56 protein-coding genes and 1 tRNA gene (2 of these 57 cut by a window edge) are annotated in these 56384 nt (G+C 69.2%); 15 read left to right on the forward strand and 42 right to left on the reverse strand.

From position 1 onward, the window contains the following. From scy to ACIBEI_RS35675, 6 genes are all read left to right on the forward strand, one after another. Positions 1 to 799 carry the 3' portion of a polarized growth protein Scy gene (scy, locus tag ACIBEI_RS35650; protein ID WP_398894549.1) on the forward strand. Its footprint begins 3050 nt before the window's first position, so the window shows 799 of its 3849 coding nt (coding positions 3051-3849); its start codon lies beyond the left edge, outside the window; it ends in the stop codon at positions 797 to 799. 182 nt (positions 800 to 981) lie between these two features. Next, on the forward strand, positions 982 to 1917 hold the full coding sequence (locus ACIBEI_RS35655; protein WP_234514055.1) for a cellulose-binding protein: 936 nt from the start codon (positions 982 to 984) through the stop codon (positions 1915 to 1917). 143 nt (positions 1918 to 2060) lie between these two features. Beyond that, positions 2061 to 3056 (forward strand): ABC transporter ATP-binding protein, encoded by a 996-nt coding sequence (locus tag ACIBEI_RS35660; protein WP_398894550.1) that lies wholly within the window; start codon positions 2061 to 2063, stop codon positions 3054 to 3056. Between the two features lie 4 nt (positions 3057 to 3060). Further along, positions 3061 to 3831 carry an ABC transporter permease gene (locus ACIBEI_RS35665; protein ID WP_398894552.1) on the forward strand — a complete coding sequence of 257 codons (771 nt, stop codon included), beginning with the start codon at positions 3061 to 3063 and terminating at the stop codon, positions 3829 to 3831. 110 nt (positions 3832 to 3941) lie between these two features. Beyond that, a complete protein-coding gene (locus ACIBEI_RS35670; RefSeq protein ID WP_398894554.1) occupies positions 3942 to 5186 on the forward strand; it encodes an ABC transporter ATP-binding protein in 1245 nt (414 codons plus the stop codon). After that, positions 5183 to 6028 (forward strand): ABC transporter permease, encoded by an 846-nt coding sequence (locus ACIBEI_RS35675; RefSeq protein ID WP_398894556.1) that lies wholly within the window; start codon positions 5183 to 5185, stop codon positions 6026 to 6028. The genes ACIBEI_RS35670 and ACIBEI_RS35675 overlap by 4 nt, the downstream gene beginning before the upstream one ends. A 34-nt stretch (positions 6029 to 6062) precedes the next feature. Here the strand turns inward: ACIBEI_RS35675 and ACIBEI_RS35680 are convergent, their stop codons facing one another. Further along, the gene (locus tag ACIBEI_RS35680; protein ID WP_200395824.1) at positions 6063 to 6404 is read right to left on the reverse strand and encodes an ATP/GTP-binding protein; all 342 of its coding nucleotides are present in this window, start codon (positions 6402 to 6404) and stop codon (positions 6063 to 6065) included. Positions 6405 to 6622: 218 nt separating this feature from the next. Here ACIBEI_RS35680 and ACIBEI_RS35685 point away from each other — a divergent pair, with 218 nt between their 5' ends. Continuing rightward, entirely contained in the window at positions 6623 to 7651 is a 1029-nt protein-coding gene (locus tag ACIBEI_RS35685; protein ID WP_398894558.1) for an LLM class flavin-dependent oxidoreductase, read from the forward strand. Between the two features lie 681 nt (positions 7652 to 8332). Here the strand turns inward: ACIBEI_RS35685 and ACIBEI_RS35690 are convergent. Continuing rightward, the gene (locus ACIBEI_RS35690) at positions 8333 to 8725 is read right to left on the reverse strand and encodes an SCO5389 family protein (protein WP_055617795.1); all 393 of its coding nucleotides are present in this window, start codon (positions 8723 to 8725) and stop codon (positions 8333 to 8335) included. A 287-nt stretch (positions 8726 to 9012) separates the two neighbouring features. Between ACIBEI_RS35690 and nucS the strand changes: the two genes are divergently transcribed. Beyond that, positions 9013 to 9684 (forward strand): endonuclease NucS, encoded by a 672-nt coding sequence (gene nucS / locus ACIBEI_RS35695; protein ID WP_398894561.1) that lies wholly within the window; start codon positions 9013 to 9015, stop codon positions 9682 to 9684. Positions 9685 to 9806: 122 nt separating this feature from the next. Here the strand turns inward: nucS and ACIBEI_RS35700 are convergent, their stop codons facing one another. From ACIBEI_RS35700 to ACIBEI_RS35715, 4 genes are all read right to left on the reverse strand, one after another. Beyond that, positions 9807 to 12296, reverse strand: coding sequence for an ATP-binding protein (locus ACIBEI_RS35700; protein ID WP_398894562.1), 2490 nt, complete (start codon positions 12294 to 12296; stop codon positions 9807 to 9809). A gap of 503 nt (positions 12297 to 12799) precedes the next feature. Beyond that, positions 12800 to 13123 (reverse strand): STAS domain-containing protein, encoded by a 324-nt coding sequence (locus ACIBEI_RS35705; protein WP_190033661.1) that lies wholly within the window; start codon positions 13121 to 13123, stop codon positions 12800 to 12802. Positions 13124 to 13288: 165 nt separating this feature from the next. Then, the gene (locus tag ACIBEI_RS35710; protein WP_398894564.1) at positions 13289 to 14137 is read right to left on the reverse strand and encodes a 3-hydroxyacyl-CoA dehydrogenase family protein; all 849 of its coding nucleotides are present in this window, start codon (positions 14135 to 14137) and stop codon (positions 13289 to 13291) included. A gap of 169 nt (positions 14138 to 14306) precedes the next feature. After that, a complete protein-coding gene (locus tag ACIBEI_RS35715) occupies positions 14307 to 14948 on the reverse strand; it encodes a TetR/AcrR family transcriptional regulator (RefSeq protein ID WP_328844689.1) in 642 nt (213 codons plus the stop codon). A 90-nt stretch (positions 14949 to 15038) separates the two neighbouring features. On the opposite strand from ACIBEI_RS35715, the gene ACIBEI_RS35720 reads away from it, so the two are divergent. The 3 genes from ACIBEI_RS35720 to ACIBEI_RS35730 are packed head-to-tail and all read left to right on the forward strand — an operon-like array spanning position 15039 to position 17177. After that, positions 15039 to 15821, forward strand: a complete 783-nt coding sequence (locus ACIBEI_RS35720; RefSeq protein ID WP_398894566.1) for an ABC transporter ATP-binding protein — start codon at positions 15039 to 15041, stop codon at positions 15819 to 15821. Between the two features lie 20 nt (positions 15822 to 15841). After that, positions 15842 to 16591 (forward strand): ABC transporter permease, encoded by a 750-nt coding sequence (locus tag ACIBEI_RS35725; RefSeq protein WP_398894675.1) that lies wholly within the window; start codon positions 15842 to 15844, stop codon positions 16589 to 16591. 13 nt (positions 16592 to 16604) lie between these two features. Continuing rightward, entirely contained in the window at positions 16605 to 17177 is a 573-nt protein-coding gene (locus tag ACIBEI_RS35730; protein WP_398894568.1) for a cob(I)yrinic acid a,c-diamide adenosyltransferase, read from the forward strand. Positions 17178 to 17334: 157 nt separating this feature from the next. Here ACIBEI_RS35730 and ACIBEI_RS35735 read toward each other — a convergent pair whose 3' ends face one another. Further along, on the reverse strand, positions 17335 to 17919 hold the full coding sequence (locus tag ACIBEI_RS35735; protein WP_398894569.1) for a hypothetical protein: 585 nt from the start codon (positions 17917 to 17919) through the stop codon (positions 17335 to 17337). Between the two features lie 152 nt (positions 17920 to 18071). On the opposite strand from ACIBEI_RS35735, the gene ACIBEI_RS35740 reads away from it, so the two are divergent. From ACIBEI_RS35740 to ACIBEI_RS35750, 3 genes are all read left to right on the forward strand, one after another. Continuing rightward, complete coding sequence (locus ACIBEI_RS35740; protein WP_398894571.1) at positions 18072 to 19271, forward strand: sensor histidine kinase; 1200 nt, start codon at positions 18072 to 18074, stop codon at positions 19269 to 19271. Beyond that, positions 19268 to 19909, forward strand: a complete 642-nt coding sequence (locus tag ACIBEI_RS35745) for a response regulator (protein WP_398894572.1) — start codon at positions 19268 to 19270, stop codon at positions 19907 to 19909. Before ACIBEI_RS35740 ends, ACIBEI_RS35745 begins: the two co-directional genes overlap by 4 nt. Positions 19910 to 20061: 152 nt before the next feature. Beyond that, positions 20062 to 21897: a glycosyl hydrolase family 18 protein gene (locus tag ACIBEI_RS35750; RefSeq protein ID WP_398894573.1), complete on the forward strand. Its 1836-nt coding sequence runs from the start codon at positions 20062 to 20064 to the stop codon at positions 21895 to 21897. A gap of 35 nt (positions 21898 to 21932) precedes the next feature. Here the strand turns inward: ACIBEI_RS35750 and ACIBEI_RS35755 are convergent, their stop codons facing one another. The 25 genes from ACIBEI_RS35755 to ACIBEI_RS35875 form a co-directional block, all read right to left on the reverse strand. Then, positions 21933 to 22379 carry a DUF2550 domain-containing protein gene (locus ACIBEI_RS35755; protein ID WP_055614422.1) on the reverse strand — a complete coding sequence of 149 codons (447 nt, stop codon included), beginning with the start codon at positions 22377 to 22379 and terminating at the stop codon, positions 21933 to 21935. Between the two features lie 129 nt (positions 22380 to 22508). Continuing rightward, positions 22509 to 22883 carry a F0F1 ATP synthase subunit epsilon gene (locus ACIBEI_RS35760; protein ID WP_359719296.1) on the reverse strand — a complete coding sequence of 125 codons (375 nt, stop codon included), beginning with the start codon at positions 22881 to 22883 and terminating at the stop codon, positions 22509 to 22511. A 128-nt stretch (positions 22884 to 23011) separates the two neighbouring features. Then, the gene (gene atpD / locus ACIBEI_RS35765; RefSeq protein WP_398894575.1) at positions 23012 to 24448 is read right to left on the reverse strand and encodes a F0F1 ATP synthase subunit beta; all 1437 of its coding nucleotides are present in this window, start codon (positions 24446 to 24448) and stop codon (positions 23012 to 23014) included. Beyond that, entirely contained in the window at positions 24449 to 25366 is a 918-nt protein-coding gene (locus tag ACIBEI_RS35770; protein ID WP_200395839.1) for a F0F1 ATP synthase subunit gamma, read from the reverse strand. A gap of 20 nt (positions 25367 to 25386) precedes the next feature. Then, on the reverse strand, positions 25387 to 26979 hold the full coding sequence (gene atpA, locus ACIBEI_RS35775; RefSeq protein WP_398894576.1) for a F0F1 ATP synthase subunit alpha: 1593 nt from the start codon (positions 26977 to 26979) through the stop codon (positions 25387 to 25389). A gap of 139 nt (positions 26980 to 27118) precedes the next feature. Then, positions 27119 to 27934: a F0F1 ATP synthase subunit delta gene (locus ACIBEI_RS35780; protein WP_384085855.1), complete on the reverse strand. Its 816-nt coding sequence runs from the start codon at positions 27932 to 27934 to the stop codon at positions 27119 to 27121. Then, the gene (locus tag ACIBEI_RS35785; protein ID WP_143636212.1) at positions 27931 to 28488 is read right to left on the reverse strand and encodes a F0F1 ATP synthase subunit B; all 558 of its coding nucleotides are present in this window, start codon (positions 28486 to 28488) and stop codon (positions 27931 to 27933) included. The genes ACIBEI_RS35780 and ACIBEI_RS35785 overlap by 4 nt, the downstream gene beginning before the upstream one ends. Before the next feature lie 40 nt (positions 28489 to 28528). Next, the gene (atpE, locus tag ACIBEI_RS35790; RefSeq protein ID WP_143636214.1) at positions 28529 to 28762 is read right to left on the reverse strand and encodes an ATP synthase F0 subunit C; all 234 of its coding nucleotides are present in this window, start codon (positions 28760 to 28762) and stop codon (positions 28529 to 28531) included. 77 nt (positions 28763 to 28839) lie between these two features. Beyond that, positions 28840 to 29610: a F0F1 ATP synthase subunit A gene (atpB, locus tag ACIBEI_RS35795; RefSeq protein WP_398894676.1), complete on the reverse strand. Its 771-nt coding sequence runs from the start codon at positions 29608 to 29610 to the stop codon at positions 28840 to 28842. A gap of 273 nt (positions 29611 to 29883) precedes the next feature. Then, positions 29884 to 30321 (reverse strand): hypothetical protein, encoded by a 438-nt coding sequence (locus tag ACIBEI_RS35800; RefSeq protein ID WP_200395843.1) that lies wholly within the window; start codon positions 30319 to 30321, stop codon positions 29884 to 29886. 296 nt (positions 30322 to 30617) lie between these two features. Next, positions 30618 to 32039 (reverse strand): MraY family glycosyltransferase, encoded by a 1422-nt coding sequence (locus ACIBEI_RS35805; RefSeq protein ID WP_398894577.1) that lies wholly within the window; start codon positions 32037 to 32039, stop codon positions 30618 to 30620. Positions 32040 to 32165: 126 nt separating this feature from the next. Then, positions 32166 to 33419, reverse strand: coding sequence for a serine hydroxymethyltransferase (gene glyA / locus ACIBEI_RS35810; RefSeq protein ID WP_398894579.1), 1254 nt, complete (start codon positions 33417 to 33419; stop codon positions 32166 to 32168). Between the two features lie 174 nt (positions 33420 to 33593). Beyond that, positions 33594 to 34274: a protein-tyrosine-phosphatase gene (locus tag ACIBEI_RS35815; protein WP_055614411.1), complete on the reverse strand. Its 681-nt coding sequence runs from the start codon at positions 34272 to 34274 to the stop codon at positions 33594 to 33596. After that, on the reverse strand, positions 34271 to 34918 hold the full coding sequence (locus ACIBEI_RS35820) for an L-threonylcarbamoyladenylate synthase (protein WP_055614410.1): 648 nt from the start codon (positions 34916 to 34918) through the stop codon (positions 34271 to 34273). The genes ACIBEI_RS35815 and ACIBEI_RS35820 overlap by 4 nt, the downstream gene beginning before the upstream one ends. A gap of 84 nt (positions 34919 to 35002) precedes the next feature. Beyond that, positions 35003 to 35842 carry a peptide chain release factor N(5)-glutamine methyltransferase gene (gene prmC, locus ACIBEI_RS35825; protein ID WP_398894581.1) on the reverse strand — a complete coding sequence of 280 codons (840 nt, stop codon included), beginning with the start codon at positions 35840 to 35842 and terminating at the stop codon, positions 35003 to 35005. A gap of 132 nt (positions 35843 to 35974) precedes the next feature. After that, positions 35975 to 37051 carry a peptide chain release factor 1 gene (prfA, locus tag ACIBEI_RS35830; protein WP_398894583.1) on the reverse strand — a complete coding sequence of 359 codons (1077 nt, stop codon included), beginning with the start codon at positions 37049 to 37051 and terminating at the stop codon, positions 35975 to 35977. 138 nt (positions 37052 to 37189) lie between these two features. Continuing rightward, entirely contained in the window at positions 37190 to 37417 is a 228-nt protein-coding gene (gene rpmE / locus ACIBEI_RS35835) for a 50S ribosomal protein L31 (protein ID WP_055614408.1), read from the reverse strand. 277 nt (positions 37418 to 37694) lie between these two features. Further along, positions 37695 to 38828 carry an LCP family protein gene (locus tag ACIBEI_RS35840; protein WP_398894585.1) on the reverse strand — a complete coding sequence of 378 codons (1134 nt, stop codon included), beginning with the start codon at positions 38826 to 38828 and terminating at the stop codon, positions 37695 to 37697. Positions 38829 to 39244: 416 nt separating this feature from the next. Continuing rightward, complete coding sequence (rho, locus tag ACIBEI_RS35845) at positions 39245 to 41272, reverse strand: transcription termination factor Rho (protein WP_398894586.1); 2028 nt, start codon at positions 41270 to 41272, stop codon at positions 39245 to 39247. A gap of 385 nt (positions 41273 to 41657) precedes the next feature. Beyond that, positions 41658 to 42575, reverse strand: a complete 918-nt coding sequence (gene thrB, locus ACIBEI_RS35850; protein ID WP_269654583.1) for a homoserine kinase — start codon at positions 42573 to 42575, stop codon at positions 41658 to 41660. 376 nt (positions 42576 to 42951) lie between these two features. Continuing rightward, positions 42952 to 44010, reverse strand: a complete 1059-nt coding sequence (gene thrC, locus ACIBEI_RS35855) for a threonine synthase (protein ID WP_398894589.1) — start codon at positions 44008 to 44010, stop codon at positions 42952 to 42954. Between the two features lie 6 nt (positions 44011 to 44016). Continuing rightward, positions 44017 to 45315, reverse strand: a complete 1299-nt coding sequence (locus tag ACIBEI_RS35860) for a homoserine dehydrogenase (protein WP_189838454.1) — start codon at positions 45313 to 45315, stop codon at positions 44017 to 44019. Positions 45316 to 45475: 160 nt separating this feature from the next. Continuing rightward, complete coding sequence (lysA, locus tag ACIBEI_RS35865) at positions 45476 to 46867, reverse strand: diaminopimelate decarboxylase (RefSeq protein ID WP_398894591.1); 1392 nt, start codon at positions 46865 to 46867, stop codon at positions 45476 to 45478. 48 nt (positions 46868 to 46915) lie between these two features. Further along, a complete protein-coding gene (gene nrtL, locus ACIBEI_RS35870) occupies positions 46916 to 47965 on the reverse strand; it encodes an ArgS-related anticodon-binding protein NrtL (RefSeq protein ID WP_398894593.1) in 1050 nt (349 codons plus the stop codon). A 381-nt stretch (positions 47966 to 48346) separates the two neighbouring features. Beyond that, positions 48347 to 48865, reverse strand: a complete 519-nt coding sequence (locus tag ACIBEI_RS35875) for a response regulator (protein ID WP_398894594.1) — start codon at positions 48863 to 48865, stop codon at positions 48347 to 48349. Between the two features lie 156 nt (positions 48866 to 49021). On the opposite strand from ACIBEI_RS35875, the gene ACIBEI_RS35880 reads away from it, so the two are divergent. Further along, positions 49022 to 49093: transfer RNA gene (locus ACIBEI_RS35880), tRNA-Arg, on the forward strand. 148 nt (positions 49094 to 49241) lie between these two features. Here ACIBEI_RS35880 and ACIBEI_RS35885 read toward each other — a convergent pair. The 10 genes from ACIBEI_RS35885 to ACIBEI_RS35930 all read right to left on the reverse strand — a co-directional run. Next, on the reverse strand, positions 49242 to 49853 hold the full coding sequence (locus ACIBEI_RS35885; protein WP_398894596.1) for a hypothetical protein: 612 nt from the start codon (positions 49851 to 49853) through the stop codon (positions 49242 to 49244). 83 nt (positions 49854 to 49936) lie between these two features. Next, positions 49937 to 51391: a tyrosine-type recombinase/integrase gene (locus ACIBEI_RS35890; protein ID WP_398894598.1), complete on the reverse strand. Its 1455-nt coding sequence runs from the start codon at positions 51389 to 51391 to the stop codon at positions 49937 to 49939. Beyond that, a complete protein-coding gene (locus ACIBEI_RS35895) occupies positions 51388 to 51579 on the reverse strand; it encodes a helix-turn-helix transcriptional regulator (protein ID WP_398894600.1) in 192 nt (63 codons plus the stop codon). Before ACIBEI_RS35895 ends, ACIBEI_RS35890 begins: the two co-directional genes overlap by 4 nt. A gap of 314 nt (positions 51580 to 51893) precedes the next feature. After that, positions 51894 to 53438, reverse strand: coding sequence for a YfjI family protein (locus tag ACIBEI_RS35900; RefSeq protein ID WP_398894602.1), 1545 nt, complete (start codon positions 53436 to 53438; stop codon positions 51894 to 51896). 184 nt (positions 53439 to 53622) lie between these two features. After that, the gene (locus ACIBEI_RS35905; protein ID WP_398894604.1) at positions 53623 to 54540 is read right to left on the reverse strand and encodes a DNA primase; all 918 of its coding nucleotides are present in this window, start codon (positions 54538 to 54540) and stop codon (positions 53623 to 53625) included. Between the two features lie 86 nt (positions 54541 to 54626). Beyond that, the gene (locus ACIBEI_RS35910) at positions 54627 to 54935 is read right to left on the reverse strand and encodes a hypothetical protein (RefSeq protein WP_398894606.1); all 309 of its coding nucleotides are present in this window, start codon (positions 54933 to 54935) and stop codon (positions 54627 to 54629) included. Beyond that, entirely contained in the window at positions 54932 to 55537 is a 606-nt protein-coding gene (locus ACIBEI_RS35915) for a hypothetical protein (protein WP_398894608.1), read from the reverse strand. The genes ACIBEI_RS35910 and ACIBEI_RS35915 overlap by 4 nt, the downstream gene beginning before the upstream one ends. A 9-nt stretch (positions 55538 to 55546) precedes the next feature. Next, positions 55547 to 55735, reverse strand: coding sequence for a hypothetical protein (locus tag ACIBEI_RS35920; protein WP_398894610.1), 189 nt, complete (start codon positions 55733 to 55735; stop codon positions 55547 to 55549). A gap of 151 nt (positions 55736 to 55886) precedes the next feature. Continuing rightward, entirely contained in the window at positions 55887 to 56138 is a 252-nt protein-coding gene (locus ACIBEI_RS35925; RefSeq protein WP_398894612.1) for a hypothetical protein, read from the reverse strand. Positions 56139 to 56278: 140 nt separating this feature from the next. Further along, positions 56279 to 56384, reverse strand: partial view of a cell division protein FtsK gene (locus ACIBEI_RS35930; RefSeq protein ID WP_398894613.1) — the 3' end only. The gene runs 2132 nt beyond the window's last position; only the last 106 of its 2238 coding nucleotides appear in the window; its start codon lies off the right edge, out of view — the gene reads right to left on this strand; it ends in the stop codon at positions 56279 to 56281.

The raw sequence follows: 56384 nt of genomic DNA on the forward strand, positions 1-56384 counted from the left end.
GGCCAACAAGCGGCGCTCCGAGGCGGCCGAGCAGGTCGACACGCTGATCTCGGAGACGGCCGCCGAGGCCGACAAGCTCATCACGGAGGCCCAGCAGACGGCGCACAAGACCACCGCGGACGCCGAGGGGCATGCCGACACGATGGTCGGCGCCGCCCGCAACGAGGCGGAGCGGCTGGTCTCCGAGGCGACCGTCGAGGGCAATTCGCTGGTGGAGCGGGCCCGGACGGACGCGGACGAGCTGCTGGTCGGCGCGCGCCGGGACGCCACCGCCATAAGAGAGCGGGCGGAGGAGCTGCGTGACCGGATCACCGGCGAGATCGAGGATCTGCACGACCGGGCCCGCCGGGAGTCCGCGGAGACGATGAAGGCGGCGGGCGACCGCTGCGACGCGCTCATCAAGGCCGCCGAGGACCAGCTGCGCGAAGCCGAGGCGAAGGCCAAGGACCTGGTGTCGGAGGCCAACTCCGAGGCGGGCAAGGTCCGGATCGCCGCCGTGAAGAAGGCGGAGGGGCTTCTCAAGGAGGCCGAGCAGAAGAAGGCCGCGCTCATCTCCGAGGCCGAGGCGATCAGGTCCGAGGCGGTGCGCGAGGCGCGGGCCGCGGTCGAGGAGGGCAAGCGCGAGCTGGAAGTGCTGGTCCGGCGCCGCGAGGACATCAATGCCGAGATCTCCCGTGTCCAGGACGTCCTTGAGGCGTTGGAGTCGTTTGAGGCCCCGTCGAGTGGCAAGGACGGTGGCGTCAAGGCTGCCGCTGCGGCCGGTGCGACTCGTTCGGGTGGCAAGCCGTCGGAGGGCTAGCCAAATGGCCAATTTCCGTGCTTGCCAGAGGCCTTCGGCATCGTCTCTGGCAAGCGCTCCGGCAGTTAGCCATCAAAAAGGGTGTCATTCTCCATATCAATCGGGCTACTGCTCGATGACACACCGTCTTGCCCCCTAGGATTCCACCTATCACCTCACCGGTCTCATTCGACAGGAACCCCATGAGCGACACTTCCCCCTACGGCTTCGAGCTTGTGCGGCGTGGGTACGACCGCGCTCAGGTGGACGAACGCATTTCGAAGCTCGTCTCCGACCGTGACAGCGCTCTGGCCCGTATCACTGCTCTGGAAAAGCGCATCGAGGAGCTCCATCTCGAAACGCAGAACGCCCAGGCCCAGGTCAGCGACGCCGAGCCGTCGTACGCCGGCCTCGGTGCGCGCGTCGAGAAGATCCTCCGCCTCGCCGAGGAGGAGGCGAAGGACCTGCGCGAAGAGGCCCGTCGCGCGGCGGAACAGCACCGTGAGCTCGCCGAGTCGGCGGCCCAGCAGGTGCGTAACGACGCAGAATCGTTCGCTGCGGACCGCAAGGCCAAGGCGGAGGACGAGGGCGTCCGGATCGTCGAGAAGGCCAAGTCCGACGCGTCTCAGCTGCGTAGCGAGGCTCAGAAGGACGCGCAGTCCAAGCGTGAGGAGGCGGACGCCCTCTTCGAGGAGACCCGTGCGAAGGCCGCTCAGGCCGCCGCCGACTTCGAGACGAACCTCGCCAAGCGCCGGGAGCAGTCCGAGCGCGACCTGGCCTCGCGTCAGGCCAAGGCGGAGAAGCGTCTCGCGGAGATCGAGCACCGCGCGGAGCAGCTCCGCCTGGAGGCCGAGAAGCTGCGTACGGACGCCGAGCGCCGCGCCCGTCAGACGGTGGAGACGGCTCAGCGCCAGGCCGAGGACATCGTGGCCGACGCGAACGCCAAGGCGGACCGGATCCGTTCCGAATCCGAGCGTGAGCTGGCGGCTCTGACGAACCGTCGTGACTCGATCAACGCTCAGCTGACGAATGTTCGCGAGATGCTCGCGACGCTGACCGGTGCGGCGGTCGCTGCCGCGGGCTCTCCGGCCGAGGACGAGCCGATCTCTCGTGGGGTTCCTGCGCAGCAGTCCCGGTAGGGATGGGTTGTGGGAGAGCTGCGGGCCGGTTGTGGCTGGTCGCGCAGTTCCCCGCGCCCCTTGACGGGGCGCGGCCCCTTAAAGACATAGAGCCCCCTGTCACTGAAGTGGCAGGGGGCTTTGTCGCGTTTTAGCGTGGGGCCATGATCGAGCTTGAAGGGCTTACCAAGCGGTACGGCGAGAAGATGGCGGTGAATCATCTGACGTTCACCGTACGGCCGGGGATCGTGACCGGGTTTCTGGGGCCGAACGGGGCCGGGAAGTCCACGACGATGCGAATGCTCCTCGGGCTCGACCGGCCGACCGCGGGTGATGTGCGGATCGACGGGCAGCACTACGACCATCTCAAGGATCCGCTGAAGTACATCGGGGCCCTGCTCGACGCGAAGGCCATGCACGGCGGCCGCAGCGCCTTCAACCATCTCCTGTGCCTCGCCCAGAGCAACGGGATTCCGAGGGCACGGGTGCACGAGGTCCTCGACACGGTGGGCCTCACGGCGGTGGCGAGGAAGAAGGCGAAGGGCTTCTCGCTCGGCATGGGGCAGCGGCTCGGTATCGCGGGCGCGCTGCTCGGCGACCCCCGGATCCTGATGTTCGACGAGCCGGTCAACGGGCTCGACCCCGAGGGCATCCACTGGATCCGCAACCTGATGAAGTCCCTGGCCGCCCAGGGCCGTACGGTCTTCGTCTCCTCGCATCTGATGAGCGAGATGGCGCTGACCGCCGACCACCTCGTCGTGATCGGCCAGGGCCGGCTGCTCGCCGACACCTCCATGGCCGACTTCATCCGGCAGAACTCACGCTCGTACGTACGGATCCGGTCGCCCCAGCGGGAGCGGCTGCTCGACGTGCTGCACGGGGCCGGGATCACCGTCGTCGAGTCCGGCGGCGAGGCGCTCGAAGTGGACGGCTCGAAGTCGGAGCACATCGGGGAGCTCGCGGCCCAGCACCAGATCGTGCTGCATGAGCTGAGCCCCCAACAGGCCTCGCTGGAAGAGGCGTTCATGCAGCTGACGGCGGAGTCGGTGGAGTACCACGCGCACTCGGACCCGGGGCTCGCCGGCACCGCGCCGACCGCCGTCGCACCCACCGGTCGGCCGCCGGCGCCTCAGTGGGGCGACGACTGGAAGAAGGGCTGAATCCATGGCCGCGACCCAGGTCGTCCGGTCCGAGTGGACCAAGATCCGGTCGGTGGCGTCCACGGTGTGGACGCTCTCTCTCGCCGCGGTGGTCACCGTCGCGCTCGGCGTGCTCATCTCGCTGCTGTCCAGGAACGAGTTCGACGACCTGAGCACGAAGGACCAGCTCTCCTTCGACCCGACGTTCATCAGCTTCGCGGGGATGAGTCTCGGCCAGCTGGCGATGATCGTGTTCGGTGTGCTGGTGGTCTCCAACGAGTACAGCACCGGCATGATCCGCACCTCGCTCGCCGCGGTGCCGCAGCGCGGCACGTTCCTCTTCAGCAAGATCGCGGTGGCGACCGGACTCGCCTTCGTCGTCGCCCTCGCCACCAGCTTCGTCGCCTTCTTCCTCGGCCAGGCGATGCTGGGCTCGCACCGGGCGTCGATCGGCGACCCTGGCGTCCTGCGCGCGGTCATCGGCGGCGGCCTCTACATGACCCTCATCGCCCTCTTCTCGATGGGCGTCGCCACGATGCTGCGCAGTCCGATGCTCTCCCTCGGCATCCTGATGCCCTTCTTCTTCCTGATCTCCGCCATCCTCGGCAACGTCGACGCCACCAAGAAGGTCGGCCAGTACCTCCCGGACCAGGCGGGCAGCAAGATCATGCAGGTCGTCACCCCGATCGACGACGATGTGCCGTACGGCCCCTGGGGCGGCCTGGGAATCATGGTCCTGTGGGTGCTGGTGGCGGTGGTGGGCGGATATGTGCTGCTCAAGAGGAGGGACGCGTAGGGCTCACGATTTTGCTCAGCTTTGGGGGGAACCGTCAGCGCCCGGCTATCCTCCTAAGCCTTACGGGGGCGTGTGCCCCGACGTCCTGAACCATTCGATGGGTGCGGAGAATGATCGAGGCAGTCGGCCTGACGAAGCGCTATGGCGACAAGACAGCCGTGTACAACCTTTCCTTCCAGGTAAGGCCGGGTTCCGTCACCGGCTTCCTCGGGCCCAACGGGTCGGGCAAGTCGACGACCATGCGCATGATCCTCGGGCTCGACAACCCCAGCTCCGGTCAGGTCACGATCGGCGGCTACCCCTATCGCAAGCTGCCCAACGCCCCCCGGCAGGTCGGCGCGCTCCTCGACGCCAAGGCCGTGCACGGTGGCCGACACGCCCGCAACCACCTCCTGTGCCTCGCCCAGCTGTCCGGTATCCCGGCCCGCCGCGTGGACGAGGTGCTGGGTGTCGTCGGCCTCCAGGACGTGGCGAAAAAGCGCTCCAAGGGCTTCTCGCTCGGCATGGGCCAGCGGCTCGGCATCGCCGCCGCGCTCCTCGGCGACCCCCAGGTGCTGCTCTTCGACGAGCCGGTCAACGGCCTCGACCCCGAGGGCATCCTCTGGGTGCGGAACCTGATGAAGTCGCTGGCCGCCGAGGGCCGGACCGTCTTCGTCTCCTCCCACCTCATGAGCGAGATGGCGCTCACCGCCGACCACCTCATCGTGATCGGCCGCGGCCAGCTGCTCGCCGACATGAGCGTCCGCGACTTCATCTCGCACAACTCGGCCGACTTCGCCCGCGTACGTACGCCCGAGACGGAGCCCCAGCAGCGCGAGAAGCTGACGTCCGCGCTGACCGAGGCGGGCGGCCAGGTGCTGCCCGAGCAGGACGGCGCATTGCGTGTCATGGGCCTGCCGCTCCCCCGGATCAGCGACCTCGCCCACAGCGCCGACGTACGCCTGTGGGAGCTCTCCCCGCACCAGGCCTCGCTGGAGGAGGCGTACATGCGGATGACGCAGGGCGCCGTCGACTACCGCTCCACCATCGACCAGCGCGCGGGCCTCCAGCAGGAGCTGCCGCCGGGCGCGATGCCGCCGCAGCAGATGCCGGTGCCGGGTCAGGGCCAGCCCGGCTGGTACGCCCCGCCGCCGCCCCAGCAGGGCGGCCAGCCGTTCGCGATGCCGCAGGGGCAGCCGCCCGCCGGGGTGCCCGCGGGCCCGTACGGTGCCCCGGCCGCGCCCGGAGCCGGAGAGCCCAACCCCTACGCCCAGCCCGCCGGCACCGCGCCCGCGGCCGCCGCTCCCGCACAGCCCGCCCCCGCGCAGCCCTCCTCCGCCGCGCCCGACCTGAGCAAGCCCGAGGACGCCCGATGAGCACGCCCCAGCACCAGATGCAGCAGCAGGCCGCCCCTGCCCCCAACTGGCAGGGTGCGCCCGGCACTTCGTACACCTCGCCGATTCCGATCACGCGTACGCACCTCGGTCACGCGCTCACCTCCGAGTGGACGAAGATCAAGTCGGTGCGCTCCACAATGTGGACGCTCGGTGTCTTCGTGCTGCTGGTCGTCGGCATCGGCTTCCTGGTCGCCGCCCAGACCACCAACGAGGACTTCACGGACGTCCCGTACACGATCCCCGCCTTCTTCGGCCTGATCCTCGGCCAGATCTGCCTGATCACGCTGGGCGTGCTGGTGGTCTCGTCGGAGTACGGCACGGGCATGATCCGTACGACGTTCACGGCGTCGCCCCAGCGCTACCGGGTGCTCACCGCCAAGCTGATGATCTTCTTCGTCGTCGCGTTCGTCGTGTCGGCCCTCTCCATCGGCGTGGTCGGCCTGATCACGTCGGGTATGCACGGCGGATCGTCGGACAACGAGTGGGGCGGGACCGTCCTGATGGGCGCGCTGTACGTGTCGCTGCTCGGCGTCCTCGCGCTAGCCGTGGGATCGATGCTGCGGCACTCCGCCGGCGCGATCACCACGATGCTCGGTGTGGTGCTGGTGCCCGCGATCCTGCCCGCGTTCCTGCTGATGTCCGAGAGCATGCGGACGATCGGCGAGAAGATGATGGAGTACAACGCTCCGAACGCGCTCGCCCGGATCTTCCAGCTCGACGCCGACAACGGGAACGGCAGTTCCCAGCTCCTCCTCCTCGTGGGCGTGACCGCGGCGGCGATCGCCGGGGCCTATGCGCTGCTGGAGAAGCGGGATGTCTAGCGCGTAGGAAACATACGCAAAATCGTTCGAAGGTCTAGAACCTCGGAGCGTTCCGGGACCGCTGCACCCGTGTGGTGCGGCGGTCCTTCGCGTTCCAGCACGCCTTGTGCCAGTGCCGCCGCTCGTCCACACCGGAGTGCTCGGGCCAGGCCACCACGTGCGGGACGCCGGAGGGAATCTGCTGGTCGCAGCCGGGGCAGCGGTACGTCTTGCCCTGGGCACTCGCGCCCGCCACGTGCCGCACGCTCCACGCCTCGCCCTGCCAGCTCTCCGTCGACTGCCAGCCGCCGTAACGGTCGGACGGGTCCGATCCGTCCGGGGACTGGCTCCGGCCGGAGTCACCGGCACCCTTGGGACGGTTGCGACGCGGGGACACAGGACACCTCACGGAGCTATACAGGGAGCACGGGCTGTGTCCAGCCTACGCGGAGCACCCAGGGGTACGCGTACGTCACCAACCCCCACAGATCCCCCGCACGGCCGGCTCATTCTGCAGACAATCCGCCAATCTCCCCGCCAAGCCGTGTCCTTGGCACGTGTCAGACGGTTATGCGAGGTGGGGGAGCCGCGTCGGCACAAGGAGGCAGGAGTGCGATGCGCGTAGGAAGTTTTGTACTGGCGGCCCAGTTCCCGGGCCAGGGCCAGGGAGAGGCACTGCACCGCGCGGTGCGGTCCGCCGAGGTCGCCGAGGAGGCGGGGCTCGACGCCGTATGGCTGGCCGAGCACCACTTCGTGCCGTACGGGACGTGCCCGTCGGCCATCACGCTCGCGGCGTTACTGCTCGGCCGCACCCGTCGGATCCGGGTCGGCACAGCGGTCAGCGTGCTGCCCACCGTGCACCCGGTGGCGCTCGGCGAGCAGGCCGCACTGCTGCACGTGACGTCCGGCGGGCGCTTCTCGCTCGGACTGGGGCGCGGCGGACCGTGGGTGGACCTGGAGGTCTTCGGGACGGGCCTCGACGCGTACGAGAAGGGGTTCCCGGAATCACTCGATCTGCTGGTGCGGTGGCTGCGGGAACCGTCCGTCGCGGGCGGTTCGGAGCGCTTCGCCTTCCGTGAAGTCCCCGTCGTGCCAAGGCCGTCGGAGGCCCTGACGGGCGGCGAGAGCCCCGAGGTCGTCGTCGCCTGCACCTCACCGGCGAGCGTCAAGCTGGCCGCCGAGCGCGGGCTGCCGATGCTCCTCGGGATGCACGTCGGGGACGAGGAGAAGGCGGAGATGGTCGCGCTGTGGCGCACGCACGCGCGCGGCGCGGGGTACTCGCCGGACGAGATCGCGGACGCGGCCCATGTCTCGGCCGGCATCGCCCAGGTCGCGGACCGGCGCACGGACGCGGTCGAGATGCTTCTGAAGGCCATGCCGGGCTGGCTGAAGCAGGGGCTCGACGCACATGTGACCGTGGACGGCCGGGCGCGCTCGATGCGGGATCCGGTGGCCTACACCGAACTGCTCTGCGGTCTGCACCCGGTGGGCACGCCCCGCCTGTGCGCCGACCGCCTCGCGGCGACCTCCGAGCGCACGGGGATCACGCGCTTCGCGCTCCTCACGGAGGGCTCGGGCGACCTGGCGGCGACCGAGGAGAACGTACGGCGGCTGGGGGACGAGGTGCTGCCGCGGCTGCGGTGAGCGGGGCCCCGCCCGGGCCGAGCCGAAGAGAACCGCGTCCCGGCCGAGCCGGGATGCGACCGGGCCGAGCCTGGAGACATCCGAGCGGAACCGGGGTGCGACCGGGCCGAACCGGCGTGCGACCGCGCCGAACCGGGCCGAACTGGGGTATGTCCGGACGGAATCGGAGCGGGGCGGATCGAACCGGAGTGGGTCCGAGCCGAACCGAGGTGCGACCGGACGGAATCGGAGCGGGTCTGGGCCGAGCCCGAGTGGGTCTGGGTCGAACCGGAGTGGGTCCGGGCCGAACCGGGGTGCGATCGGGCTGAACCGGAGCGGGTCCGGGCCGAGCCCGAGTGCCTCTGGGCCGAACCGGGGTGCATCCAATCGGAGCCCGAGTGCGTCCGGGCCGAACCGGGGTGTGACCGGACGGAACCGGAGCAGGTCCGTGCCGAACCGGGGTGCGTCTGGGCCGGAGTGGGTCCGGGCCGAGCCCGAGTGCGTCCGGGCCAACCGGTGTACGTCTGGCGGGGGTTGAGACCCGTTCGGTTGCAACGGGTCCGTATCCGACCGGAACAGGTCCCTGTCCGGGTCGGACGGGCGCCTGTCCGGGCCCAACCGGTGTGCGCCGCGGGGAGCTTGCCGCCCCAGTACAAAAGCACCTCCCGCGTACGGAGCGGCAAGCCGTGCAGCATCACCGCCTCAGCAGTCCCGGAACTCCGGCGACTGGTTCAGCAGCTGGCTGCGCACCGAGGTGAAGCGGGTCAAGGTGTCGTCCACCGAGCCGTCCAGCGGGAACACCGCCACGCGGTGGCAGTTCTGGAAGGCCAGGCGCACCCCGAAGTGCCGCTGCAGCGCACCGCGTATCGCGTCACTCGCGAGCGCACGCAGCAGCTGGCCGCGCGCCTGCTCGTCCGGCGGAGGCGTCTGGTTGTCGGCGAAGTTGCCGCCGTCCACCTTCAGCTGAGCCACCAGGGAGCTGATCATCTCCCATGCGTAGGGCAGGGAAATCCGGACGCAGTCGACGAATTCCGCTTCGTCGACCTCGCCTCGCTCGGCCTTTTCGAGTAGGGCCGGTGAGACGTCCAGCGACATGGGTTCTCCTCTCGCACCCCCTCGGCAGAGGGGGTTGACGGACAGGGAAGGAGAGCGCGACGCCGAACACGCTGAGTACACGCGTCGCGACCTCCCGTTTATACGGTAGGCAACTGTTCGTGGCCGCACCAGGACATTGAGAAACCAGGGGAGACTCAACCTGCTCACAACCGGCCACTTTCGAACAGGGCTTATCCGGGGAAACAGGGGCGACAGGAAGTGGACGGGGAAAGCCGACCCTTGGGCGGATCGCGCCGACCCTTGCCGGTCGAGTAGCGTTGCCGACCATGCGTCTCGTCATTGCCCGCTGCTCCGTTGACTACGCGGGCCGGCTCACCGCCCATCTCCCGTCGGCCCCTCGCCTGATCCTTGTGAAGGCCGACGGCAGTGTCTCGATCCATGCGGACGACCGGGCCTACAAGCCCCTCAACTGGATGTCGCCGCCCTGCACGCTGAAGGAGGGTTCGGGGGACGACAAGGGTGTCTGGACCGTCATCAACAAGGCGGGCGAGAAGCTCATCATCACGATGGAGGAGGTCCTCCACGACTCCTCGCACGAACTCGGCGTGGACCCCGGCCTGATCAAGGACGGCGTGGAGGCGCACCTCCAGGAGCTCCTCGCCGACCGTATCGACACCCTCGGCGAGGGCTACTCGCTGATCCGCCGCGAGTACATGACGGCGATCGGCCCGGTCGACATCCTGTGCCGTGACGGCGCCGGCCAGACCGTCGCCGTGGAGATCAAGCGGCGCGGCGAGATCGACGGCGTGGAGCAACTCACGCGCTATCTGGAGCTGTTGAACCGCGACCCGCACCTCGCGCCGGTCCGCGGCATCTTCGCGGCCCAGGAGATCAAGCCCCAGGCCCGTGTCCTCGCCACCGACCGGGGCATCGGCTGCGCGGTCCTCGACTACAACGCCCTGCGCGGCATCGAGGACGACAAGCTGCGACTGTTCTGACGGCCACGAGGTTCTCTCGTACGCCATGTTCGTACGGCATGACAGTGGGCCGGGTCCTGTGTGGAGGACCCGGCCCACTGTCGTGCCGTGTTGTGCCGTACGCGGGTGTCGTACCCCGGGTGTCAGATCGTCGGCGAGCCGTCGTCCGCCGGGCTGCTCGCGGCACTGCTGCTCTCGGCCGGGCTGGAGGCCGGGCCGCTGGCCGAGTCGGAGGTCTCCGGTGTGCTCGGCGGAGTCTCACTCGGCTCACCGGTCGGCCCGGTCGGTGTCGGGGTCGGAGTCGGCGTGGGTGTCGGCGTCGGACTGGTCGGCGGCTTCGAGGAAGTCGGCGGCTTCGTCGAGGACGGCGGCTTCGTCGTGGGCTTGTTCGTGCTCGGGTCCTTCGTCCCGGTCGGATCGTCCGAGGGCTCCGTGCTCGAAGACGGCGCCGGGTCGTCCGAGGTCCCGATGATCCCGTCGTCGCCCGGGTCGGTGGGACGGCTCGTCGAGTCCGCGTCGCCACTGTCCTTCTGCGGCCGGTCCGCGCCGAGTCCGTCGCCCTCGTCGCCGGCGCTGGCCGACGGGTTGGGGCCGACCCGCTCCGAGGGGATGTTGTCGTCGGGGTTGGACGTCGCGCCGAGCGTCACCACCGTGCCGAGCACGGCGGCCAGGAGCGCGCCCGCGCCCGCCGCGGCGAGGTTGCGCCGGGTGCCGTTGACCAGGCCCTTGACGCGGCCCGGCTTCGCCGCGGAGGCGGAACCGCTGCGGCTGATGACCGTCGCGGGCTCGCCCGACGGCTGGAGCGAGGGGACCGGAGTGAATCCGGACGGTACGCCACCGGGCGGCGACGCCGACTCCTCGTACCGCGCGTCGGGCACCTCCTCGCCCGCCGTCGCACCGATCCCGGCCGGCGGTGTGGTGCCGGTGCGGTCCGCGACCAGCGCCAGTGCGCGGCGGCCGGCGACGGTGCCGCGCTTCTCGGCGAGGGCGCCGCGCAGCCCGATGGACGCCTCCAGTTCGGCGCGGGCCCGGTCGAACTGCCCGGCGCAGACCGCGAGGATGCCCAGCTCGTGGTGGAAATAGGCCTGATCCGAGACCTCGCCGGACAGCCGGGCCGCCTCGGCACCTGAGCGCAGCGCACGCTCCCAGGCACTCCAGTGCAGCCCCGCGGCGAACGCGGGCGCGGCCGTGCGTGCCAGCCGTACCGCGGTGGCGCTCTCCTCGTCCTCGGCCGGCCGCTCCGTGAGAGGCGCCAGGGCGGTCAGCGCGGCGAGCACGGCGTCCGCCTCGGCGACCACCCGCTCCGGGGTGACCGAGGGATGCCCCGCCCACCAGGCGTAGTGCTCGGCGGCGGCGTGCGCCTTCTCCTCGGCGTCGGACGCGTACCCGGCGGCCTCCAGCTGGGTCTGTACGCCCGCCGCGAGCCGGTAGTGCGAGCCGACCGGCGTGACGAGCGCGCAGCCGACGAGCTCGGCGAGCGCGGCGTCCGCGTGCGTGTCCCCCACCAGGGCGGGCAGATGCGCCTGGTGCGGCACCTCGCCGTCCAGCGCGACGGCGAAGCGCAGCGTGGCGCGCGCCGACTCGCTGAGCCGGGTCGCGAGCAGCGCGGCCGGGGCGGCGCCCTCGGCGAGCGACGGCAGCGGTACGTCGTGGCCGTCCTCGGCGTCGAAGGGCGCGTCCACGGGCGCGTCCTCGTAGTAGCCGAACTCGTCGAAGGCGTTCGGGTCGGCGCGCAGCTGGTCGCGCTGCCGCAGCAGCGCACCGGCCTGCACGAAGCGCAGCGGCAGCCCCTCGGACTCGAACCAGAGGTCGCCCGCCCAGTTCGCCTCGTCCTCGGTCAGGACGCGGCCGACGGCGCGCTCCAGCAGTTCGAGACCGCCGCCACGGCCGAGGCCGCCGAGGAAGACCTCTTCGAGGAGCGAGTCGGTCGAGGGCGCGGGAACGTCGGGTGTCGCGGAGATCAGGAAGGCGCACTCGGGGGTCGCGTCGAGCAGTTCGTCGAGCGCGGTACCGCCGAACTCCACGTCGTCCAGGACGACGACCGCGCCGATCTCGTGGACGAGTGCGAGCAGTTCCTCCCGCTCCGGCCGGTGCAGCGGGGCGTTGAAGACGGCGGCGAAGAGGTCGTGCAGGAGATCGTCCGGCGTACGGCGGTGGCCGCTGAGGCGCACCACGCCGTCCGGGGCGAGGTCCGCGCAGTCCTCGGCGACGGCGTCCAGAAGCACGGTGCGGCCCGAGCCCGAGGGTCCGGTGAGCCGCACGGAGCGCCCGCGCGCGAGCAGGCGCACAAGCCGCTCACGCTCCTCCTGCCGCTCCAGGAGCGGCAGTCTGGGCAGCGAGGCCCCGGGTGGTACGGGAGGTCGTGTCGAGCGGGCCAGCTCGGCCCGGTCGGCTGCGCTGTACTTCGTGGGCCGCGGCGGTCGCTCGCCCGGTGGGCAGAGCTCGATCTCGCTGCCGTCGACGGGATTGACGGTGAGCAGCTGGTCGCCCGACACGAGTTGGACGGTGCGGGCCAGTGCTGGCGTGTGCTGACCGAAGTCGGACGTCAGAGGATCGCGCGGCGGGCGCTGTCGTGGCGCCGAGCCGTCGTCGTCGTGGCCGTACTCTTCGGGTCCCCGGTTCATCGGGTCCATAGGTCCAAGCCCCCCAAAAGCGTGGTGTGCGGGTCCTGTCGCCGGACTCCCGTCGTCCGCCCGCAGGGCGGGCCGCGCGGCGTCTGGTACGTGCGATCGCAAGGCGCCGGAAGGTCCTCGTAGCGGAGCTACTAGGGCCTTTCGGCAACGCCGCGAGCGTGCGTGCCAGGCGTCGTGCGGCAGACGGGAGTCCGGCGACAGGACCCAGGCCCCTCCCGGCCTTGCTGCACACTGCGCTGTCGCTTCTGGTCCGGTGCCCGCTCACGGGTTCGTCAAGACGCGGGCAGCCGAACCCTAAACCTTCGCACAGTATCTACGAACACACGGGGTACCGCGCCGTCCGAGACGTCACAGCTTCGTGAGGATTGTTCGCGGGTTACGTTTCGTACGACCGCTTCTTACCCGATCTTCGCCGTTTGCGACAGTGACGCCGAGTCACATCCAGCGGCGGCGCCGGCTCACGTCCAGGGGCGGCGGGGGTCACGTCCGGGAGAGGCGCGGGGTCACACCCGGGGCAGCGACTCGACGCCGATGCCGCCCTCGATCGCCAGGATCCGGTGGAGCCGGGTGGCCACCAGCAGTCGCTGCATCTGCGGCGGGACGCCGCGCAGCACAAGCCTCCGGCCGCACCGCCCCGCCCGCCGGTGGGCCCCCATGATGACACCGAGCCCGGTGGCGTCCCAGGAGTCCAGCTCTGACAGGTCGAGCACCAGGTCGTCGACGCCGTCGTCGACTGCCGAGTGCAGGACCGTACGGGCGTCCGCCGCGCTGCGGACGTCGAGGCGGCCCCCGACGACCAGCTCGGCGTGGTCGCCCCTGATGTACATATGCGCTCCCCGAGAGTGCGTTTCGTACGCTGCGTCTTCGTCGTGTCCTGTGTTGCCAGGACTGACTGCCGTACCGGGGCAGAAGTTGCCCTCTGTAAGCGAACCGATACCGAATTCACTCCGAGGAGTGACCGGTCGAAGATCGCCACAGAGTCAGTACGTGTATCAGTAGGTGTAGAAGCCTTGCCCGCTCTTACGGCCGATGTCACCGGCGTCAACCATCCGGCGCATCAGCTCCGGCGGGGCGAACTTCTCGTCCTGGGACTCGGTGTAGATGTTGCTGGTCGCGTGCAGAAGGATGTCGACGCCGGTGAGGTCGGCGGTGGCGAGAGGACCCATCGCGTGACCGAAGCCCAGCTTGCAGGCGAGGTCGATGTCCTCGGCGGTCGCCACACCCGACTCGTACAGCTTGGCCGCCTCGACGACGAGCGCCGAGATGAGCCGGGTGGTCACGAAGCCGGCCACGTCACGGTTGACGACGATGCAGGTCTTGCCGACCGACTCGGCGAACTCCCGTGCGGCGGCGAGTGTTTCGTCGCTCGTCTTGTAGCCGCGCACCAGCTCGCAGAGCTGCATCATCGGGACCGGCGAGAAGAAGTGGACGCCGACGACCCGCTCCGGGCGCTCGGTGGCCGCCGCGATCTTGGTGATCGGGATGGCGGAGGTGTTGGAGGCGAGTACGGTCTCGTCCTTCACCAGCTTGTCGAGCGTACGGAAGATCTCGTGCTTGACTTCCAGCTTCTCGAAGACGGCCTCGACGACGATGTCGGCGTCGGCGACCGCGTCCAGATCGGTGGTCGTGGTGATGCGCCCCAGCGCCGCCCCGGCCGCGTCCGCGTCCAGCTTCCCCTTGCTCACGAACTTGTCGTACGAGGCCTTGATGCCGTCGGTGCCACGGGTCAACGCCTCGTCGGTGACATCGCGCAGGACGACGTCCCAGCCGGCCTGTGCGGAGACCTGGGCGATACCTGAACCCATGAGTCCGGCCCCGATGACGGCGAGCTTCCCTGCCACTGTCCGACTCCCCTGCTGCGTTTTCCCGGCGGCGTTGACCATCGCGAGACAACCCGGGGTAACACGCTGTCGGGTTGCCTCTTCGGCGGACCCTAGCGGTCGTGAGGCGCTGTGTGACCGGTAAGTAACGCGCGTCACGTCTCATAGGACGGACATCACACCGAGCGGCTCATTCCGCCGCCCGTACGGCGTAGTTGAGGACCTTCTCGCTCAAAAGGTCCTCCATGCCGTCGAGGAGGGCCAGCACTTCCCGGGACACCTCGGCCGGATCGCGGCACGCCATCATCTCGCGGCTGATGTTGCTCATGACCGTCTGATGGAGCCAGCCGATCTGCCCGGCCATCAGACCCGGCGTCGGATCGTCCGGATCGGCGCCCGTCTCCTCGCGCAGCGCCGCCTCCAGGTCGTCGTGGACCTCCTGCTGAAGGCTCCACAGGCGGGACCGGAGGGCGGGCGCGTCGTGGATGACGCGCATGAAACGGTCGTACCCCTCCATGAGTCCGACCCGGGGCGAGACCGCCTCGACCTCCTCGCGCAGCTCGCGCAGGACGGCGACGGCGGCCGACTCGCCGACGCGCCGGCCGCGCACCCAGCGCGAGAGCCGGTCGACGACACCCCGGCTGCGGTCGAAGAAGAGGTCCTCCTTGGCCGGGAAGTAGTTGTAGACGGTGTTCACGGAGACGTCGGCCGCGTCCGCGACCTCGGCCATGGTCACCGTCACGAAGCCGTGCTCCAGGAACAGTCCCGTGGCGATGTCCGAGATGCGCTGCCTGGTCTCGCGCTTCTTCCGCTCCCTGAGCCCCTCTGCCATGGCTTCATCGTAGGCCGGACCGATGATTTCTGGCCTCTCTCAAATTTTGGTGGCATTGCAAAATTTAAGTCCCTCTGTTTTTCTTGGCGCATGCCCATCATCAGCACGGCCGGCCTCGCCCGGACCTTCCAGACCAAACGCGGCCCCGTCGAGGCGGTCCGCGGTATCGACCTCACCGTCCGGGCGGGCGAGATCCTCGGCTTCCTCGGCCCGAACGGAGCGGGCAAGACGACCACGCTCCGGATGCTCACGACCCTGCTGGCCCCGACCGGCGGCGCCGCCACCGTCGCGGGCCACGACCTGGCCACCGACCCGGAGGGCGTCCGCCTCGCGAGCGGGTACGTGGCGCAGTCGGGCGGGGTGGACCCCCAGGTCTCAGTCCGCGAGGAACTGGTCACCCAAGGACGGCTCTACCGTCTGACGAAGAATCAGGCGGTCGAGCGCGCCGAGGAGTTGTCGCGCGACCTGGACCTGACCGACCTCCTCGACCGGAAGACGTCGGCACTCTCCGGCGGCCAGCGCCGGCGTCTCGACATCGCGCTCGGCCTCACCCACCGCCCGAAGGTCCTGTTCCTCGACGAGCCGACCACGGGCCTCGACCCGGCGAGCCGGGCGGACCTCTGGGACCTGGTCCGACGCCTGCGCGACGACCACGGCACGACCGTCTTCCTCACCACCCACTACCTCGACGAGGCGGACGCGCTCGCCGACCGGCTGGTGATCGTCGACCAGGGCGTCGTGGTGGCGGAGGGCACGCCGAGCGCGCTCAAGCTCCAGTACGGAGGGTCGATCGACGCGAGCCTCCAGGACACGTTCCTCGCCATCACGGGCCGCGCCCCCGCGCCGGCCGACGCCGCCCCCGTAGCCGTCTGAGCCTCCAGGAAGTGACCCACATGCTTGTCCAGGACACCGCGCTGATCTTCGGGCGCTACATGCGCCAGACCCTGCGCTCCAGGTTCGCGATGCTCTTCGGCGTACTGATGCCGCTGCTGTACCTGCTCTTCTTCGGCCCGCTGCTCACCGATCTGCCGCTCGGCGGCGGCGGGAGTTCCTGGCAGGTCCTGGTCCCCGGACTCCTGCTCCAACTCGGTCTGTTCGGGGCCGCTTTCGCCGGTTTCATGATCATCGTGGAGAAGAGCCACGGGGTCGTGGAGCGGATGCGCGTCACCCCGGTCAGCCGGCTCGCGCTCCTGCTCGGCCGGGTGCTGCGCGACACGGCCGTCTTCGTCTTCCAGGCGGTCCTGCTGGTCCTGGCCGCCCTGGTGATGGGTCTGCGCGCACCGCTGGCAGGCATCCTGATCGGCTTCGCCTTCGTCGCCCTCCTGACCGTCTCGCTGGCCTCGCTGTCGTACGCGCTGGCCATGCGCCTCAGCTCGGCCCACACGTTCGGCCCGACGATCAACGCGCTGACCATGCCGTCCATGCTCCTGTCCGGCCTGATGCTCCCCATGTCACTGGCGCCCGGCTGGCTGGACGCCCTCTCGCACGTCATGCCCTTCCGCTATCTGGTGGACGCGATGCGGGACGCGTACGTCGGCTCGTACGCGACCGCCTCCATGGCGTACGGCGTCCTGGTGGCCGTCGGCTTCGCGGGACTCGCCGTGACGGTGGGCACACGAGTGTTCCGGAAGGCCGGGGCGTAACTACGCTGGCCATATGGTCAATCTGACGCGCATCTACACCAGGACCGGCGACCGGGGCACGACGAACCTGGGCGACATGAGCCGGGTCGCCAAGACCGACCCGCGGATCTCCGCGTACGCCGACGCCAACGAGGCGAACGCGGCCATCGGCACGGCGATCGCCCTCGGCGGCCTCGACGAGGAGATCGTCAAGGTCCTCACCCGCGTCCAGAACGACCTCTTCGACGTGGGCGCGGACCTCTCCACGCCGGTCGCCGAGAACCCCGAGTTCCCTCCCCTGCGGGTCGAGCAGTTCTACATCGACAAGCTGGAGGCGGACTGCGACCACTTCAACGAACAGCTGGAGAAGCTCCGCTCCTTCATCCTCCCCGGCGGCACCCCGGGCGCGGCCCTCCTCCACCAGGCGTGCACGGTGGTCCGCCGCGCCGAACGCTCGACGTGGGCGGCCCTGGAGACCCACGAGGAGGTAATGAACCCCCTCACGGCGACCTACCTCAACCGCCTCTCCGACCTCCTCTTCATCCTGGCAAGAACGGCAAACAAGGAGACGGGGGACGTGCTCTGGGTCCCGGGCGGCGAACGCTGAGGCCTCCTCCCGGGGCGCCGGGGACGCTTAAGGGGCGCGGGGAACTGCGCAGTCTTTTGGCTTTTGGCTTTTAGGGGCGCGGGGAACTGCGCGACCAGCCACGACGCACCCGCAGCCACCAACGCACCATCCCCCACCCCTCACCCCCGGCGGAGCCTCACTTCTTGGTGAGGCTCCGCTCCTCCGACGCCCCCTCCCCAGCGGAGCGCTCCGGCGCCTTCTTGGGCCAGATCAGGTACGTCAACGCGATCACCCCATGAATCCCCACGGCCCGCCAAGCCACATACCGCCAGCTCTCCAACGACCCCGTACGCCCCGAATCCCCGACGTACCAGATGGCGACCTGCAACAACACGGTCGCAACCCCCGCCGCCACCACGGACCCCACCCACACCTTGCCCTCGTGCCGCGCACGAGCCATCCCGTACCGCGGCGGCCCGACGGGCCGAGCCGCACCCCCGAACCGATGCGCCGCATGCCCGTCGAGCCACTTCACCGTCCGATGGCCATGCCCGACGGTGTAGCCGATGTACAGCGCGGCCAGCCCGTGCTTCCAGCTCGGCTCCGCCCCGTCCTTCAGGTCCATCGCGGTGACGACCAGCAGCAAGACCTCCAGCAGCGGCTCGCACAACAGCAGGGCCAGCCCCGTACGGGGCATCCTGAACAGATAGCGGAAGGCGAGGCCCGCGGCCAGCAACACCCAGAAGCCGACCTCGCACAGGACGATCAGCGTGACGATCACGACTCGCTCCTCTCGGTCACCCTTCCAGGCTCCCGTCGCCCCGAGCCCCGATCGTCGTCGCCAGTGACGAACCGGCACTGCATCCTTCGATGTAGCCGAGGACCGTCCCCGGGGATCAGGCGTCGGCCGCGCACTCCGTGTTGGATGGAGCCATGGCCGTACGACTCCCCCGCCCCCACCGAGACGACGTGCGCATCGCGGCCGCGGGACTGCTCGGCGGGCTCTTCCTGTACGCGGTCGGTCTTGGTACCCGGCCGGCCGGCGAGCCGCTCGTCCTGTGGTCCGACAGCCGGGCACTGCTGATCCCGCTCGTCGTGATGACGGGCTGCGAGCTACTGCGCCGGACCATGCCGCGCACGGCCCTGCTCGTCGGCACGGTCGCGGTGGTCGCGGACCTGTTCACGCGGGGCAGCCTGGCCACCCTCGTGATGTTCACCGACCTCGTGTACGCGGCGGTGCTGTACGGGCCGCCCGCCTCCGCCCGGCGCATCCCGTGGATCACCGGGCTGCTCACGGTGGCCGGAACGATCGCACCCGTGGCGATCTGGCGTCAGCCAGAAGCCCTACTCATCGGCGCGGGCGTCGGCATCGTGTCGCTGGCACCGGCCGCCACCGGCTGGATCGTCCGCAACCACCGTGACGCCGCCGAAGCGGCCCGCCTCCGTGCCGAACAGACCGCCCTGCTCGCCGAGATGGACCGCAGCCAGGCCGTCACCGCCGAACGCGCCCGCATGGCACGGGAGTTGCACGACATGGTCGCCAACCACCTCTCCGCGATCGCCATCCACTCCACGGCCGCGCTCTCGCTCGACGACCCCGACACCTCGAAGCAGGCCCTCGGCGTCATCCGCGAGAACAGCGTCGAGGGGCTCGCCGAGATGCGCCGTCTCATCGGCATCCTGCGCGACAGCAGCGGCGACACGGAGGCGGTCGCCGCGCCCACCCTCGACGGGCTCGGCGCGCTGGTGGACCAGGCCCGCGCCAACGGCCTCGACGTCGGCCTGGACCGCACGCACACGGCGCTCCCCGCCCCGGTCGAACTGGCCGCCTACCGCATCGTGCAGGAGTGCCTGACCAACGCCCTCAAGCACGCCTCCCCCGGCCGGGTCACCGTCACCCTCGCCCAGCGCGACCACTCCCTGGACGTCCGGGTGACCAGCCCGTACGGCGGTGCCCGGGACGACGGCCCGCGCGCCCCCGGCTCGGGCGCCGGCCTGATAGGGATGCGCGAGCGGGTCGCCCTGCTGCACGGCACGTTCGAGGCCGGACCGGTCGGGGACCCGGCCTCCGCCGACGGCAAGACCTGGACCGTACGCGCCACCCTCCCGATCACCGAAGGAGAAACCGAATGATCCGTGTGCTCGTCGCCGAGGACCAGTCCGCCGTACGCGCCGGTCTCGTCCTCATCCTGCGCAGCGCCCCCGACATCGAGGTGGTCGGCGAGGCGGCGGACGGTGAGCAGGCGGTGGCCCTGGCCCGGGAACTGAGGCCCGACCTCGTCCTGATGGACATTCAGATGCCCCGCCTCGACGGCGTTTCCGCCACCCGCCAGGTCGTCGCCGAGCACCTCGCCGACGTGCTCGTACTGACCACGTTCGACCTGGATGAGTACGTCTTCGGGGCGCTGCGCGCGGGCGCCGCCGGCTTCCTGCTGAAGAACACCGAGGCACGTCAACTCCTCGACGCGGTACGGACGGTGGCGCGCGGCGAGGGTCTGATCGCACCCGCGGTGACCCGTCGGCTGATCTCCGAGTTCGCGGCGAAGCCCGTACGCGAACCGTCGGCCGATCCGTCCGTACTCGACTCGCTCACGCGACGGGAGCGAGAGGTGCTGTCCTGTCTCGGGGAAGGCCTGTCCAACGCGGAGATCGGCGTCCGTCTCGACATGGCGGAGGCGACCGTGAAAACGCACGTCAGCCGCCTGCTGGGCAAGCTCGAACTGCGCAGCCGGGTCCAAGCGGCGGTCCTGGCGCAGGAGTTGGGCGTGTAGGCGGGCGGTCGTTGCGAGCGGCGGCGCGCGTCGGTCGGCGCTTGTAACAAGTAGCCGCCCGACACCCCCGCAGTGGTCTGGACCTATTGACCTATGGTCCAGACCTTTCTATTGTCCTGCGCACCTCATCAAACTCCCCATAGGAGACGCGGATGCGCCTCAGACACAGACTCGGACAGAGAGCCGTGGCAGGGCTCACCACCCTGTTGTTGCCGTTCGCCGCCCTGGTCGGGCTCGCGAGCCCCGCCTCCGCCGCCACGTCGGCGACCGCCACCTACGCGAAGACCCAGGACTGGGGATCCGGCTTCGAAGGCAAGTGGACCGTCAAGAACACCGGCACCACCGCCATCAGTTCCTGGAACGTCGAGTGGGACTTCCCCTCGGGCACCGCGGTCACCTCCGCCTGGGACGCCGACGTCACGAACTCCGGCACCCACTGGACCGCCAAGAACAAGTCCTGGAACGGCAGCCTCGCCCCCGGCGCCTCCGTCTCCTTCGGCTTCAACGGCTCCGGCACCGGCTCCCCCGCCAACTGCAAGCTGAACGGCGGCAGTTGTGACGGCGGCAGTGTCCCCGGCGACTCCGCCCCCTCGGCCCCCGGCACCCCCACCGCCTCCGACATCACCAACACCTCGGTGAAGCTGTCCTGGAGCGCCGCCACCGACGACAAGGGCGTCAAGAACTACGACGTCCTGCGCGACGGCGCCAAGGTCGCCACCGTCACGACCACCTCGTACACGAACACCGGTCTGACCGCCGGCACCGACTACTCGTACACCGTCCAGGCCCGTGACACCGCCGACCAGACCGGCCCGGCCAGCGGAGCGGTCGCCGTGCGCACGACCGGCGGCACCACCGAGCCGCCGCCCACCGGCGACAAGGTCAAGCTCGGCTACTTCACCGAGTGGGGCGTCTACGGCCGCAACTACCACGTCAAGAACCTGGTGACCTCCGGCTCCGCGTCGAAGATCACGCACATCAACTACGCGTTCGGCAACGTCAAGGACGGCAAGTGCGTCGTCGACGACACCTACGCCGCCTACGACAAGGCGTACACCGCCGACCAGTCCGTCAGCGGCACCGCCGACACCTGGGACCAGCCGCTGCGCGGCAACTTCAACCAGCTCCGCCAGCTGAAGGCCAAGTACCCGCACATCAAGGTGCTGTACTCCTTCGGCGGCTGGACCTACTCCGGCGGCTTCACGCAGGCCGCCGCCAACCCGGCCGCCTTCGCCGCCTCCTGCAAGGCCGTTGTCGAGGACCCGCGCTGGGCCGACGTCTTCGACGGCATCGACATCGACTGGGAGTACCCGAACGCCTGCGGCCTGACCTGCGACACGTCCGGCTTCAGCTCGTTCAAGACGCTCAGCCAGGCGCTGCGCACCGAGTTCGGCTCCAACTACCTGGTCACCGCAGCCATCACCGCCGACGGCTCCTCCGGCGGCAAGATCGACGCGGCCGACTACGGCGGCGCCTCGGCGTCGCTCGACTGGTACAACGTGATGACGTACGACTACTTCGGCGCCTTCGACGCGGACGGTCCGACCGCCCCGCACTCGCCGCTGACCTCGTACGCGGGCATCCCGGCGGCCGGCTTCAACTCGGCCGACGCGATCGCCAAGCTCAAGAGCAAGGGCGTACCCGCGAAGAAGCTGCTGCTCGGTATCGGCTTCTACGGGCGCGGCTGGACCGGCGTGACCCAGTCCACTCCCGGCGGCTCTGCGACCGGCGCGGCACCCGGCACGTACGAGGCCGGAATCGAGGACTACAAGGTCCTCAAGAACTCCTGCCCGGCCACCGGCACCATCGCCGGCACCGCCTACGCCTACTGCGGCAACAACTGGTGGAGCTACGACACCCCGGCCACCATCGGCTCGAAGATGACCTGGGCCAAGAACCAGGGCCTGGGCGGCGCGTTCTTCTGGGAGTTCAGCGGCGACACCAGCAACGGAGAACTGGTGAGCGCGATCAACGGCGGCCTGAACTAGCGACCGTCAGCACCAACGGATGAGACCAAGCACCATCAGGCGACATTGACGCGCTGACCGGGCGGGGCTGCCTCAAGCCACGCGAGAAACCCGGTCAGCGCGTCCTCGCTCATGGCCAGCTCAAGGCGCGTACCGCGATGGACGCAGGCGAGGATGATCTGGTCGGCGAGCAGCGCCAGCTCCTCCTCGCCGTCCGGGGTGCGGCGGCCGGCCACCTCGATCGCCGAGCGCTCAAGGACACGGCGCGGGCGGGGCGCGTACGAGAAGATGCGGAACCACTCGATCCGGTCACCGTTGTAGCGGGCGATGCCGTAGCCCCAGCCTTTGCCGCTGGTGTCGCTCTTCTCCGGGGCGTCCCAGCGGAGGCTGCAGTCGAACGTACCTCCGGAGCGCTGGATCAGCCGGCGGCGCAGATGGAACACGAAGAGTGCCACCGCCACCAGCACGACTACCAACCCGCACACAGTCAGAGCGAGGACCATCGACACCGACCTCCTCGTCTCCTAGGTAACGGAAAGGAAAAAAGCACCCGCATCGCCTCAGCCGCGACCCGGTCCGGAGCAAGCTCCGGTCCTGGCCGCGGCTGAGTCACATCTCGTCGCGCGCTGGTTTCAGTGCGTCGACGCCGCTCGCAGACGGACGTCCGCGCGACGCTCGGCGGAGGCATCGCCCTCCGCCTTCGCGCGCTCGAGCTCCCGCTCCGCACGCTGGACATCGATCTCGTCCGACAGCTCGGCGATCTCGGCCAGCAGCGACAGCTTGTTGTCCGCGAACGAGATGAAACCGCCGTGCACCGCGGCGACGACCGTTCCACCATCACTCGTACGGATGGTCACCGGGCCCGACTCCAGCACACCGAGCAGCGGCTGGTGGCCGGGCATGACGCCGATGTCGCCGGACGTGGTACGCGCGACGACCAGGGTGGCCTCGCCGGACCAGACACTGCGGTCCGCGGCGACGAGCTCGACGTGCAGCTCAGCAGCCAAGGTGGGCTCCTCGGGTCACCACCCGGCTCTCGCTGCCGGGTGTTGGGTCAAAGTCTAATGGGCGTGGTGAAGGGGACGGGACGCACCCCGCGAGGCGCGAGCCCGCCCCCTCACCGAGAACACGAGGTTCAGGAGACGCCGAGCTCCTTGGCCTTGGCCTTGAGGTCCTCCAGGCCACCGCACATGAAGAACGCCTGCTCCGGGAAGTGGTCGTACTCGCCGTCGCAGATCGCGTTGAAGGCGGTGATCGACTCCTCCAGCGGAACGTCCGAACCGTCCACGCCGGTGAACTGCTTGGCGGCGTGGGTGTTCTGGGACAGGAAGCGCTCCACGCGACGGGCACGGTGGACGACGAGCTTGTCCTCTTCGCCCAGCTCGTCGATACCGAGGATCGCGATGATGTCCTGGAGGTCCTTGTTCTTCTGCAGGATCGTCTTGACGCGCATGGCGGCGTCGTAGTGGTCCTGCGCGATGTAGCGCGGGTCCAGGATGCGGGACGTGGAGTCCAGCGGGTCCACGGCCGGGTAGATGCCCTTCTCGGAGATCGGACGGGAGAGCACCGTCGTCGCGTCGAGGTGGGCGAACGTGGTGGCCGGGGCCGGGTCGGTCAGGTCGTCCGCGGGGACGTAGATCGCCTGCATCGAGGTGATCGAGTGACCACGGGTCGAGGTGATGCGCTCCTGGAGGAGACCCATCTCGTCGGCCAGGGTCGGCTGGTAACCCACCGCGGAGGGCATACGGCCGAGCAGGGTCGACACCTCGGAACCGGCCTGGGTGAAGCGGAAGATGTTGTCGATGAAGAACAGCACGTCCTGCTTCTGCACATCGCGGAAGTACTCCGCCATGGTCAGCCCGGCGAGGGCCACGCGCAGACGGGTGCCCGGGGGCTCGTCCATCTGACCGAAGACAAGGGCGGTCTTGTCGAGAACGCCGCTCTCTTCCATCTCCGCGATGAGGTCGTTGCCCTCACGGGTGCGCTCACCGACGCCCGCGAAGACGGAGACGCCCTCGTGGAGGTTGGCGACACGCATGATCATTTCCTGGATCAGCACGGTCTTGCCGACACCGGCACCACCGAACAGACCGATCTTGCCGCCCTTGACGTACGGGGTGAGAAGGTCGACGACCTTCAGGCCCGTCTCGAACATCTCGGTCTTCGACTCGAGCTGGTCGAACGCGGGGGCCTTGCGGTGGATGGACCAGCGCTCGCCGTCGTACTGCTCGTCGGTGTTGAGCACCTCACCGAGGGTGTTGAACACCTTGCCCTTGGTGAAGTCACCGACCGGGACGCTGATGCCCGAGCCCGTGTCGGTCACCGCGGCCTGGCGGACCAGACCGTCGGTGGGCTGCATCGAAATGGTGCGGACCAGGCCGTCACCCAGGTGCTGGGCGACCTCCAGGGTCAGAACCTTCTTCTCGCCGGCGTTGGCCGGGTCGGCCACCTCGACGTGAAGGGCGTTGTAGATCTCCGGCATGGCGTCGACGGGGAATTCCACGTCGACGACCGGGCCGATGACCCGGGCGACGCGGCCCGTGGCAACGGCCGTCTCAACTGTCGTCGTCATTTACCTGTCACTCCCCGCGGTCGCGTCGGCCAGGGCTGCGGTGCCACCGACGATCTCGCTGATTTCCTGGGTGATTTCGGCCTGGCGGGCCGCGTTGGCAAGTCGGGAGAGTGAAGTGATCAGGTCTCCCGCGTTGTCGGTCGCCGACTTCATCGCGCGGCGGGTGGCCGCGTGCTTGGAGGCGGCCGACTGGAGCAGCGCGTTGTAGATACGGCTCTCGACGTACCGGGGCAGAAGGGCGTCGAGGACGTCCTCCGCCGACGGCTCGAAGTCGTACAGCGGAAGGATCTCGCCCTTGGACGTGGACTCCTCCGCGACCTCTTCGAGGCTGAGCGGCAGCAGTCGGCTGTCGACCGCTGTCTGCGTCATCATCGAGACGAACTCGGTGTAGACGATGTGGAGTTCGTCCACGCCGCCGTCCGCCGTTTCCTTCTCGATGGCCTCGATCAGCGGAACGGCGACCTTCTTGGCGTCCGCGTACGTGGGCTCGTCGGTGAAGCCCGACCACGACTCCGAGACCTTGCGCTCCCGGAAGTTGTAGTGGGCCAGACCGCGGCGGCCGACGATGTACGTGTCGACCTCCTTGCCCTCCGCCTCAAGACGCGCGGTCAGCTGCTCCGCCGCCTTGATGGCGTTCGAGTTGAACGCGCCGGCGAGGCCGCGGTCGCTCGACAGGAGCAGCACGGCGGAACGCGTCGGCGCCTCGGCCTCGGTGGTCAGCGGGTGCTGGGTGTTCGAGCCCGTGCCGACCGCCGTGACCGCCCGGGTGAGCTCGGTCGCGTACGGCGTGGAGGCCGCCACCTTGCGCTGCGCCTTGACGACGCGCGAGGCGGCGATCATCTCCATCGCCTTGGTGATCTTCTTGGTCGCGGTGACGGATTTGATGCGACGCTTGTAGACCCGGAGCTGGGCTCCCATGAGTCAGGTCCCTTCCGTCGTCACTTGCCCGCAGCGGCAGGGGTGTCCTCGCCGAGCAGCTTGCCGTCCGACGTCTCGAACTGCTTCTTGAAGTCCGCGATCGCGTCGGCGATGGCCTGCAGGGTGTCGTCCGACATCTTGCCGCCCTCCTTGATGGAGGTCATGAGGCCCTGCTCCTTGCGGTGCAGGTACTCCAGGAGCTCCTTCTCGAAGCGGCGGACGTCGGTCACCGGCACCTCGTCCATCTTGCCGGTGGTGCCGGCCCAGATGGAGACGACCTGGTCCTCGGTGGCCATCGGCTGGTACTGAGCCTGCTTGAGCAGCTCGACCATCCGCTGACCGCGCTCCAGCTGCGACTTCGACGCGGCGTCCAGGTCGGAACCGAAGGCGGCGAACGCCTCCAGCTCACGGAACTGGGCGAGGTCCACGCGCAGACGGCCGGAGACCTGGCGCATCGCCTTGTGCTGCGCGGAACCACCGACTCGGGAGACGGAGATACCGACGTTCAGCGCGGGGCGCTGACCGGCGTTGAACAGGTCCGACTCCAGGAAGCACTGGCCGTCGGTGATGGAGATGACGTTGGTCGGGATGAACGCCGAGACGTCGTTGGCCTTCGTCTCGACGATCGGCAGACCGGTCATCGAGCCCGCGCCCATCTCGTCGGAGAGCTTCGCGCAGCGCTCCAGCAGGCGGGAGTGCAGGTAGAAGACGTCACCGGGGTAGGCCTCGCGCCCCGGCGGACGGCGGAGCAGCAGGGACACGGCGCGGTAGGCGTCGGCCTGCTTCGAGAGGTCGTCGAAGATGATGAGGACGTGCTTGCCCTCGTACATCCACTGCTGACCGATGGCCGAACCGGTGTACGGCGCAAGGTACTTGAAGCCGGCCGGGTCGGACGCCGGGGCGGCGACGATGGTCGTGTACTCCAGCGCGCCGGCCTCTTCGAGGGCGCCACGCACGGAGGCGATGGTCGAGCCCTTCTGGCCGATGGCGACGTACACGCAGCGGACCTGCTTGTTCGGGTCGCCGGTGCGCCAGTTGTCGCGCTGGTTGATGATCGTGTCGACGGCCAGGGCGGTCTTGCCCGTCTGGCGGTCACCGATGACCAGCTGACGCTGGCCACGGCCGATCGGGGTCATCGCGTCGACGGCCTTGTAGCCGGTCTCCATCGGCTCGTGCACCGACTTACGGGCCATGACGCCCGGGGCCTGCAGCTCGAGGGCGCGGCGGCCGGACGTCTCGATCTCGCCGAGACCGTCGATCGGGGTGCCGAGCGGGTCGACAACGCGGCCGAGGTAGCCCTCGCCGACGGCCACGGACAGGACCTCGCCGGTACGGGTGACCGGCTGCCCCTCCTCGATGCCGCTGAACTCACCGAGGACGATGGCGCCGATCTCGCGCTCTTCCAGGTTGAGCGCGAGGCCGAGGGTGCCGTCCTCGAACTTCAGCAGTTCGTTGGCCATGGCCGAGGGAAGGCCCTCGACCTTCGCGATGCCGTCGCCGGCAAGGGTGACCGTACCGACCTCCTCGCGCGAGGCCGCGTCCGGCTTGTACGACTGGACAAAGTTCTCCAGCGCATCCCGGATCTCCTCCGGCCGGATCGTGAGCTCCGCCATCTGGGTTCCCTGCTCTCCTTGTTGGGCCCGAAGTTTTCTTGGGGGGTCTGGGGTCAGCCCCCAGGAATCCTCTGCACGGCCCAACCAGGGCCGTATTACTGCGTGTAACTGTTTACGTACGTGTATTGAGTTGCTGTCGCTAGCTCGCCATGCGGCGGCCGACGTCCTCCAGCCGGTCCGCGATGGAGCCGTTGATGACCTCGTCACCGACCTGCACCCGGATCCCGCCGAGGACCTCGGGGTCCACGTCGAGGTTGAGGTGCATCTGGCGGCCGTAGAGCTTCGCGAGGGCGGCACCCAGGCGCTGCTTCTGCGGGTCGCTCAGCGGAACCGCCGAGGTGACGACGGCGACCATGCGGCTACGACGCTCGGCGGCGAGCTTGGACAGGGACTCGAGTCCCGACTCCAGGCTACGTCCCCGGGGCGCGGTCACAAGGCGCGTGACCAGACGCTCGGTCGTCACCTTGGCCCGGCCGCCGAGCAGGCTGCGCAGCAGCTCGCTCTTGGCCGCGGTCGTGGCGCCGCGGTCGGTCAGTGCGGCACGCAGCCCGGTGTTCGAAGAGACGATCCGGCCGAACCGGAACAGCTCGTCCTCGACCTCGTCGAGCGTGCCCGCCTGCTGCGCCGCCGTGAGGTCGGCGGTGTCGGCCAGCTCCTCGATGGAGTCGACCAGGTCACGCGACCGCGACCAGCGGGAGCGCACCAGACCGGCCACCAGATCGGCGGTCGTGCCGCCGACCTGGCCGCCGAACAGACGCCCGGCCAGTTCGGCCTTCGCCTCTCCGGCCTGCGCCGGGTCGGTGAGGACCCGACGCAGTGACACCTCGCGGTCGAGCAGCGCGGTGACGGCGGCCAGCTCGTCGGCGAGCAGCGTCGCGTCCACGGACGTGTTGTCCGTCAGCGCGTCGAGACGCTCTCGTGCGGCGGCCAGGGCCTCGCGGCTCGCTCCGTTCATCGCGACGCCTCAGCCTTCGAAGCGGACTCGTCGAGACCGTCGAGGAACCGGTCGATCGTGCGGCTCTGCCGGGCGTGGTCCTCGAGGGACTCGCCGACGAGCTTGCCGGCCAGTTCGGTGGCCAACTGGCCCACGTCCTGGCGCAGCGCCGACGACGCGGCCTTGCGGTCTGCCGCGATCTGCGAGTGACCGGCGGCGATGATTTCCTCGCGCTGCCGCTGGCCTTCCGCACGCATCTCGGCGATGAGCGTGGCGCCCTGCTCCTGCGCCTCCTGGCGCAGACGCGCGGCCTCGTGCCGAGCCTCGGCGAGCTGAGCCTTGTACTGCTCCAGCACGCTCTGGGCCTCGACCTTCATGGCGTCGGCCTCTTCGATACCGCCTTCGATCGCCGCGCGGCGCTCTTCCAGAACCTTGTTGATGTTCGGGAGAAGCTTCTTCCAGAAGAAGAAGAACACGATGGCGAAGGCGATGGTGCCGACGAGCAGCTCGGGGCCCGGCGGGACGAGCGGGTTCTGCTCCTCCTCGGCCGCCAGCTGTACCAGGTTGGCGATCACATCAGTGCCTTCCGTTGAAAGGTTCGCTCGTCAGGGTTCGTCAGTTGTAGACGAACGGCATGACGATGCCGATGAGGGCGAGGGCCTCACAGAAGGCGAAGCCGAGGATCTGGTTGGCGCGGATCAGGCCGGCCGCCTCGGGCTGACGGGCGAGGGCCTGGGTGCCGTTACCGAAGATGATGCCGACGCCGACGCCGGGGCCGATGGCGGCGAGGCCGTAGCCGATGGAACCGATGTTGCCTTCGACAGCGGCGAGGGTCTCAAGGGCAGCCATGCTGATTCTTCCTTCTCTTTCATGGACCGGCGGGGGTTGGCCACCGGACGTTCTGGGGGTTGGTGGAGCGTCGCGGCTCAGTGGTGCTCGGCCAGGGCGCCCTGGATGTACGAGCAGGCGAGGAGCACGAACACGTACGCCTGGACGGCCTGCACGAAGAGCTCGAAGAGGATCATGACGACGGTCATGACGAAGGAGATGCCGGCCGCCGGGATCATCCAGCTGTTCAGCAGGTACCAGGAGGCGACGGTGAACATCACCAGCATCAGGTGACCGGCGAACATGTTGGCGAACAGTCGCACCGCGTGTGTGAACGGCCGGACCAGCAGGTTCGAGAAGAACTCGATCACCATGACGAGCGGCAGCACCGGGCCGAGCGACTTGTCGTAACCGGTGACGTTCTTGAAGAAGCCGACGAAGCCGTGCTTCTTGAACGTCAGCGAGACCCAGACGATGTAGACGATGCCGGCGAGCACCATCGGGAAGGCGATGATCGACGAGACCGGGAACTGGGCCAGCGGGATCACGGACCAGATGTTCATGATCCAGATGAAGAAGAAGAGCGAGACCATCAGGGGGACGTACTTCTCGCCCTCCCGCTTGCCGAGGGTCTCGTAGACGATGCCGCGGCGAACGAAGTCGTAACCGGCCTCGCCGACCATCTGCAGCTTGCCCGGGACCACCTTCGCCTTGCCGAAGGCAAGTGTGAAGAAGGTGACGACCAGGAGCGTGGTGATGAGCGCGAGCAGCATCACCTTGTTGAACTCGAACCCACCGACCGTGACGATCGGCTTGAACAGGAACGAGTGCAGGCCCGGTGCCGGGAAGCCGCAGCCGTTGTCGGACATGATCCGACAGTTCCACTCAAAGGCGAGCTGGGTCTGGTCAGCACTCACCACGGGCTCCTTCGGCGTGACGCATGGGTACGGCAACCTCGTTGTGTCGGCGCGGCGCGCAGCCGCGGTTCGGCACTGGACTGGTGTTACGGATGTGGGGGCGGCTGGAGGGCATCGAGCCTCGCGCTAGAGCAGGCGTCAGCTCATATGCCCGCGCCCGCGATGCCGCAGTTGGCACCGGACGATAGCAGGATCTCCCACCCGCGCTTATCCCGGCCCTACCCCTCACGACGAGTGCCCCGTCTTTTCGGGCTTGTCGCCCTTCGAGGAGTCGGGTTCGACATAGAGGATCTTGGCCTTCATATGGGCACGCGCCTGGGCGCCGATCCACGCGAGCGTGGCGGCGACCAGCGTGATCGCGAAAGCCTTGGGGTTGAACAGCGTCGTGTTCTTGAAGGCGGCGACGAAGATGAACAGCAGCAGAATCTGTGCCGTATAGAGCATCAGACCCATCGCCTGGAAAAGGTGCGGAAGCGATTTGGCGGTGCGCTGCAGGACGTACAGCCCGATGCCCATGAAGAGGATCACGACCAGCGTCGCGAAGCCCGCCCCGATCGCTCCCTTGCCACCGGCGACCACACCACTGACGACGGCGGCGATCGCGCCGACGGCAGCTGTGGGCACAGCGGCCTGGAGAAGGATCCGGACGTCATTGGACGGCATGGCGGCAACTCCGCTTGCTCAAGGGGGCAGGTGTCGTCATGGACGAGCGTAGTCCCGGACAGAGAGAGAACCTCACCGCCAATGGACCGTCGCACTGCGGTCCTTCGGCTCTGTCCCGGGTTCTCGTGAACCGTATCACAAACTATTTGATGAGGTCTTTACCTGGTTGGTGTGCTCGGCGTCACACATGAGAGTGAAACTGCACGTCTGTGCACTCAGGCGACCAACTTGTCTGGTATTGGGGCGGTTTACGGACGCCGTTGTCGCGGCGGTTCTTGCACGATTCTTACCTCGGGTCAGCGCGACGTACCGGCTTTGCGCCCGTCCAGGAGGCGCGAACGGGATCCAACAGCCGTCGCCCCGTTGACTCCTGAGACTCCGGCGACAACCGGAGTGCGGCGTTCCTCACGTTCACCGTCGACGCCGTCGCAGTCGTCGGCGCGATCGTCGACGCCGTCACCGGCTCCGACGGGTGCCCCGTCGTGCGTCCCGTCACCTGCTGTGGCGTACGCGACCTCGGTCGCGGCCTCCGCCGACGCCTGCGCGGCCCTGCGGCGGCGGTAGCGCGGCGGCACGAAGTGCTCGGCCCAGCGCGGGGCGCGCGGTGTGAAGCGCGGCAGCAGGAGCAGGACCAGGCCCACCGCGCTGAGCGCCATGATGCCGAGCACGATCCACATGGCCCCGGAGTTCACCGAGTAGGCCAGGGCTCCGAAGGCGATCAGCGCCGACCAGAAGTACATGATGAGCACGGCCCGGCTGTGCGAGTGCCCGATCTCGAGGAGACGGTGGTGCAGGTGGCCGCGGTCGGCGGCGAACGGGGACTGGCCGCGCCAGGTGCGCCGCACGATGGCGAGCACGAGGTCGGCCGCCGGGACGGCGATGATCGTCAGCGGCAGCAGGAGCGGGATGTAGACCGGCACCGTCTGGTGCACGGCCTCCTTCTCGGACCCGGCGAAGAGGTTCATCGCGTCCGGGTCGACCTGCCCGGTGATGGAGATCGCACCGGCCGCCAGCACCAGGCCGATGAGCATCGAGCCCGAGTCGCCCATGAAGATCCGCGCGGGGTGCATGTTGTGCGGCAGAAAGCCGAGGCACATGCCCATGAGGAGCGCGGAGAAGAGGGTGGCGGGGGCGGCGGACTCCAGCCCGTACCCGTACCAGATGCGGTAGCCGTACATGAAGAACGCGGCGGACGCGATGCACACCATGCCGGCGGCGAGGCCGTCCAGGCCGTCGGCGAAGTTCACGGCGTTGATGGTGATCACGACGAGCGCGACGGTCAGCAGCGTGCCCTGCCACTGGGTCAGCGAGACCGAGCCGACGCCGGGGATCGGCAGCCACAGGATCGTCAGACCCTGCATGACCATGACGCCCGCGGCGATCATCTGGCCGCCGAGCTTGATGAGGGCGTCGATCTCGAACTTGTCGTCCAGGACGCCGATCAGCCAGATCAGGGCCGCGCCGGAGAGCAGGGCCCGCGGCTCGTTGGAGTTCTCGAAGACCACGCTGAGGTTCGTCAGATGGTCCGCGACCAGCAGGCCGGCGCAGAGTCCGAAGAACATCGCGATGCCGCCGAGGCGTGGGGTGGGTTCCCGGTGCACGTCACGTGCCCGGATCTCCGGCATCGCTCCGGCCACGATCGCGAACTTCCGCACCGGCCCGGTCAGCAGGTACGTCACCGCGGCCGTGACGCAGAGCGTCAGGAGGTATTCACGCACAGGCTTCCCCACAGATCTCGCTGGCCATCTCAGCCCCACACCCTAGCTTCGTGCGCATACGGTTGGGGACTTCCGGGTAGAGCCGATGGTTGCACGAGTGGCTGTGCACCAGTGATCGTCCACCCCTCAGTGGGCGGGATAGGGCGGAAATCTTCCGGTCAGATCCCGCACTTCTTCACGCACCTGGCGTCCGGCGGACTCGTCCCTCAGAGCCGTCGCGAACAGCACCGCGATGCGTGCGGTCTCGGCCTCGCCCATCCCCTGGGTGGTCAGGGCGGCCGTGCCCAGACGCAGTCCTCGCACGTCGGGATGGGGCAGGGCGCAGGTGTCGAGGACCATTCCGGCCGCGGCAAGACGGCCGCGGGCGGTGCGGCCGTCCACCCCGAGCGGTGCCGGGTCGACGGTGAGCAGGTGGGTGTCGGTGCCGCCGGTGGTGACCGCGAGCCCCTCGGCGGCCAGGCCCTGCGCCAGCACCCGCGCATTCGCCACCACCTGATGGGCGTACGCGGTGAACGCCGGTGTTGCCGCCTCGCCGAACGCGACGGCCTTGGCGGCGATCGTGTGCATCTGCGCGCCGCCCTGTGTGAAGGGGAACACCGCCCGGTCCACCCGCTCGGCCAGTTCGCTCCCGCACAGCAGCATGCCGCCGCGCGGGCCCCGCAGCACCTTATGGGTGGTGGCGCACACCACATCGGCGTACGGGACCGGACTGGGCGCCGCTCCCCCGGCGACGAGCCCGATGGGATGGGCGGCGTCCGCGATGAGATAGGCGCCGACCTCGTCCGCGACCTCGCGGAACGCGGCGTAGTCGATGTGGCGGGGATACGAGATCGACCCGCACACGATGGCCTTCGGCCGGTGCGTACGGGCCAGGGTGCGCACCTGCTCGTGGTCGATGAGCCCGCTCTCGGGGTCGACGCCGTAGCCGACGAAGTCGAACCAGCGGCCGGAGAAGTTCGCGGGCGACCCGTGCGTGAGGTGGCCGCCGTGCGGCAGGCCCATCGCGAGGACGGTGTCTCCCGGGCGCAGCAGGGCGGCGTACGCGGCCAGGACGGCCGAACTCCCGGAGTGGGACTGCACGTTGGCGTGATCGGCGCCGAACAATGCCTTCGCGCGCTCCACGGCGACGCGCTCGGCCACGTCGACGATCTCGCAGCCGCCGTGGTGCCGGGCACCGGGATATCCCTCGGCGTACTTGTTCGCGAGCGGCGAGCCCAGCGCCGCCAGCACGGCCGGCGAGGTGAAGTTCTCGGCGGCGATGAGCTGCAGCGTCGTCGACTGCCGCTCCAGCTCCCCGAGCAGGATCTCGGCCAGCTCCGGATCCTGCCGGCCGAGCACGTCGACGGACAGCGGGCCTTCAAGCGTGTGTGCGACCGGCATGGCGGACTCCGGACCTCGACAGGGGAACGCTAAGTCCAATGTAGAACCGTGACCCCTGCTGCGCCCGGTGTTACGCCCGAGCGGCCCACCTGCACACGCCCCAAAGGGGCGCGGGGAACTGCGCGACCAGCCACGACCCGCCCGCAGACGAAATACGGACCTCCCAGCGGAGCGTCACGCGCGTGCGGGCACACCCGTCAACGCCGTGACCACCGGGTCCAGTGCCTGGTTGATCTCGTCCCCCACCGAGCGGAAGAACGGCAGAGGGGCCCCGTACGGGTCGTACACCTCGTCCGCCTCCGCCGTCGGGGCCAGAAGCCACCCGCGTAGAGCCGCTGCCGCGCGGACCAGGGCCCGTGCGCGTTCGACCATGCCGTCCTCCAGGGGAGGCAGGGTCGCGGGGTCTATGGCGCGGACCAGGCGGGTGAACTCCTTCAGGGTGAAGGTGCGCAGGCCCGCCGAGTGGCCCATGGAGATGACCTGGGCGCGGTGGTCGCGGGTGGCCGTGAGGACGAGGTCCGCCCTGATGACGTGCTCGTCCAGCAGCTCACGGCCGACGAAGCCGGAGGCGTCCGCGCCGAAGTCCGCGAGGACCGCCTCCGCGTTGGCCTCCATGGGCGCGCCCTCATGACCCCAGGTGCCGGCGCTCTCCACGATCAGGCCGCCCCACAGGGGGTCGCCGAGCCGGTCCGCCAGGGCATGACGGGTCAGCCGCTCGGTGATCGGCGAGCGGCACACATTGCCGGTGCTGACGTGGAGGATGCGAAAAGAGGAGTCCCCCGAGGCCCCGTCGCCGTAAGCCCCCGTGTACCCCGTCCCCGTACCTATGCCACGCCCCGCGTCAGGGGCTGTCAATTCGCCACCTCGAGGTCGGGGACGACCTTTCGCAGCTCCTCGGCGGACAGGGCGCCCGCCCGCAGGAGCACCGGCACCTTGCCCGTGACGTCGACGATCGACGACGGGACGTTGCCGGGGGTCGGCCCGCCGTCCAGGTAGACGGAGACGGAGTCGCCGAGCATCTCCTGCGCGGCGTCACAGTCCTCGGGGGCCGGGTGGCCGGTCAGGTTCGCGGAGGAGACGGCCATCGGACCGACCTCGGTCAGCAGCTCGATGGCGACCGGGTGCAGCGGCATGCGTACGGCGACCGTGCCACGGGTGTCCCCCAGGTCCCACTGGAGGGACGGCTGGTGCTTGGCGACGAGCGTGAGCGCGCCGGGCCAGAACGCGTCGACGAGCTCCCAGGCCATCTCGGAGAAGTCGGTGACCAGGCCGTGCAGCGTGTTCGGGGAGCCGATGAGGACGGGCGTGGGCATGTTCCGGCCGCGGCCCTTGGCCTCCAGCAGGTCGGTCACGGCCTCCGAGCTGAACGCGTCGGCGCCGATCCCGTACACGGTGTCGGTCGGCAGCACCACGAGCTCGCCGCGGCGGACGGCGGACGCGGCCTCGCGCAGACCCGTCGAGCGGTCGGTCGCGTCGTTGGTGTCGTATCGCCGTGCCATATCAGCAAGCCTCCTCGAACACGCGGGCCCCGTTGGCCGCGCATCTAACGATTTCCACGTCGTCCACACAAGAAGTCGCCGCTGTCATGGCGTCGCCCTGCGGGCGGTCGCGAACCGCGGCCGGTTGTTGAGGTCGGGGTGGTCCGCGGCGTCGGCCCAGCCCCGCTCCTCGGTGAAGATCCACGGCACCTGGCCGCCCTGGGTGTCGGCGTGCTCGATGACGACGACACCGCCGGGCCGCAGCAGCCGGTGCGCGGTGCGCTCCAGACCGCGGATGAGGTCGAGGCCGTCCTCCCCCGAGAACAGGGCGAGTTCGGGATCGTGGTCCCGGGCCTCCGGAGCGACGTACTCCCATTCGGTCAGCGGGATGTACGGCGGGTTGGAGATGACGAGGTCGACCTGCCCGTCGAGGTCGCGGAACGCGTCCAGGGCGTTGCCCTGCCGCAGGTCGACCCTGGATCCCTCGACGTTCTTACGGGTCCACCGCAGGGCGTCCTCGGACAGTTCGACGGCGTGGACGCGCGAGCGCGGCACCTCCTGCGCGAGGGCGAGCGCGATCGCGCCCGAGCCGGTGCACAGGTCGACGATCAGCGGCTCGACGACGTCCATCGCGCGTACGGCGTCTATGGCCCAGCCGACCACGGACTCCGTCTCGGGCCGGGGCACGAACACGCCCGGCCCGACCTGGAGTTCCAGATAGCGGAAGTAGGCCCGCCCGGTGATGTGCTGGAGCGGCTCGCGGGCCTCGCGGCGCGCGATCACCTCCCAGTACCGGGCGTCGAAGTCCGCGTCCTTGACGGTGTGCAGCTCGCCCCGCTTCACGCCGTGCACGAACGCGGCGAGTTCCTCGGCGTCGTTGCGCGGCGAGGGCACGCCGGCGTCGGCCAGCCGCTGGGTGGCCTGGGCCACTTCCGCGAGCAGCACGCCGCGGGGGTTTGGGGGTCGCCCCCCAAGATGTTGCTGCACGCTGGTCCTCCGGGAGCTGTGCTGTTGTCCGTCGAGCGGATGTGTACTGCGCTGGGTACTTCTGCGTACGTCTGCGTACTTCTACGTGCCTTACGCCGCGGCGAGCTTGGCGGCCGAGTCCGCGTCGACGCACGCCTGGATCACCGCGTCCAGATCCCCGTCGAGCACCTGGTCCAAGTTGTACGCCTTGAAGCCGACCCGGTGGTCCGAGATGCGGTTCTCCGGGAAGTTGTACGTACGGATCTTCTCGGAGCGGTCGACGGTACGGACCTGGCTGCGGCGGGCGTCCGCGGCCTCCCGCTCCGCCTCCTCCTGTGCCGCGGCGAGCAGCCTGGAGCGCAGGATACGCATCGCCTGCTCCTTGTTCTGCAGCTGGCTCTTCTCGTTCTGGCAGGAGGCGACGACTCCGGTGGGAATGTGCGTGATGCGCACGGCGGAGTCGGTGGTGTTGACGGACTGGCCGCCGGGCCCGGAGGAGCGGTAGACGTCGATCCGCAGGTCGTTCGCGTGGATCTCGACGTCGACCTCCTCGGCCTCGGGCGTGACCAGCACACCGGCGGCGGAGGTGTGGATACGGCCCTGCGACTCGGTCGAGGGCACCCGCTGCACGCGGTGCACCCCGCCCTCGTACTTCATCCGGGCCCAGACACCCTGGCCGGGCTCGGTGGCGCCCTGGCCGCCCTTGGTCTTCACGGCGACCTGGACGTCCTTGTAACCGCCCAGCTCGGACTCCGTGGAGTCGATGATCTCGGTCTTCCAGCCGACGCGCTCGGCGTACCGGAGATACATGCGCAGCAGGTCACCGGCGAACAGGGCCGACTCGTCGCCGCCCGCGCCCGCCTTGATCTCCAGGATGACGTCCTTGTCGTCGCTGGGGTCGCGCGGGACGAGGAGCAGCCGCAGCTTCTCCGTCAGTTCCTCGCGCTGCTTCTCCAGCTCCTTGACCTCGGCCGCGAAGTCCGGGTCGTCGGCGACGAACTCCTTCGCCGTCTCGATGTCGTCCCCGGTCTGCTTCCAGGAGCGGTACATCGCGACGATCGGGGTGAGCTCGGCGTAGCGCTTGTTGAGCTTGCGCGCGTTGGCCTGGTCGGCGTGGACCGACGGGTCAGCGAGCTTCTTCTCCAGATCGGCGTGCTCACCGATCAGTTCCTCGACCGCCTCGAACATCTCCGGCTCCAATGGACTGTCCCCCGCTCCATGACGGGCGCGGGGACGTAGGTACTACGACGAATGGGGGCTGCACCGCAAAGCGCCGGTCCCAGCGCCCCCTGGACGGAGGCACCGAAGACCGGCGCTGTGGGCTCGCTACTTGTTGTCAGCGGCAGCCTTGGCCTTGCCGAAGCGGGCCTCGAAGCGGGCCACGCGGCCACCGGTGTCGAGGATCTTCTGCTTGCCCGTGTAGAACGGGTGGCACTCGGAGCAGACCTCGGCGCGGACGGTGCCGCTGGAGATCGTGCTGCGGGTGGTGAACGACGCGCCACAGGTGCAGCTGACCTGCGTCTCGACGTACTCGGGGTGGATGTCGCGCTTCAAGGTGTCTCCTAGTTTCGGGAGGGCGCCGGGTCGCTGCCGCGGGCTGCGGAGCGTGAACCGGGGCCGACGTACCAGTCTGCCAGGACTGGGGCCATCCCCCAAAACCGGGGGTTCGCGTTGTGTATTCCCCGCGGGCCCGGTGGGGGTTGCTCGCGCAGTTCCCCGCGCCCCTGAAAGGCGGGGCTGCGCCCCTGCCTTTCATCTTTTAGGGGCGCGGGGAACTGCGCGACAAGCCCCCACCGGCCCGCAGCCAACAAAACCGCCCCCCGCGGAGCGCCTAGCTCACGACACCCTTCGCGTCACCCGTAGCCGCCCCCTTGGTCGCCGACTTCGGGATCGGGCGGTCGTTCTTGAGGGCGTCCCAGACCTGCTGGGACTTGGCCTTGAGGACAAGCACGCGGTTGCCGTCGGCCGGGTCGTACTGGACCGGCATCGTCACCATGTTCATGTTGGACGGGCTGATGCCCTTGAGGCCGTTGGCGAACGAGGCCAGATCCTTGACCGAGTCGAGGTCGGTGTCGGTGGTGACGGTCTTCGTCGCGGTGTCCGCGAGGTCGAACAGCTTCTTCGGGCTGGTCAGTACGCCGATGTCCTTGACCTGCTCGACCAGGGCCTTGATGAACGCCTGCTGGAGCTGGATCCGGCCGAGGTCGGAGCCGTCGCCGACACCGTGCCGGGTGCGGACCAGACCGAGCGCCTGCTTGCCGGTGAGCTGGTGCGTGCCGGCCTTCAGATTGAGGTGACTCTCCTCGTCCCGGATGCTCTTGGTCGTGGTGACCTTCACGCCGCCGAGTTCGTCGATGAGCTTCTGGAAGCCGCTGAAGTCGACCTCGATGTAGTGGTCCATGCGGATGCCGGTCATCGACTCGACGGTCTTCACGGCACAGGCGGCGCCACCGGTCGAGTACGCGGAGTTGAACATCACCTGGGACCCGGCGTCGTGCTCGACGCCCTTGCTGTCGGTGCACCCGGGCCGGTCCACGAGGGTGTCGCGGGGTATGGAGACCACGCTGGCCTTCTTGTGGCCCTCGTAGACGTGCACGATCATCGCGGTGTCCGAGCGGGCACTGCCGTCGTCGACGCCGCCGCCCAGCTCCTTGTTGCCGCCGGAACGGGTGTCGGAGCCGAGTACGAGGATGTCCTGGGAGCCGTTGTCGACGTCCAGGGGCCGGTCGGTGCCGAGTGCCTGGTTGATGTCGACGCTCTTGATGTTGTCGTTGAGCTTGAAGTACATGAACCCGAGGCCGGTACCGCCCAGCACGACGACGCCCGCGGCGGCCCAGGCCGTGATGACGAGCGCCTTGTGGCGCGTGCTCCGCGGCTTGCGGCGGCTGCCCTTGCCTCGACGGCGCGGGGCGCTCGAACCGGAATCCTCCGATGTGCCGGGTTCCGGCATGCTCTCGGCAGACATGTGCTCCTCAGTCCTCGTACGTTCGGTTACCCCCTGCGGTCAGGGCCAGGCGTGGTCATCTGCCGCGACGTCTCTGTCAGGACCCGTCCGGTCAGACGTTGAAACCGGAAAAAGGGTTGCACGACGCGCTGTGACCGCGCTGTGGATCAACGGACACGCTGGGTGAGGGGCTGGACGGACCGTCGAGCGCTCACCTGCGCTTTCGATGGCGGACGGCGTGCTTCCGCGGGCGCGTGGCGCTCCTCACATCTGTGGCGAAGGTCTCTTCACCGCCCATTTCACCGGGACTCCGGCAACTCGAAAAAGGCCGACACGACGGTCGATACGAAGGCCAACGCGAAGGCCAACGCGAAGGGCCACCCCGTTGCGTACAAGGGGTGGCCCTTCGCGGTACCGGCCTGGCCGGCTGTGCTGCCTCAGTCGTTGCCGTTGCCCGGCATCGGCGTCGTCTTCTGGATCTGCAGCAGGAACTCGGCGTTCGACTTCGTCTGCTTCATCTTGTCCAGGAGCAGCTCGATCGCCTGCTGCTGGTCGAGCGCGTGCAGCACTCGGCGCAGCTTCCAGGTGATCGCCAACTCGTCGCTGCCGAGCAGGATCTCTTCCTTACGCGTACCGGACGCGTCGACGTCCACCGCGGGGAAGATGCGCTTGTCGGCGAGCTTCCGGTCGAGCTTGAGCTCGGCGTTGCCGGTGCCCTTGAACTCCTCGAAGATGACCTCGTCCATGCGCGAGCCGGTGTCGACGAGCGCGGTGGCCAGGATGGTCAGCGAGCCGCCGTCCTCGATGTTGCGCGCGGCACCGAAGAAGCGCTTCGGCGGGTAGAGCGCGGTCGAGTCGACACCACCGGACAGGATGCGGCCGGAGGCCGGGGCGGCGAGATTGTACGCACGGCCCAGACGCGTGATCGAGTCGAGCAGTACGACGACGTCGTGACCCAGCTCCACCAGACGCTTGGCACGCTCGATGGCGAGCTCGGCGACGGTGGTGTGGTCCTCGGCCGGACGGTCGAAGGTCGAGGAGATGACCTCGCCCTTCACCGACCTCTGCATGTCGGTGACTTCTTCCGGACGCTCGTCGACCAGGACGACCATCAGGTGGCACTCGGGGTTGTTGTGCGTGATCGCGTTGGCGATCGCCTGCATGATCATGGTCTTGCCGGTCTTCGGCGGGGCCACGATCAGACCGCGCTGGCCCTTACCGATCGGCGCGACGAGGTCGATGATGCGGGTGGTCAGCACGCCCGGGTCGGTCTCCAGGCGGAGCCGGTCCTGCGGGTAAAGGGGCGTCAGCTTGTTGAACTCCGGGCGGCCACGGCCGGATTCGGCGGCCATGCCGTTCGCGGAGTCGAGGCGGACCAGCGCGTTGAACTTCTCGCGACGCTCGCCGTCCTTGGGCTGACGGACCGCGCCGGTGACGTGGTCACCCTTGCGCAGACCGTTCTTGCGGACCTGGGCGAGGGAGACGTACACGTCGTTCGGGCCGGGCAGGTAGCCCGACGTGCGAATGAACGCGTAGTTGTCGAGGATGTCCAGGATGCCCGCGACGGGGATCAGGACATCGTCGTCGGCGAGCTGCGGCTCGTTGGCACCGAACTCGTCGCGGCCGCGACGGCCACGGCGGTCCCGGTAACGGCCGCGGCGGCCGCGGCGGCCACCCTCGAAGTCGTCGTCGTCCTGGGGCCCGTTGTCACGCTGGCGGTCCTGACGGTCCTGACGACCGCCGCCCTGCTGCTGGCCGCCCTGACGGTCCTGGCGGTCCTGGCGCTGCTGGTTGCCGCCGCCCTGGCCGCCGCCCTGCTGCTCGTCGCCCTTGCCACGGCGGTCGCGGTCGCGGCCTCCACGGTCACGGTCGCCGCGGTCACGGCGGTCGCGACGGCCCTGACGGCCCTCGCCGCCGTCACCGGCGTCGCTCTTGGCCTCGCCCTGGGACTGGGCGGGCGTCTCGGCCTTCGGCTCGCTCTTCGCCTCGGCGGTGACCGTCTCGGGGCTGCCGGCCTCGGCGGTCGCGCGGCGCCGGCGGCGCTCGGCCGGGGCGTCGTCACTCGCCGGCTGGCCGGGGATCTCGATCTGCTGCTGTGCCACGGCCTTCTCGGCCTTGGCCTCCGCCTTCTTGTCGGCGGGAGCGGCGTCGTCGCCCGTACGGGCCTTCGAGGTGGCCCGGCGCTTCGGCTTGGTCTCGGTGGCGGTCTCGGCCTTGGCCGGAGCACCCCCGCCCGCCTGCGCCTCCTTGATGACCTCGATCAGCTGGCTCTTGCGCATCCGCGCGGTGCCCCTGATGCCGAGGCCGGATGCGACCTGCTGCAGCTCGGCCAGCACCATGCCCTCGAGGCCGGTACCGCGGCGCCGACGGGAGCCGGCACCGGTGGCAGGCGCGGAGGCGTCCGTGGCGGGCGCGGCAGCGGTCTCCTCGACACGTGCGCCCATCAGATCGGTGGTGTCGCTCACGAAGGGTCCTTCCCTGGAGCGGACGTCGGCCTGTCTGGCTCGGCGACCGGTTGTGCTGTCCGACAGTGGTCCTTGCTGTGTGGACCGTGCCGGGGCGGTGGTCCGCCAAAAGGCGGAGGGAATTTCTGGGATGGCGATTCCCGGGGCCGGGGCACTGAGGTTCCGTGTCCATCGGCTCGGTCACGCCGGTTCCGGAGCGTGCTCAGCACCGCTCAGCGCGTAGCACCCAATGCATGGCACAAAGCAGTTTGGGGGGCTCCCGGAAGAATGGTTGTCCCGGACGGGGACGTGAAGCACCTCGCCATGGTGGGGTCGGGTGCAGACTTGAGGTTAACACTACCGGATCCAACAAACATTCCCCCTCTCGAAATCCGGCGACCGTGTGTCACGGAGCAAGCGGCAGCACGCTCGCCCCCGTGGCGTCGAGGCCCAGCCGGTTGGCCGCCCAGCCCTCGCCCGCCAGTCGTGCGACCTTGTCGGCCGCGGTGTCGGCGGCGAGCGCGAGCACGGTGGGCCCGGCGCCGGAGATCACCGCGGGAATTCCGTCGGCCCGCAGCCGCTCCACCAGAGCCGCGCTCTCCGGCATGGCCGGGGCGCGGTACTCCTGGTGCAGTCGGTCCTCGGTGGCGGGCAGCAGCAGCTCGGGGCGCCTGGTCAGGGCCTCGACAAGCAGTGCGGCGCGGCCCGCGTTGGCTGCGGCGTCCACATGCGGAACGGCGCGCGGGAGCAGTCCCCGGGCGGTCTCGGTGAGGACCGGCTTCGCCGGTACGAAAACCACCGGAACGATGGAATCGGCGGGTTCCATCCTGATGGCGCGGGCCGATCCGCCCTCCATCCAGGACAGTGTGAAACCGCCGAGCAGACAGGCCGCGACGTTGTCGGGGTGGCCCTCGATCTCCGTCGCGAGCTCCAGAAGTGCCTCGTCGTCGAGCTTGCTGTCGCCGCCTATGGTCACTGCGCGTGCAGCGACGATGCCCGCGCAGATGGCGGCGGACGAGGAGCCGAGGCCCCTGCCGTGCGGGATGCGGTTGGCGCAGACGATCTCAAGGCCGCGCGGCTGTCCGCCGAGCAGATCGAAGGCGGTGCGCAGGGAGCGTACGAGCAGGTGGCTCTCGTCGCGTGGGAGTGTTTCGCTGCCCTCGCCTGCGATGTCGATGTTCAGTCCGGAGTCGGCCACCCGGACGACCACGTCGTCGTACAGCCCCAGTGACAGACCGAAGGCGTCGAAGCCCGGGCCGAGGTTGGCACTGGTGGCGGGGACGCGCACCCGGACGGCGGCGGCGCGGAACGCTGGACCGGCCATCGCTCGATGACTCTCCTTGAGCTTGAGCTGCGAGATTGTCGAAATCCTGCGAGACATACGGAAAATGCGGAAGACCCAAAGGCCGCAGGGACGGCGCGGCACCGCGGCATATGCGGCGGGCGGGTTCGGTACAGCCTATCGAAGGAAGGTTCTGTGGCGACATAGGGCGCACAGGAGGCGCACGATGCGTGTCGTAAGCCCCCCGTGCACCCCCCCTTTCTTTTAAAGCTCGGTTCGCCTCCGGGGCGCAGAAGCCTGTGTCGAGAGTCCGACCGTGCTCGACCCTCCTTCGTCGGGCGCTCCGCGCGCTCGGACTCTCGACACAGGCGCGCCCCTTCGGCTCACTCGCTGTTGGTGGGCCGGTGTTGGTGTCGGGCTACGCCAGGCCGAGACGTTCTGCGGCCGTTGCCGCGTCGACCGGGACCGTGACCGGCTGCGGTGCTCCCGCGACGGCCCAGTCCGGGTCCTTGAGGCCGTTTCCGGTCACCGTGCAGACGATGCGCTGGCCCGGGTCGACCTTGCCCTGCTCGGCGGCCTTGAGCAGACCGGCGACCGAGGCCGCGGAGGCGGGCTCGACGAAGACGCCCTCCTGAGCGGCCAACAGGCGGTAGGCGCGCAGGATCTCACGGTCCGTCACCTCGTCGATGAAGCCGCCCGACTCGTCCCGCGCGGCTAGCGCGAACTTCCACGAGGCCGGGTTGCCGATACGGATCGCGGTGGCGATCGTCGAGGGGTCCTTGACGACCTCGCCGCGCACGATGGGCGCGGAACCGGACGCCTGGAAGCCCCACATGCGCGGGGTCTGCTCGGCGATCCCGTCGGCGGCGTACTCGGTGTACCCCTTCCAGTACGCGGTGATGTTGCCCGCGTTGCCCACCGGAAGGACGTGGATGTCGGGGGCGTCGCCCAGCATGTCCACGATCTCGAAGGCGGCGGTCTTCTGCCCCTCGATACGCACCGGGTTCACCGAATTGACCAGCGCCACCGGGTAGTTGTCGGAGAGGCTGCGCGCCAGCGTGAGGCAGTCGTCGAAGTTTCCGTCGACCTGGAGGATCTTCGCGCCGTGCACGAGGGCCTGGCCCATCTTGCCGAGCGCGATCTTGCCCTGGGGGACGAGAACGGCACAGACCATTCCGGCCCGTACGGCATACGCAGCGGCGGACGCCGACGTGTTGCCCGTCGAGGCACAGATGACGGCCTTCGCACCCTCCTCCTTGGCCCGCGTGATGGCCATGGTCATGCCGCGGTCCTTGAAGGACCCGGTGGGGTTCGCACCCTCGACCTTGAGGTGGACCTCGCAGCCCGTGCGCTCGGAGAGCACCTGCGCCGGCACGAGCGGCGTACCGCCCTCGCGCAGCGTCACGACCGACGTGGAGTCGGATACCGGCAGCCGGTCCCGGTACTCCTCGATGATTCCGCGCCACTGGTGGGTCATTGCTCGTTACTCTCCTTCAACCCGCATGATGCTGGCGACACCCCGCACGGTGTCGAGGTTGCGCAACGCCTCGACGGTCCCGTTGAGGGACGCGTCGGACGCGCGGTGCGTGACGACGACGAGAGAGGCCTCGCCGCCTCCGTCCTGTCGGCCTTGCTGCCGAACGGTATCGATCGAGACACCGTGCTCGGCGAAAACGGTCGCAACCTGGGCGAGAACACCCGGTTTGTCCGCCACATCGAGGCTGATGTGATAGCGGGTCACGACCTCACCCATGGGGCTCACGGGCAGCTGGGTGTACGCCGAGTCGCCGGGCCCGGTCGCGCCGCTGAGCTTGTTGCGGCAGACCGCGACCAGGTCGCCGAGGACGGCAGAGGCGGTCGGCGCACCACCGGCGCCCGGCCCGTAGAACATGAGCTGCCCGGCGGCGTCCGACTCGACGAACACGGCGTTGTACGCGCCGCGCACGGAGGCGAGGGGGTGGCTCAGCGGAATCATGGCGGGGTGCACGCGCGCGGTGACCGATCCCCCGTCGGCGGCCCGCTCGCAGATGGCGAGCAGCTTGATGGTGCAGCCCATCCGCGTCGCCGAGGCGAAGTCGGCGGCGGTGACCTCGGTCATGCCCTCGCGGTAGACGTCGTCGAGACGCACGCGCGTGTGGAAGGCAATCCCGGCGAGGATGGCGGCCTTGGCGGCGGCGTCGAAGCCCTCGACGTCGGCGGTGGGGTCGGCCTCGGCGTATCCGAGCGCGGTGGCCTCGTCGAGGGCTTCCTGGTACCCGGCGCCGGTCGAGTCCATCTTGTCGAGGATGAAGTTCGTCGTGCCGTTGACGATGCCGAGCACGCGGTTGACCTTGTCGCCGGCGAGGGACTCGCGCAGCGGGCGGATCAGCGGGATGGCACCGGCGACGGCAGCCTCGTAATAGAGGTCCCTGCCCTGTTCCTCGGCGAGGGCGTGCAGCGCGGCACCGTCCTGGGCGAGGAGCGCCTTGTTGGCGGAGACGACGGACGCGCCGTGCTCGAAGGCGGTGGTGATGAGGGCCCGCGCGGGCTCGATGCCGCCGATGACCTCGACGACCACGTCGATGTCCCCGCGTTTGACGAGCGCGGTGGCGTCGGTCGTGACGAGGGCGGGGTCGATGCCCTCGCGCACCTTGGAGGGCCGCCGCACGGCGACACCGGCAAGCTCGACGGGAGCACCGATCCTGGCGGCGAGATCGTCGGCGTGCGTCGTCATGATGCGCGCCACCTCTGAGCCGACAACCCCACAGCCCAGCAGCGCCACCTTCAGCGGACGCGTACGCATCATCCGACCTCGTTTCCTCATACCGTCACGGTGGGACCAGTCTCACTCACCGGACGGGGGTTTCTATCCCTCGTCCGGATCGTGAGATGTCTATTTCATTTGCGCGAGGGCGGCAGACGGGAGATCTTCCGCCCCGCTCAGCATTGTGCCGTCATTCCTGTCAGCCGACGTCGAGACGCAGGAGGTCCTCCTCCGTCTCGCGGCGGACGATCACGCGCGCCTCGCCGTCCCGGACCGCTACGACCGGCGGGCGCAGGGCGTGGTTGTAGTTGCTCGCCATCGAGCGGCAGTACGCGCCGGTGGCGGGCACCGCGATGAGGTCGCCGGGCGCGAGGTCGGAGGGCAGGAAGGCGTCCTTCACGACGATGTCGCCGCTCTCGCAGTGCTTGCCGACGACGCGTACGAGCATGGGTTCGGCGTCGCTCGTACGGGAGACGAGGGCGACGCTGTACTCGGCGTCGTACAGCGCGGTGCGGATGTTGTCGGACATGCCGCCGTCGACGGAGACGTACGTACGCAGTCCTTCGAGGGGCTTGATGGTGCCGACCTCGTAGAGCGTGAAGGCGGTCGGGCCCACGATGGCGCGCCCGGGCTCGACCGAGATCCGGGGCGTCCGCAGCTTGGCGGCCTCGCACTCGCGCGTGACGATCTCGCCGAGCGCCTTGGCGATCTCGTGCGGCTCGCGCGGGTCGTCGTCGCTGGTGTAAGCGATGCCGAGGCCACCACCGAGGTCGATCTCGGGAAGCTCGACACCGTGCTCGTCACGGACGGCGGCAAGGAGAGCCACGACACGACGGGCAGCGACTTCGAACCCCGCCATGTCGAAGATCTGCGACCCGATGTGGGAGTGGATGCCGATCAGTTCGAGCCCGTCGAGGGTCAGCGCGCGCCGTACGGCCTCGGCGGCCTGTCCGTCCGCGAGCGCGATGCCGAACTTCTGGTCCTCGTGCGCGGTGGCGATGAACTCGTGCGTGTGGGCCTCGACGCCGACGGTGACGCGGATCTGCACGCGCTGCCGCGTGCCGAGCGACTGGGCGATATGGGCAACGCGCACGATCTCCTGGAAGGAGTCGAGAACGATCCGCCCGACACCGGCCTCGATGGCCTGAGTGATCTCGTCCGTCGACTTGTTGTTGCCGTGGAAGGCGATCCGGTCGGCGGGCATCCCGGCGGAGAGGGCGGTGGTGAGCTCGCCGCCGGAGCAGACGTCGAGGTTGAGCCCCTCCTCGTGCAGCCAGCGCACGATGGCGCGGGACAGGAACGCCTTCCCGGCATAGAACACGTCGGCGTCATGCCCGAAGGCGGTACGCCAGGCGCGGGCGCGTGCCCGGAAGTCGGTCTCGTCGACGAAGTAGGCGGGCGTGCCGAACTCCTCGGCGAGCGCGGCGACGCCGATCCCCCCGACGCTGACCTCACCGGTGTCCGTACGCGTGACGGTCTGGGCCCAGACCTTCGGGTCGAGGGCGTTCAGGTCGGCGGGCGGGGCGGAGTAGTGGCCTTCGGGCCAGACATCGGCGTGACGGGGCCCGGCGGGGTGTGCGGAACGGCTCATGTCTGTATGGGCTTTCTCAGAGATTCTGGAGACATCTTCTGGAGACAACTAGAGATGTTCTGGGGCGTCGATGCCGAGCAGGGACAGGCCGCCGGCCAGCACCGTCCCGGCGGCTTCGGCAAGCGCGAGCCGGGCGCGGTGGGCGGCCGAGGGTTTCTCGTCACCCAGCGGAAGCACGGTGTGCTGGACGGCGAGCATCGCGTCGGCGGTGGTGACGAGGTGCCGGGCGAGACGGTCGGGCGCGCGGTGGCGGGCCGCGGTGGCGAGGATGTGGGGGTGGGCGGCGAGGGCGTCGACGAGGAGTGTCGCGTTGCCCTGTACGTCGCCGGGGGCGCTGGTGAAGCCGAGGGCGGCGGCGTTGCGGCTGAGGGCCCGGGTGCGGGCGTGGGCGTACCGGACCCTGAAGAGCGGGTTGGTCTCCCGCTGGACGAGGTGGTCCGCGGTGATGCGGGGGTGGTCGTGCGAAGCGGGGTGCAACAGCGCCCAGCGGGCGGCGTCGCGGCCGAGCGGGGTGGGGTCCTGGCCGGCCGGTACGGGCCGGACGTTGACCTTGAGAGGCACCGGCGCGGTGGGCGTGCCGTGGGCATCGACACTGACACCGAGGACGGCCGCCCAGGTCGGGTCGGGCTCGTCCTCGCAGGACGTACGGACGAGGGCGCCCTGGGAGCGAAGGATCCGAGCGAGGGCCTGAGCGGTGACGGCGGCGCGTACTTCTCGGGGGTGGTGGAGCTGTACGAGTTCCCCGGTGGGCTCGTCGACGAACCCGTACCGCGCGCCGCACCTCAGAATCTCGGCGACAAGGGCCTGCCCCCCGCCGCCGTCGAGGGTGATGTTGAGGAAGCCGGGCCCGGTGATGTCGACGCCGGTCACGCCTTCCGCGTCCGCGAGGTGCGACCGCAGGATCCGGGCGACCTCCTGCGGCGGTCGGCCTGCGGGGCGGGCCAGCTGCAGGGCGACGTTCGTGGCGTAGTCCCCGCGGCCGCCGGGCCCCGGAGGCGCGACCTGCGCCCGCTCCGGCACCGGCGCGACCAGCTCACCCGCGTCCACCGCGCGACGCACTGCACGCAGGACGGTACGGGAGAGCTCGACGGGGGTCACGGGACAAGCGTAGGGGAGGAGGGGGGTGGGTAGGCGAACTGGTTTGGGGGAGGGTCCGGGATGTGGACGGTGGGGGCCTGGGCGGGTCGGGTGCGGGGCTCTTGCGGGGCGGTGGGCTGGCGCGGGGCGGTGGGCTGGCGCGGGCCGGTCGGCTGGCGCGGGCCGGTGGGGGTTGCTGCGCCGGGTCGCCGTTGTGGGATCGGGGACGTGGCGACATATCCGTCCTCGGTCTGGCGCGATGAAGTGGGATCGCATCGCGGGGAGCCCGGCGGGGACGCGCCAGCCGCTGCGGGCGGACACGTCGCCACGCCCCCTGCGGCGGTCGGGCGCCCGCGGGTGGGGGGTGGTGCCGGTCTCGGGCGGTCGACCCAGGCCGTCGCCTCAGCTGCGGGTGCGGCCGGCGCGCTCGGTCTCGCCGGAGCCGTAGATGCTGTCGGCGCCCTCGAAGGAGGCACTGGTGGCCGGAGCCTCCCGCCGCTCAAGCAACTGGCGTACGAGTCGCACGAGTTCGGCGGGCTCGAAGGGCTTGGCAAGGAAGGCGTCGACGCCGACGTCGAGGCCGTTCTCGACCTCGTACTGGTTGCAGGCGCTGACGATGGCGAGGGGGAGGTTACGGGTCCGAGGGTCGGCGCGGAGCCGGGCGGCCGTACGCAATCCGTCGAGCCGGGGCATGACCACGTCGAGGGTGACCACATCGGGCCGGACCTGGTGGATGACGTCCAGACACTCGACACCGTCGGCCGCGGTCACGACCTCGAGACCCTCCAGCTCGAGATTGACCCTGATCAGTTGCCGGATGACCTTGTTGTCGTCCACAACAAGCACCCGACCCGACGCGCCTGGCACAACTCGAGAGTAGGTCGGCACGTGGGGCCGCGTCCGGCTTTTCCCCACTTCCACCCCGCGCGAGCGACCCCGAACCCGCCCGTAACCCACCCGCCGCCCAAGATCGGAACGACCCCCGACACCCCCTCCCCCACCCCCAAAACCCGTTCATGACGACCCCGAAAGAGCTGGTAGGGTTCTACCCGTCGCCGCAAAAACCGCGCCCGACACGCCCCCGTAGCTCAGGGGATAGAGCAACGGCCTCCGGAGCCGTGTGCGCAGGTTCGAATCCTGCCGGGGGCACTTCGCTTCAACCAGCCAGATCATGAGGCTGACCAGCGCATGTGCCGAGTATGAAGAGCGGGAACCAGTCTCACTGGGTCCCGCTCTTTGTCGTTGGTACGCACTGATCGCGATAGGGCTGCTGAGCGATCAACTCACGCCCCGCAGCTCAGGCTGAACGCAGGTCCCCTTCCGATGGCCACTCGGGCAGAGATCCGCGCGCCGGTTCCCTGCGGTGCAGCTCACGCGCGCGAGCCACAGCACCCCCTGCCTCGGCCAGAGCCTGCGCTGGCGACCAGATGCGGAAGCCCTGGAATAGCCCAGCAATCTGATCGGATTTGTTGAGCAGCTTCCGCTCATGGGTAATGAAGGCCCGACCGCCGTACCGAATCGCTGTCGCGACGTGCATGGCATCGCGGATGTGGTTCTTCCGACAGGTGGACCTGTCCGCTCCCGGGAAGAGGGTGGAAAAGACGACTTCATCGCGAGCAACGTCCTCATCACTGCCAAGGACACAGTGGTCCAACCGCGAGTGGTCCAGGACCATGGGTCCGAACGATTCAGCGTACGACGCGCTTGCCTCAGTAAGAGCCGCCCACTTCTCCTCGGGTGCAGCGGCCAGCTCCGTATCCATAGCATCGGTCCGTCGCAGGCTGATCCAGTTCGCCTCGTGAAGCTTGCGTAGAAGAACGGATGCGGCATCCGGGGCATCGAGAATGTGCGTGTCGATGAAGAACACCAGTGAGGTGAGGTTCCAAGCAGGCAAGGACTGCATAGTCATGAGGGGGAACTCTACGACGGACGGCGGACAGTGCGCCCCCGGGCGGCGGGGACGTCCAACGACCCCACCGCCTACAGGCCGGTCTATTGGCCTTCCTTCTCCGGCCAGTTGAGTTCCTTTTCGATCTTCTTGTTCATGGCCTCCTCCTGGCCGTAGATGCACCCCTCGTAGACGCGGTGGATCACCTCGGGCGAGTTGCCGACCCGACGGGCGACTTCGGCCACGGGCACGCCGGCGTTCAGCCACGTCGTGATGCAGGTGTGCCGCAGGTCGTACGGCCGCCCTCCGAGGATGGACGCTTGAAGGTCCGGCGGGAGCGCGTACTCCCGAGCATCCCGCCAGACGCGCCAATAGGTACTGCTGCCCACGAGACCGCCCCGCTCATTCGTGAAGAGCCGCCCGTCCTTGGCCGTGCCGAACTCCTTCAGGTGGGCGCGGAGCATGGCCACGAGCGGCGGGGGGATCGGGACTGGTCGGTCTTCCTTGGCCTCTCTCGATTTCAGGCCGCGCTTGTCGTGGCGTTCTCCGCTGTCTGTCCACTGCTTGCCCGACACGGGGTGTGTGTCACGAAGGGTCAGAACGCCCCACCCCTTCTCCGGCAGGAAGCAATCAGCCTTGCTGAGGCCTACAGCCTCACTCGGGCGGAGTCCGGCGAAGTACATGACCGCGTAGAAGCCCACCAGGCGTCGGCCCTTCTTGCGGTCCCATGTCCCGACGTACGAGACGGAGGCGAGGAGTTGAGCAGCCTGCGTCTTGTTCACGAGAACGCGGGGGTCCACACGGTCCGATGAAGCACTCTTCACCCTCTTGATAGCGGTGAGCGGGTTCTCCGTCAGAAGCTTGCGCTCGATGGCGTATTCAACGGCGGTGTTGAGTGCACGCCGACGCCGACGGGAGGTCTCCCCCGCCGCGGGTGAACCATCCAGTTTGAAGGAGATCCGATACTGAACATCGCGAAGAATCTTCGGGTCTTCCAGCGAGGAGACGAGAAGCGATTTCTTGGATATCCACCCGTAGGCGTCCTCAAGTTCCTCCGGCGGGTCAAGTTCGGCGTTTTTAGGAATGACCGCCCATCGGAAAGCAAGACGCAACTCTTCCGGTGACGGGATTTTCTGTTCCTGCTCCACCAGGGCCAGCGTCACCGCGGCGAGCCCGTCGGCGATGCCCTCACGGGTCTTGGCCGCGGCGGTCGGCCAGCGCATCGCCATGTACTCGCGACAGAACACGAACCAGGGCAGTTCCTCACGGGCTTGCTCAGCACTGGCCTCGGCTCGCGCCTCGGATTCAGGCAGGCCGTCTGTGATGCGGAATGCCTCGCCACGACGCATTGCCTGCCACAGTTCAGATCTACGACTATCCGCGAGAGCCACCGTGGCGAAGGTGGCGCTACTGACCTTCCCTCCGACTTTCCAACGCAGTTGGTGAGGACGGGTCTTGCTCTGCGCCTTGGACACCTTCCACAGGCGGACATCGAGAGAGAACCCGTCCGGGGCCGAGCTGTTGTTCTGCTCGGCCCCACTTTCGGCGCCCTTCGTCACGCACTCTCCTCCAACATCTGGAGCCACCGGCTCAGTTCGGACCGCCGGATTCGCACCGCGCCGTTCGGGAGTTTGATGGACTTCGGTCCCTTCTTGTACTGCCGCCAGCGGTAGAACGTCGCTCGCGGTACGCCTATCTCTTCGATCACTTCGGGGATGGTGAGCATCTCGTCGCGGGGCTTGGCCACGACTCCTCCTCAGGCAGAGGGCAAGGGAAGGTGGTGGGACCAGCCGAGAGCCGCCACAGAAACCACGAAATACACAGAAACCCTGGATCGGTGGGCTGACCTGCTGTGATGCCGCGCAGTGCTGGATGCCACAAAAATCGCGGAAAGCTCCACAAAAATAGGCAGCCGGACCCGTGCGGCCGGTGCCCGGTTATTTCTGTGGCTTCTCGGTTCGTTTCTGTGGCAGCGCACTGCAGGCCCCTGACAGGGCCGTCTGTGCTGCTCAGGGGCTTGCCGGGGGTATTTCTGTGATTCTGTGGTTTCTGTGGCGGGGGTCAGGCGGTCGGGTTGGTCAGGCGAGGGTGGACCAGGTAGCGGGGGGAGGGCGGTCGGCCGCGTCCTCCGGGGCGCTGGACGGCTTGGGCGCGCACGTACCCGTGGTCTTCCAACAGCGCCAACACTGGATCCAAGTCGTTGGCGGTGCGGAACTCGGAGCGGGAGAGCTTGACCATCAGGTCGCGCTTGCTGACCTCGCGCCAACCGTGGGTGCGCAGGGCTTCCAGCACGGTTCGGGCCCGTTCCGCGACGCGGTCGGCGCCCATCGAGTCGAACGCGGCGAGGCTGTGGCTGATGAAGTACTCGGCCAGTGCGATCGCGGCGCGCATGGTCGCTTCCGCCACGGGCACCGTGTGCCCTTTGGTGAGGTGTTCGGCGAGGTGGAGCAGGGCGGCCATGCGTGCGGTGGCGCCGACCAGCTTTCCGCCCCAGTCGCCGATCTGCCCCATGATGCCGCCGCGGGCTTCCAGCATCGGTTCCACCCTCGCCTGAAAGGCGGTGAGGGTGGCGACTGCCTCGGGGGTGAGCTGGATGACGGCGGGGTCGGTCCACTCGGCGAGGAACAGCGTCAGGTCCAGGACGTGGCGCCGGTAGGTCTCCATCACCTGCTCGGGGATGGGATCGGGTTCAATCTTGCGGCGGCCGACCAGCGACTCGGGCACGGAGTAGAGGAATCTGCCGAGCAGGCCGCGGCCCTTGAATCCGTCCTGGCGCCCGATGTCGTCCAGTACCTGTGGCTGAACGCACAGGCCCATGGTGAGGGCGGGGTGTTCGATGTATTCCTCGCGGGTCTGCCGGTCGACCTTGAGGCGGTCTCCGGCGTGGCCTTTGAGGAATACGCCCATGTTGGGCTTGCCGGAGTAGCGGCCGGCGATGATGTCGAAGATGTCGCCCTCGGCGGACATGACGGCGATTCGGCCGCCCTGCTCGGCCATGCGTGAGGTGACGGTCTCGGCGGTGGTGTCGTCTGCGAGCAACTGTGGTTTGGCCGGCACGCTGACGCTGTCCGCGGTCTGCGCCAGCGCGATCGCGGTGGCCACCATCTCGTCACGCTCGTCGCCGTTCGCGGTGGCTGCTTTGGAGGTGGCCTTGTCGGCCGCCTCCTTGGCGAGCCGTGCGGTCATCTCGGCTTCCACGATGGCCGGTTGAGTCAGCGTGCGCAGTTGCTGTTCCGCCTCGTACAGCGGGTCGGTGAGCAGGCCGAATACGGCGGACTTCCGGTTGGCGGGCGGCAGGGAGACGACGACGTACAGGTTGGTGGGCTCGCGCCAGTGCCCGCGCACCTGCACCACCGACCGGCCGCCCGCGGCGGTGGCGAGCACCGACAGGGCGACGCAGCCGGCCAGGTCGACTGGGGTCTGTGTCTCTTCGGCGACCGCGGCCACGAACTCCCGCAGCCACCCCGGCAGCGAGCCGATGGGGAAGGCGGTGAGCTTGCGGGGTCCGGCAAGGGGAACGGGGTCCTCCCACACGGGCGCGGGTGGCTCTTCCAGGGCGGACAGTCCGGCCCACATGTCGGGGCTGTCTCCAGGGTGTGCGGTCATGAGACTGCCCTCCCTTCGAAGGGGTCCAACAGCTCCCACAGGGTGCGGTGTTGGGCATGCTGCGGGTCAGGGGTAACGGCAGTGCGGACGCCTTCAGCGATGTCCTGTCGGCTACCCACGGCCGCCCGCGATGGGCGCTGTATGGCGTTCTGACGCTCTTTGAGGGTGTTGGCGTGATTGATGGTCATGCCGCGCCGCTCTCGGCTGTCTGGAGTCCGTTGGTGACCGCGCGGTGGGCGTAGGTTTCGGGGACGCCGACGGAGACGGCCGCGGCGACGATCTGCCATCCGAGAGCGTCCAGTCCGCACGGTCCGGGGCACTGCGCGTGCTGCGCGGCGAGGAACCGGGCGACCCCGAACGCCTGCGAGGCGGCGCCCGATTCGGTGCGGGCACGCACGAGGGCGAGACCGCGGTCCAGGCCGGTGCGCACGTACGGCTCGGTGTGGCGGCATCCGGTGGCAACCGTCCGGTCCCACGTGGCGCGCCCGGGGAGGGAAGAGACCACCTCCCCGCGCGGAGGGGTGGTCTCTTCCCTCACGGCCAGCGCACGGACGGCCGACGGCAGCACGGTCATGGTGCCGGTGCCGGGTCCCAGCCAGCGGGCGTAGGCCATGCGGGACTTGATGTCCACGCCCGGCCGCACCGCGTTGGCCGACTGCATGGCCCCTTGGTAGATCCAGTGCTCCCCGCGGGTGGTCGGCACGGTCCGCGTCGCGGGCAGTACCGATCGGGCCCACGCGAGGGCGTCCGTGTTGTCGAGGTCCACGACCGTCAGGCCGATCCCGCCCGGGTGGTAGGCGACGGCCGCGGCCTGTCGCCACGCAGCGGCCCATGCGGGCGAGGTGATGACGCTCGGGTCGGTGGTTGCGGCGGCCCACGCGTGACATACCGAGGGGCAGTGGCAGGTGCCCGCGTGCTTCATGTTGGGCCGCCCACCGCAGGCGTTCTTGGCGCATGTGCGGCAGTTGCCGAACGGCAGCTTGCCGTCCCGTAGCGGAAGCGTCGGCACACCGGACGCGGCGAGGTTCAGAGCCGCGGTGAGGTGGAGGTTCCCGGCTGGATGCATGCCGTGGGGCGGCATGGTGGTGCGGTCAGGTGTCATGCTGGGGTTCTCCTGTGTTCTGTTGGAGGGACAGGGAGAACCGGGCGGGCGCGGTCTTGTGGTGAGAGGCGCCCGCCCGGGCACGTCTAGAAGGGCGGTTCGTTGCTGTAGCCGTCGGGGGCCCAGGGGTCGCGGCCGGTGCGGCGCCGTCGCAGCCACCGGGGCAGCCGCGGCAGGGGCAGCAGGGTCCAGCGGCGGTTTTCGTTCCAGCACGTGCAGGGGTCCCACTCGGTTCCGGCGTACTCGCCGTTGTGGTCGCCGTAGTCGTACTCGAACCCGCCGTCGCCCTCGCACTCCCGGCAGTTGGGCCGGGGCGTGTCGGTCAGCACCAGCGTCCGGCGCGGCCACCCACCGGTCACCTGGATACGCAGCCGGGGCAGCGCGCGGCGGCTCATGCGGACTTCCTTCCAGCGGTGGGGAGTTCGGGCAGGCCCGCGGTTTCCAGGGCCGCGGGGTCGAAGCCGGGCAGCATGGCGCGGGCGGTGAGCGCGGCGGCGAGCTGTTCGGCGTAGGCGGCGCCGGTGCGTGCCACTTCGATCTGTGTGGTGCCGCGGATGGTTTCGACGCGCTCGATGTGGGCGTGTTCCTGGCGTCGCTCGCTCACGTGCCGCTCGTACGAGACGCGTGTGCGGCGGTCCTGTCGCCAGTACCGGGCGGCGAGCCCGTAGGCGACGGCGGTCGCGAGCACCCACAGCAGCAATGGCAGCGAGATGCCGTCGGCGTAACCGGCCACCCCTGCCAACGCGAGCCCGCCGGAGGCGGCGAACGCGGTTCCGGCGATGACGGGGTCTCCGGCGCGGCCGACGCTCGCGCAGGCGCCGGCCGCCGCGGCTCCGATGGAGAGTGCGGTCATCAACACGGCGTTGCCGAGGGAGTGTTCGGCGCCGTTGGCGTTCCAGATCCGGGCCAGGATCAGCACGGTGGAGGTGGCCAGCGCGGGGGCTGCTTTGGGGGCGATGAGGGCGAGCCAGTGGCGCGCCACGATCTGCTCGTTCACGGCGGTCTCCTACAGGTCCGGGAGCGCGGTGACGAGGGCGCTCATGAGTTCGTTGACGGTGGTGGCGGCGCCGGTGGAGGCGAGGTAGAAGCCGAACATCACGGCGACGAACGCGGAGCCCGCTCCGAGGGTCTTGGAGCGCAGCAGCACGAACAGGACGAAGCCGAAGAGCAGGGCGAGGGAGATGGTCACGGCCATGGCGAATCTCGCTTTCGGGCGAGGTGGAAGGGTTGATACGTTCCGTGGGCCCCGGGGCTGGCAAGTTCGGGGCGTTGACCGGCGACCGCGCCCGCCTAGCGTCTGCGTGATGCGGGGTCCGTCTCATGACGGGCGGTCGCCGGTCGCATGCTCAGCCGGTGCCGGCGCGGTAGATACGGGCCCACCGGTTGTAGAGCCAGCGGCCCACGCGTATGCGCTTGCCGGTGGCCTTGCAGCGGCGGCAGTCCTTGCCGCGCTTGGGCCGTCCCTTGCGGTCGGTCTTGAGTGCGTGGCCCATGCCGCGGCACTTGCGGCAGTTGCCGAACGGCGAGGACGCACACACAGCGACGTAACAGAGTGTTACGCCGAGAATGAGGGTGATAGCGAGCAGGGCAGGGGTCATGGCGGGCCCTCCGGGCGGGTTTCCAGGGTTTCCGCAGGTGGGCCGCTATCCGCTAGCGGCCTGATCACAGCAGGTTTGGGGCGCTAGCGGGGGCGCTAACGTTAGCGGGGTGTGCCGCTAGCGTTAGCGACCCCGGAGGATCAGCCCGCGTCCCGCTTTCCGTCACGCTCCGCAATCGCGGCCGTGATGTGGGCACGCTCGATGCCGCGCCGGTTGACGACCTTGCCGTCCACGCGGCGGCCGACC

The sequence above is a fragment of the Streptomyces sp. NPDC050988 genome, assembly GCF_044456225.1.
Classification (GTDB): domain Bacteria; phylum Actinomycetota; class Actinomycetes; order Streptomycetales; family Streptomycetaceae; genus Streptomyces.

Coding starts and splice junctions, on each gene's coding strand:
- ACIBEI_RS35800 (WP_200395843.1), bottom strand. CDS start 30,321: ATGCCGTCCAATGACGTCCGGATCCTTCTCCAGGCCGCTGTGCCCACA.
- ACIBEI_RS35740 (WP_398894571.1), top strand. CDS start 18,072: ATGGCCGTACGACTCCCCCGCCCCCACCGAGACGACGTGCGCATCGCG.
- glyA (WP_398894579.1), bottom strand. CDS start 33,419: ATGCCGGTCGCACACACGCTTGAAGGCCCGCTGTCCGTCGACGTGCTC.
- ACIBEI_RS35690 (WP_055617795.1), bottom strand. CDS start 8,725: ATGTCGCTGGACGTCTCACCGGCCCTACTCGAAAAGGCCGAGCGAGGC.
- ACIBEI_RS35755 (WP_055614422.1), bottom strand. CDS start 22,379: ATGGTCCTCGCTCTGACTGTGTGCGGGTTGGTAGTCGTGCTGGTGGCG.
- thrC (WP_398894589.1), bottom strand. CDS start 44,010: ATGACCCACCAGTGGCGCGGAATCATCGAGGAGTACCGGGACCGGCTG.
- lysA (WP_398894591.1), bottom strand. CDS start 46,867: ATGAGCCGTTCCGCACACCCCGCCGGGCCCCGTCACGCCGATGTCTGG.
- ACIBEI_RS35665 (WP_398894552.1), top strand. CDS start 3,061: ATGGCCGCGACCCAGGTCGTCCGGTCCGAGTGGACCAAGATCCGGTCG.
- atpA (WP_398894576.1), bottom strand. CDS start 26,979: ATGGCGGAGCTCACGATCCGGCCGGAGGAGATCCGGGATGCGCTGGAG.
- ACIBEI_RS35660 (WP_398894550.1), top strand. CDS start 2,061: ATGATCGAGCTTGAAGGGCTTACCAAGCGGTACGGCGAGAAGATGGCG.
- ACIBEI_RS35715 (WP_328844689.1), bottom strand. CDS start 14,948: ATGGCAGAGGGGCTCAGGGAGCGGAAGAAGCGCGAGACCAGGCAGCGC.
- thrB (WP_269654583.1), bottom strand. CDS start 42,575: ATGGCCGGTCCAGCGTTCCGCGCCGCCGCCGTCCGGGTGCGCGTCCCC.
- ACIBEI_RS35770 (WP_200395839.1), bottom strand. CDS start 25,366: ATGGGAGCCCAGCTCCGGGTCTACAAGCGTCGCATCAAATCCGTCACC.
- ACIBEI_RS35820 (WP_055614410.1), bottom strand. CDS start 34,918: ATGGCACGGCGATACGACACCAACGACGCGACCGACCGCTCGACGGGT.
- ACIBEI_RS35720 (WP_398894566.1), top strand. CDS start 15,039: ATGCCCATCATCAGCACGGCCGGCCTCGCCCGGACCTTCCAGACCAAA.
- ACIBEI_RS35745 (WP_398894572.1), top strand. CDS start 19,268: ATGATCCGTGTGCTCGTCGCCGAGGACCAGTCCGCCGTACGCGCCGGT.
- ACIBEI_RS35920 (WP_398894610.1), bottom strand. CDS start 55,735: ATGGCCGTGACCATCTCCCTCGCCCTGCTCTTCGGCTTCGTCCTGTTC.
- ACIBEI_RS35885 (WP_398894596.1), bottom strand. CDS start 49,853: ATGACTATGCAGTCCTTGCCTGCTTGGAACCTCACCTCACTGGTGTTC.
- ACIBEI_RS35900 (WP_398894602.1), bottom strand. CDS start 53,438: ATGACCGCACACCCTGGAGACAGCCCCGACATGTGGGCCGGACTGTCC.
- ACIBEI_RS35725 (WP_398894675.1), top strand. CDS start 15,842: ATGCTTGTCCAGGACACCGCGCTGATCTTCGGGCGCTACATGCGCCAG.
- ACIBEI_RS35655 (WP_234514055.1), top strand. CDS start 982: ATGAGCGACACTTCCCCCTACGGCTTCGAGCTTGTGCGGCGTGGGTAC.
- ACIBEI_RS35685 (WP_398894558.1), top strand. CDS start 6,623: ATGCGCGTAGGAAGTTTTGTACTGGCGGCCCAGTTCCCGGGCCAGGGC.
- prfA (WP_398894583.1), bottom strand. CDS start 37,051: ATGTTCGAGGCGGTCGAGGAACTGATCGGTGAGCACGCCGATCTGGAG.
- ACIBEI_RS35840 (WP_398894585.1), bottom strand. CDS start 38,828: ATGTCTGCCGAGAGCATGCCGGAACCCGGCACATCGGAGGATTCCGGT.
- ACIBEI_RS35700 (WP_398894562.1), bottom strand. CDS start 12,296: ATGGACCCGATGAACCGGGGACCCGAAGAGTACGGCCACGACGACGAC.
- ACIBEI_RS35670 (WP_398894554.1), top strand. CDS start 3,942: ATGATCGAGGCAGTCGGCCTGACGAAGCGCTATGGCGACAAGACAGCC.
- ACIBEI_RS35730 (WP_398894568.1), top strand. CDS start 16,605: ATGGTCAATCTGACGCGCATCTACACCAGGACCGGCGACCGGGGCACG.
- ACIBEI_RS35925 (WP_398894612.1), bottom strand. CDS start 56,138: ATGACCCCTGCCCTGCTCGCTATCACCCTCATTCTCGGCGTAACACTC.
- ACIBEI_RS35905 (WP_398894604.1), bottom strand. CDS start 54,540: ATGACACCTGACCGCACCACCATGCCGCCCCACGGCATGCATCCAGCC.
- ACIBEI_RS35750 (WP_398894573.1), top strand. CDS start 20,062: ATGCGCCTCAGACACAGACTCGGACAGAGAGCCGTGGCAGGGCTCACC.
- ACIBEI_RS35675 (WP_398894556.1), top strand. CDS start 5,183: ATGAGCACGCCCCAGCACCAGATGCAGCAGCAGGCCGCCCCTGCCCCC.
- atpB (WP_398894676.1), bottom strand. CDS start 29,610: ATGTCCGACAACGGCTGCGGCTTCCCGGCACCGGGCCTGCACTCGTTC.
- atpD (WP_398894575.1), bottom strand. CDS start 24,448: ATGACGACGACAGTTGAGACGGCCGTTGCCACGGGCCGCGTCGCCCGG.
- nucS (WP_398894561.1), top strand. CDS start 9,013: ATGCGTCTCGTCATTGCCCGCTGCTCCGTTGACTACGCGGGCCGGCTC.
- ACIBEI_RS35860 (WP_189838454.1), bottom strand. CDS start 45,315: ATGCGTACGCGTCCGCTGAAGGTGGCGCTGCTGGGCTGTGGGGTTGTC.
- atpE (WP_143636214.1), bottom strand. CDS start 28,762: ATGGCTGCCCTTGAGACCCTCGCCGCTGTCGAAGGCAACATCGGTTCC.
- ACIBEI_RS35705 (WP_190033661.1), bottom strand. CDS start 13,123: ATGTACATCAGGGGCGACCACGCCGAGCTGGTCGTCGGGGGCCGCCTC.
- ACIBEI_RS35910 (WP_398894606.1), bottom strand. CDS start 54,935: ATGAGCCGCCGCGCGCTGCCCCGGCTGCGTATCCAGGTGACCGGTGGG.
- ACIBEI_RS35780 (WP_384085855.1), bottom strand. CDS start 27,934: ATGAACGGAGCGAGCCGCGAGGCCCTGGCCGCCGCACGAGAGCGTCTC.